The organism is Clostridium chrysemydis (genome assembly GCF_015234215.1).
GTDB lineage: Bacteria > Bacillota > Clostridia > Clostridiales > Clostridiaceae > Clostridium > Clostridium chrysemydis.
Genome location: NZ_JADEKP010000001.1, coordinates 1,499,460 through 1,557,130, shown reverse-complemented (window position 1 = coordinate 1,557,130; position 57,671 = coordinate 1,499,460). Strand labels below are relative to the sequence as shown.

Here is a 57,671-nt window from a genome sequence, read left to right as displayed (position 1 = left end):
GTTTATCCTGTAACAGAAGAAAGTTGGATGGATATGGGAGAACTAGATCAAATGCAAAATATGATAAATAAATTAGGTGTGAAATAGATGGAAAAAGTAATTCTTGTAGGTGGCGGAGGCCACTGCAAAAGTATTATAGATACAATTAGAGAAAGTAATAAATATGAAATTGTAGGTATACTTGATACAGAAGATAAAGTGGATCAGTCTATATTAGATGTAAAAATTATAGGTGTAGATTCATTAGCTAAAAATCTTTTTGGTGATGGAATTAAAAATGCAGTTATTTCTTTAGGAAGTATAAAAGATACTAGTTTAAGAAATAAATTAAGTTTAAGTTTAAAAGAGATAGGTTTTTCATTTCCAGCAATTATAGATAATACAGCTATAGTTTCAAAAAACTCTAAAATAGAAGAGGGTGTTTATATAGGTAAGGGTGCTATAGTTAATGCAGATTCTTATATAGGGAAGTTTTCTATTATTAATACTGGGGCTGTAGTAGAGCATGATTGTAAAGTTTCTAGCTTTTCACATATATCACCAAGAGCAACTTTATGTGGTTCTGTTTTGGTTGGTAGTAGATCTCATATTGGGGCAAATGCTACAATAATCCAAGGAATTAAAATTGGTAGTGATGTTTTAGTAGGGGCTGGAAGCACGATTATAGAAGATATAGAAAATTCAAAGGTTGTAGTTGGTAACCCAGGGAGGGAGATAAATGTTTAAACAAACATTCATAATTGCAGAGGCTGGTGTAAATCATAATGGAGATTTAAAGATAGCTAAAAAAATGATAGATGCGGCTTCTGAAACTGGTGTTGATGCAATAAAGTTTCAAACCTTTAAAACAGAAAATTTAGTTTGTAAGGATGCAAAAAAAGCCCAGTATCAAAAGAATAATACAAACAATAAAGAAAATCAGTTTGAAATGCTTAAAAGATTAGAATTTTCTTATGAGGATTTTAAGGAGCTTAAGGAATATTGCAAACTTAAAAATATTATGTTTTTATCTTCACCTTTTGATTTAGAAAGCATAGATATGTTAAAAAAATTAGATATTGAAATCTTTAAAGTGCCATCAGGAGAGATAGAAAATGTAGCATATTTAAGAGAAATAGCAAAATGCAATAAAAAAATAATTTTATCAAGTGGGATGTGTAATCTTTCTGATATAGAGTTTGCCCTTGATATATTAGAAAAAGAAGGTGCAAAAGATATTTCAATACTTCACTGTAATACGGAATATCCAACGCCTATGGAAGATGTTAACTTAAAGGCTATGGAAACTATTAAAAAAGCATTTTCTTATGATGTTGGTTACTCAGACCATACAAAGGGAATTGAAATTCCAATTGCAGCTGTAGCGCTTGGAGCTAAAATAATTGAGAAGCATTTTACTTTAGATAAATCTATGGATGGACCAGACCATGCTGCAAGTTTAACGCCTAAAGAATTAAAATCTATGGTTAGTGCTATAAGAAACATTGAAAAAGCTTTAGGAAACGGAAGAAAAACACCTTCAAAATCTGAAGCTAAGAATAAAGAAATTGCTAGAAAAAGTGTTGTCTCTAAAAGACCTATAAAAAAAGGTGAAGTTTTTACATTAGAAAATATAACGACTAAAAGACCTGGTACTGGAATTAGTCCTAAGAGATTCGATGAAATTATAGGTAAGGTGGCTATTAAAGATTTTAATGAAGATGAGATGATTAAATTATGTTAAAAAAAGTTTGCATAGTAACAGGTAGTAGGGCTGAGTATGGACTTTTAAGACCGATTATAAAAAAATTATCAAAACAAAATATAGATTTAAAAGTAGTGGCTACTGGAATGCACTTATCTAAAGAATTTGGAAACACCTTTAAAGAAATTGAAAAAGACGGGATTAAAATAGATAAAAAAATAGAAATTTTAGTAAGTTCTGATACTGCATCAGGAAATTGTACATCTATGGGGCTTGCACTTATAAAATTTGGCGAATATTTTGAAGAGGAAAAACCGGATCTTTTATTAGTTTTAGGAGATAGATATGAAATAGCAGCAGTTTCATTAGCGGGAACTATAAACAATATACCTATTGCACATATGCATGGGGGAGAACTTACAGAAGGTGCATATGATGATTCACTTAGGCATTCAATAACTAAAATGAGTTTACTTCATTTTGCAAGCACAGAAGAATATAGAAAAAGAATAATACAGCTTGGAGAAAGTCCACATAGAGTTAAAAATGTAGGGGCAATAGGCGTTGAAAATATAGAAAAACTTAAATTAGTTTCTCTAAAAGATATAGAAGAATTTTTAAATTTCAAATTAGATAAAAAATTTGCTTTAGTAACGTTTCATCCAGTAACTTTAAAATATGGTAGTAGCATAGAAGAAGTCTTAGAACTTTTAAAGGTTATAAATGAATTTAAAGAATATAAATTTGTAATTACAAAAGCAAATGCCGATAAAGAGGGAATTGAAATTAATAAAGTATTAGAAGAGTTTGAAAAAGAAAATTCAAAAAGAATCAAATTAGTTAGTTCTATGGGAGTTATTAATTATTTATCTAGTATGAAGTATGCAGAAGCGGTAATTGGAAATTCTTCAAGTGGAATTATTGAAGCGCCAAGCTTTAATATTCCAACAGTAAACATTGGAGATAGACAAAAGGGAAGAGTTCAGTCAAAAACTACTATTAACTGTAAACCAAATTATTTAGAAATAAAAAAGGCATTTAATAAAGCTTTCAGTAAAGAATTTAAGGAAGAGTGTAAAACTTACAAAAATCCTTATAAAAAAGAAGGCACAAGTGATTCTATAGTAAAAGAAATTATGAATTACTTGGATGAAAAAGATAAACAGTTAAAAAGATTTTACGATATAAATTGGAGTGATAAAGATGTATAAAGATAAAAAAATATTAGGAATCATTCCAGCTAGAAGTGGATCAAAGGGTCTAAAGGATAAAAATATAAAACCTTTATTAGGTGAGCCGTTAATAAAGTATACTATTGATGCAGCTATAAATAGTAATATGATAGATAATATAATAGTTTCAACAGATAGTATTAAGTATGCAAATATTTCTAAAGAACTTGGAGCAAATGTTCCTTTTTTAAGAGAAGATTACTTATCGTCTGATGAGGCTAAAACATCAGATGTAATAGTAGATATATTAGAAAAGGTAAGTGAGAATTATGATTATTTTATTTTGCTTCAACCAACATCACCTCTTAGAAATAAAAAACATATAATAGAAGCTATAAAATTAGCTGTTGATTCTGATTGTGATTCTGTAGTTAGTGTTTGTGAGTCTGATCACTCACCTTTGATAATGAATACTTTAGGTGAGGATTTAAGTTTATTAAATTTTATTAAAAGTTCAAATAGAAGACAAGATAATGAAAAGTTTTATAGAATTAATGGCGCGATATATATATCAAAAGTAAAACATTATAAAAAAACCAAAGATTTTTATTTAAAAAATTCTAAAGCATATATTATGGATAGAAGAAATTCTATTGATATAGATGATATATTAGATTTTCAAATTGCAGAAGTGATTATGAAAAATAAATAAAGGGAGGGGAATATTTATGGATATAGGAAGTATGTCAATGGCTATGAGTCAAAATTCATTAAAAACAGCAGTTTCTTTATCATTAATGAAGATTCAAATGAATACAAGCAAAGAAATGGCAACTGGAATGAACGATATGATAAAAAATATGGCAGTAGATCCAGTTAGAGGTCAAAAAATTGATGTAAAGGCTTAAAGAATTAAACCAGTAACTAAAAGTTACTGGTTTAATTTATTTTTTTATAGAAAATTAATTAAAGTTTTAAAAAATAATTACGATAATAATTAAAGAAAAGAAAATTGGAGGGGAAGATATGAGATTAAATATCAACGTAAACTCTTTAAATATATATAGAAGTTATTCAAAGAACCTTATAGATAATAAGTCAGCACTAGAGAGAATTTCATCGGGAAAGAAATTAAATAGTGCAAAGGATAATCCAAATAAGCTTGGACAAAGCGAAACTATGAGGATTAAACTTCGAAGTCTTCAAATGGCAGAGAGAAATGTTCAAGATACTAACTCAATGCTTCAATCGGTAGACGGGTCTTTAGATAGTATAAATAATTCATTAGTAAGAATGAAAGAGTTAGTGGTAAAAGCGGCTTCAGATACTAATTCTTTAGAAGATAAAAAAATAATCCAAGAAGAGATAGATTCAATTAAGGACGGAATTGATGAACTTGTAGATAAGAGTGAGTTTAACGGGGTAAACTTACTTAAAGATGATGGGGTTAAAAATAACTATACTCCAAAATATATGGAAACTATGATTGGTGCAGATAGTGGGGAAACAGTTTTTATTCCAAAATACAATGCGAGTACAGATAAACTTGCAGATAGGGATGGAAATAAACTTAGAGATTTATCAGTTTTAAATGATAAAGATGCACAAAAGGCTATAAGTACTGTAGATGATGTAATAGAACAAGTTACATCGATGAGAAGTAAATACGGTGCTATAGCATCAAGATTAGAAACGACAGGAAATGGTTTAGGGGAACTAGAGGGGATGACAACAAAAGCCCAAAGTCAATTATCGGACGCTGATATAGCGAGTGAAATAGCAGAACTTTCAAGAACACAAATTTTAAATAATTCTTCATTAGCGCTTATGGTTCAAAGTAATAACTTACCAAAAGATGCATTAAGAGTACTTGAGAGAATGAGATAATTGATTCATAATAATGTTTTAAACGAGCTATACAAAATTTGTATAGCTCGTTTGATTTTATATGCAAAATATATTAAAATGGTATATATGTTAAAAAGATGCAAATTTAATGAATAATTAGTTAATACTCAAATAAAATTAAAAAATAGTGATAAAATAAATCGTATGTTGTAAAAGGAGGGAGTTTTAATAGCATTTTTAATTCAATATAAAAACTTTTTTAAAACAACGTAGAAAAAATAAAATTATTACATTATAATATATAAAGTGAATAAATTATGATACAAATAAACACTTTTAGAAAATTATGTTAAAAAATATAGAAGTAATATTGGAGAGATAAATATGAGAATAGGAAGTACATATGACCTTATAAAAGAAGGGTTAGATGCAGCGGGTGTTAGAAGTAAGGCTATAGCTAATAATATAGCTAACATAAATACAAAAAACTACAAAAGAGATGTAGTATCTTTTGAAGAAAATTTAAAAAATGAGACTATGAAATTATCTTTGAAAAAGACTAATCCAAAGCATTTTGGTGATTCAGAAGGTGAAGGTAATATAACTGTAAGTAAAGATATGACAACAAGTATGAGATCAGATGGTAATAATGTTGATTTAGATATAGAAAAAACTAATCAAGCAGCAAATCAACTAAAATATAATGCTTTAGTTGAGATGGCAAGTGGGAAATTAAATAATCTAAACTTAGTTATACGTGGTGGGAGGTAATAGGTAATGAATGCATTTTCAGCTATGAGAATTAGTGCAAGTGGACTTTCAGCAGAAAGACTTAGAATGGATACAATAACAGCAAATGCAGCAAATGCTATGACAACTAGAGGAGAAGATGGAAAGCCTTATGTTAGGAAGGTAGCTGTATTTAAAGAAGCGTTAGATCAAAATATGAACAGTATAGGTGTTAAAGCAGTAGGAATAGAAAAAGATAAATCACCTCTTAGAAAAGTTTATGATCCAGGACATCCAGATGCAGATAAAGATGGATACGTTACTATGCCAAATGTAAATATTTTAAATGAAATGGCGGACATGATTGCAGCATCTAGATCATATGAAGCAAATGTAGATACATTAAATGCAAATAAAAATATGTTTTCAAAAGCATTAGAGATAGGCAAATAGATAGGAGAGTAATAAATGATAGTTAATAATTTTACACCAAACCCTGCGGTGTTTCAGACAGATATTTTAAATAGTAATAAAGGAATTAAAGAAACAGAAAAATCTGGAGAAAGTTTTAAAGGAATATTTGAAAAAAGCTTAGATCAAATAAATCAAAAACAAATAGAAGCAGAAAAATCGCAAGAGGCTTTTATTAAAGGTGATAACGTAGATATACATGATGTAATGCTTAAAGGAGCAGAAGCAAAACTTTCATTACAATTTGCAGTTGAAGCTAGAAATAAACTTCTAGATGCATATCAAGAAATAAATAGAATCCAATTATAAAATACTGTAATGGAAGGGGAAGCAAATGGATAAAATAAAAGAACTATTCAAGAAAGTATGGGAAAAGTTCAAATCTTTTTCAAAAGGTCTTAGAATAGCAATTTGCATTGCAATAATAGCTTTTATAATAGCAATAATAACTTTCTTTGTTTATAGTGCTAAAAGTAAATATCAGGTGCTATTTTCGGATTTAGACCCTCAAGATGCACAGGTTATAACTAATGCGCTAGAACAAAAGAAAGTTGAAACTAAAGTTGAAGGAAATTCAATTTTAGTAGATAAAAACAAAGTAGACGAACTTAGACTTGAACTTGCACCACAAATAACAGGTGGTAGCAAAGGTTATGAACTTATGGACAATGCAAGTTCTTTTGGAATGACTGATGAAGAATTTGCATTAAAAAAGCAAAGAATGCTACAAGGAGAACTTGAAAAAACTATTAAAAGTTTTCCACAAGTTAAAAATGTTAGAGTACATATAACACCTGCAAAAGATTCAGTCTTTGTTGAAGACAAGGAGCCTGGTAAAGCTGTTGTGATTTTAGATTTAGTTCCAGGAAACACTATGACTCCAGAACAAGTTAAATCTATAGTAGCTTTAGTTTCAGGAAGCTGTGAAAATATACCTCAAAAGAATGTACAAGTTATAGATCAAAATATGACACTTTTAAGTGCACAATTAGACTTAGGTGATAACAATAATGGAACTGGAGTAACTGGAGGTTCTATCGCAAATCAGCAAAAATTAGAGACAGATTACGAAGGAAAACTTCAAAAACAAATAGTAGAATTATTAGAACCAGTAATAGGACAAGGCAAAGTTAAAGCTAACGTAAATGTTGATATGGATTTTGATTCAAAGCAAAAAACAGAAACAGTAATAGATCCAAATAAAGTTATAGTTAGCCAAGAAACTATAAAAGATATAAATAAAGCAAAAGATGGTGCAGTTAGTGAAAGCCCTGTAGATAACAATATGAGTAATACTATAGACGATTCAAACGGAAGCTCATCATCACAAAGAGAAGAACAAAAAACAAACTACGATACAGGAAAAACAGAAACAAAAGTTATAAGTGCACCTGGTGAAGTTAAAAGAATGACAGCATCTGTAATTATTGATGGGGATCTTCAAGGTGGACTTCAACAAACAGTACAACAAGCTGTAGAATCTGCTATAGGATTTAATACAGAAAGAGGAGATCAACTTTCTGTTGTAGGAATGAAGTTTGATCCAACAGCAAAAGCAGAGCAGCAAAAACAATTAGATGAATTTAATCAGCAAATACAAACTGAAAAGAGAAATAAAATAATTATGTATAGTGCAATAGGTGCAGCTGTACTTATAGGAATAATAATTCTAATAATTATTTTAAGAAAGAAAAAGCAAGATGAAGAAGATAGAGAACTTGATGTTATGATCGGTGGAGATGATTATAAAGATGAAGTTCAAACATTTAAGAATATGAAATTAGATACTACAACAGAACAAGAGCACAAGGAAAATCAAATTAAAGATTATGCAAAAGAAAAACCAGAACAGGTTGCAGATATAGTTAAATCATGGCTAAAAGAAAACGAGAGGTGATAATATTTGGCTAAAAATAAATTGACTGGGGTACAAAAGGCGGCTATTTTATTTATAACTCTTGGGCCAGAAGCATCAGCAGGTATACTTAAAAAATTACCTGAAAATGAGATAAAGAAAATAACTTACGAAATAGCAAATATGGCTACAGTCAAATCAGAATTAAAAGAAGAGATATTAGAAGAATTCCTTCAAATGAATAAAGCTAAAGACTATATTATTGAAGGTGGAATGGATTATGCAAGAGAGCTTTTATCAAAAGCTCTCGGAAATCAAAGAGCAGCTGAGATTTTAGAGTCTGTATCAGAAGCTACTCAGCAGTACAGTCCTTTTTCAATCGCAAGAAAGGCTGATGCTCATCAGTTATTAAATGTTATAAGTACAGAGCATCCACAAACTATTGCGCTTATACTTTGTTACTTACAACCAGAAAAAGCAGCACAAGTTTTAGCTGAACTTCCAGAAGATGTACAAAGTGAAGTATCTTATAGAGTTGCAACTATGAGTAATACATCTCCTATGGTTATAAAGGAAATAGAAAAAGTTTTAGAATCTAAATTATCATCTGTTGTAAGAACAGAAATGACAAGCTTAGGTGGAGTAGAAACTTTAGTTGGAATCTTAAACCAAGTTGATAGATCTACTGAGAAAAATATCACACAAGAACTTGAAAAAGAAGATGCTGAACTTGCAGATAAAATTAAAAGCTCTATGTTTGTATTTGAAGATATTGTACTTCTTGATGATGTATACATTCAAAGAATGCTTAGAGAAATTGATGCAAAAGATTTATCTCTTGCACTTAAAGGCTGCTCTGATGAAGTTGCAAACTCTATTTACAAAAACCAATCAAAGAGAGCTGCAGCTTCTTTAAAAGAAGATATGGAATTCTTAGGACCAGTTAGATTAATAGACGTAGAAAAAGCACAACAAAAAATACTAAACATTATAAGAAGATTAGAAGATGCAGGAGAAATAATTATTTCAAGAGGTGGCGAAGATGCAATCATCGTATAATCTTATAAAAGCTAGTAAATCTCTTGAAGGAAATGAAAAAACTATACAAACAACCTACATAAGAGAAAATGGGGCTTGCGGTATAGGAACTGATGATTTAGATATAGATCCAAAAGAAATAGTAACTCAATATAAAGAGATGGCAAATAACATCTTAGAGGAAGCCCAAAAAACAAGAGAGAGAATGCTTGTAGATATAATGGAAGAATCTAAGAGACTTGAAAAAGAAGCATATGAAAATGGATATAGACAAGGGTTTGATAATGGAATTGAAGATGCTAAAAAAGAAGTTTATGAAAATATAATTCCAAATGCAAACCTTGAAGCTTCAAACATTATAAATAATGCCCATGAAATTTTAAAAAATGCAAATTCAGAATATAATAATTATCTTGAAGATAAAAAAGAAGAAATAGTAGAGTTAGCTTTTAGTATTGCAGAGCAAATACTTAAAAGAAAAGTAGAAGTTGATAACGCTATAAGTGATATTGTAGATGAAGCTATAAAGGATGCTAAAGGTGAAAATAGTTTATTAATTAGAGCTAATGCATTAGATATAGAGGAACTAAAAAGTCACGTAGATAGATGGAAAATCAGTAAAGGTATAAGAGATGGTATTTTCATTATTGAAGACAATATAGATAGAGGAAATGTAATTATAGAAAAAGACAGTGGGATTATAGAAGCTGGAATAGAAGTTGGACTTGAAAAAATAAAAGAATCATTAAGGGGGTAATTCATTATGCTTGATATAAATTTTGATGAATTAATCCAAAAAGTATACAGCACAAATACCTTAAAAACTGAAGGTGTAGTTGATAAAGTAATAGGACTTACAATAGAAGTAAAAGGGATTAAAGCTTTCGTAGGTGAACTTTGCATTATATATAATCAAATGAAAAAACCTATTAAATGCGAGGTTGTTGGATTTAAAGGTGATTCTGTTATACTTATGCCCCTTGGAGATTTAATCGGAATATCTCCAGGATGCAAAGTAATACCAACTGAAAAACCATTAAACGTAAAATGTTCAGATGAATTACTCGGAAAAATTATAGATGGACTAGGTAACCCTTTTGATACTAGTCTACTTTTAAAAGGAGATGAATACCCTTTAGAAAATTCACCTCCAGACCCTATGAGTAGAAAAAGAATTAGAGACATTATGCCAACAGGCGTTAGAGCTATTGATGGATTTTTAACTTGTGGCGAAGGGCAAAGGATCGGTATTTTTGCAGGTAGTGGTGTTGGTAAGAGTACAACCCTTGGAATGATAGCTAGAGAAGCTAAAGCTGATATTAATGTTATTGCATTAATCGGTGAGAGGGGAAGAGAGGTTCTTGAGTTTATTCAAAATGACCTTGGAGAAGAAGGCATGAAAAGAAGTGTTGTTGTTTGTGCAACATCAGATAAACCAGCGCTTATAAGATTAAAAGGAGCCTTAACTGCAACAGCTATAGCAGAGTATTTTAGAGATAAAGGCAAAAAGGTAATCCTTATGATGGACTCAGTTACTAGATTTGCTATGGCTCAAAGAGAAGTTGGGCTTGCAATAGGAGAACCACCAGCTCAAAAAGGATATACACCATCAGTTTTTGCAATGCTTCCAAAGCTTATGGAAAGAGCGGGTACTTCAGATAAAGGATCTATAACAGCTTTTTATACAGTCTTAGTAGATGGTGATGATTTTAATGAACCAATTGCAGATACTGTAAGAGGTATTTTAGATGGGCATATAGTGCTTTCAAGAAAACTTGCCCACAAAAACCATTATCCGGCTATAGATATATTAAATAGTGTAAGTAGACTTATGTCTCAAATTTGCACAGATGAGCAAAAGAGGGCAGCATCAATAGCTAGGGATTTACTTTCAACATATAATGATTCAGAAGATTTAATAAATATCGGAGCCTATGTTAAAGGATCAAACCCTAAGATTGATAACGCTATAAAATATCATGATTATATTGAAAATTTCTTAAAGCAAGGAATTACAGAAAAATCTGATTTTAATGATAGTGTAAATAACTTAACATCAGTATTTAGTTAAAGAAGGTAGAAGATGAGTAAAGGATTTGTTTTTAGACTTCAAAAAGTTTTAGATATAAGAGAAGAAAAAGAGGAAGAAAGCAAAAGATTTTTTAGAGAAAGTCAAAAAGCATTAAATGAGGCTAAAATAGAACTTTCAAATATGGAATCTAATGCAAACAAGTATAAAGGAATAAAACCAAATGAGGATGTTGTTTATCAAAAAATAAAACGTACATATTTAAAGGCTTTAGAACTTGGGATAAAAGACAAAAAGAAGGAAGTTATAGATAAAAAAGAAGAAGTTGAATATAGAAGAAATGATCTTTTAAATAAACAGATTGATAGAAAAACAGTTGAAAAATTAAAAGAAAAAGAACGTGAAGCATTTTTCAAGGAAATAGATAGAGTAGAGCAAATAAATAACGATGAATTTGCACTTTATGCATATATGAGAAACTTGAAAGGAGGTGAGATATAAGAAATGATAAATACAAATATGAAAATTAGTATTAAAGAGTCTACTCCTAAACCTAAAATAAAAGAGTCAAGTACTAAAGATAATTTTAGTGAAGTTTTAAATAAGGTATCAGTAGATAAAAAAGAACCTAAAAATACTAAAAGTGAAGAAAATATAAAAAATGAAGTAGTAACTAATGAAAAGCCAAAGGATATTAAAAATGATACTATTTCAAATAATGATTCTACAAAAGAAGTTAAAGAATCAAATGAAAATAATAAAGATAATAACGAAGTAAAAGGTACAAAAAATCAAGAATCTAACGATAATAAAGAGAGTGAAGTTAAACCAGAAGATTTAGAAGGTCTACTAGAACTTTTAAACGGTTTAATGAATGTAAATTCAAAAGATTCAATGAAAAATATATCTAAAGAAGATATAAAAGCGATACAAAGTTTAATGTTAGATTTAGAAAGCTTATTAAAAAAAGATAAGGGCTTAGAAAAACTAAATTTAAAAGAACTTGGAGTTGATTTATCTAAACAATTAAATAAATTAATGGAAAATGATGAATTTAAAAATAAACTAACGAAAAACAACCTAGATCTTTTAGATAATGTTATAAAAGAAATTTCAAAAGAAATTAAGGGCTCTTCTGTAATATTAACTAAGGATGAAGAAAACAGTTTTAGTGAAGTTTTAGAAAAACTTCAAACAGAAATCAAAAAACAAAAACCAAACGAAAATAGTGGTACATCAATAAAGAATTCGGACAAAAATATATCTTTAGAAGATGAAACTACTTTAAATAGTAATAATGTAGATAAGAAAATAACTAATGTATCTAATGATAAGAATTTTAAAGAAAATAACCAAGGTGAAAAAGAAAAACCAAAAGATTTAATGGTTAAAGGGGAAAAGGAAATTCAAACAAAAACATCATCAGAAGATAAAGTATTAGATAAGATATTAAAAGGTGATAGCGATAATCTAGATAAGTTTTCATTATTCCAAAAAAGATTAGATATTTCTAAAAGTATGGAAGTAAAACCAGAGGTTAGAGCAGTTGACGCAAGAAATTTAAGAGAAGATATAATAAGAAATGTTAAATTCATGGTTACAAATACTATGAAAGAATTAACAGTAAAGGTTTATCCTAAAGAATTAGGTGCTATAACAATTAGCTTAACTCAATCAGAAGGAGAGATGAAGGCTATATTAAAGCCAACATCAAAGGAAACATATTCAATGCTTATGCAAAACTCTGATGAGATGAAAAAGATTTTAGGAGATCAAAATATAAAAATATCTTCAGTTCAAATAAGTCTATATAACGATGACACAACTTTTTATAAAGATTCTGAATTTGCTAATGGATTTATGAACGATGGTGGTAATAAAAGTGGGGAAGAGAGACATAATAATAAGGCTGTAAACAATACAGCAATTAGTGAAGACGAACTATCAGATGAGGCTTCAAGAGATAGAAACGTCGATATGTTAGCTTAGAGGAGGTATAAAAATGCCAAGTAATATTTCTTTAAGAGATGCAAACAATAATGGCAGTGCAACTGATAGAGGAACTAAAATTGTGCAAAAAGGCGATGACTTAGATAAAAATGCTTTTTTAAAGATCTTAGCAGCACAATTAAGTAATCAAGATCCAACTCAAAATGTAGATTCAACTCAATATGTTTCGCAGATGGCACAATTTACATCTATGGAACAAATGAATAACTTAAACAACACTATGAGTAACTACGCTATGCAAAACTTAGTAGGTAAGGGAGCGACAGTTAAGCTTTTAGATCCAAACGGTATGCCATACACTGGAGTTATTAAAAGTGTAAACCAAGATTCAAGTGGAACTACTATTTCTTTAGAAGTAAGTGAAGACGGTAAAAATACTTATAAAGAAATCAAATACGAAGATATAATATCTGTAGTTGATGTTCCAGATTATTCATTACCTGCAATTAATAATTTAAATGGTAATATGTCATTTTTACTTGCTTCATCATTTATAGGTAAAAGCGTTGAGATAAAAGATAAAGGTGAAGATGGAAAAGATGTAACTTTAAATGGAGTAGTTAAAGGTACTTTTAAAGAAGACGGAACTATTAAAGTTAGAGTTTTATTAGATTCAGGTGAAATAAAAGAATTCTCTTACGATAAGATATCAAAAGTTGGAGATTTTACTGGAAAAGAAGACGATAAGGACACCAAAAAGTAAAAAGTAGGTGGAATATATGGGCTATAGGATGATTAACGGAAAGGCATGTAGAGTAAATAATATTGCCGAGATACAAGGAAGTAAACCGAATCATATAAAAAATAAGCTACAAGATAACGGTAGTAGTTTTAGCCAGATATTAAATGAAAAACTTAGAAAAACTGAAAGCTTAAATATCTCAAAACACGCAGAGAGAAGATTAAGGGAAGTAAATTTTTCAGAAGTTGATTTCAAAGCAATTCAAAAAGGTTTTGATATTGCAAAAAGTAAAGGTTCTAAAAACTCAGTAATGTTATACAAGGACGTAGCTATAATTACAAGTATTGAGAACAATACAGTCATAACAGCTATAGAAAAAGATAGAGCAAAAGAAAATATTTTTACAAATATAGATAGCGTTGTGATTTTATAGGCTGGACCTAAATAGATAGGAAGCCTAACTCTTACGGAACGATAGAAGTAAGAATTTTTATTTAGATTTGGGAGGAAAATTTATGTTAAGATCAATGTATTCAGGGATTAGTGGAATGAAAGCTAATCAAACTAAACTAGACGTTATAGGTAACAATATTTCAAACGTTGGAACAACAGCATTTAAATCATCAAGAGTAACTTTCTCAGATATGATGAGTCAAAATATATCAGAAGCAATGTCACCATCATCAAATCAAGGTGGTAAAAACGCAGCTCAAGTAGGTCTTGGGACTCAATTATCAAGTATAGATAAAGTAATGACTCAAGGTATGATGCAACCTACAGGAAGATCACTAGATTGTGCTGTAGATGGAGACGGATTCTTTATGGTAAGTAAGGGACCTGCAGTTTATGGAGACCAATTAAAGGTTAATCACAGCCCTGGAACTCACACTTTAGAACACGGAAACAGCTCAAGTGAAATGATGTATTCAAGAGATGGATCATTTATCTTAGATAGAGATGGAAATCTTTTAACTAAAGATGGATATAGAGTTATGGGTTACTCAGTAACTAACGATGATAACACTATGCCACCTACTGGTAAAAAACCAAATGCAGTTAACGCATCAGGATTTGACTTCCAATTTGGACCTGGTACTCAGTTAAACGGATATAAAATAGCTTTCGGTGCTATAGGACCAAACACAGTTACTTCATCAACTATAAATAAAGATGAAAAAACTATAATAGTTAATGCAGATTTATCAAGATCTGGTGCTGTAAATGCAGAGCAAGTTTCTAACGCTATAAACAAAGCTTTAGGTGCAGAAGGAATATCACAACAAGTTATGGTTTCTAATAAACCAAACGTTGTTACAGGACTAGGATCAGATAAAGTTGTAGGAGGTTCAGATGCAACTAAACCAGATAACATTCCATTCCTTGGATTTAATATGGAATTCGATGAGGGAAGTCAGTTAAACGGTTATACTTTTGAAGTAAATGAAGTAGGTGCTGGAACTACAACAAAAGCTAGAGTAGACGGAAATGTAATTAAAATTGACGTAGATTTAACGTCTCAAAGTCCAAACAGAGATAGTCTACAAAATGCAATAAATAAAGCATTAAATGAAGCAAAGAAAGAGCAAAGAGTAACATTAACAGGTACTGGAAGTACTCTTTCAATGCTTTCAGGACAAGCTTCTGATAATGGGTTAGATGCGAAAGCACCAACAACTAAAGTTAATAAAAACTCTGATTCACCTACAGATACTTTCGGAGGATTAACAATAAACTTCGCAGAAGGTGGACAACTTAACGGTTATGAAGTAGTTTTTGGTAAAACTGATGCTGGAACAAAGACTGATGTAACTTTAGATACTTCAAAGAAAAGAATTACTTTAGATGCAGATTTAAATGATAAAGGATTAGATTTAAAAGATTTACAAGATAAAATCAATAAAGAATTAGATAGAAACGGTAAATCAACTACACACGTAACAAGTATTACAGGAACACCAAATGTTTTAGATGTTAAAAATACTTTAGGAATTTCTGACGGTCAAGATATGACAAGCCCAGGACAAATAGAACTTGGTGGAATATCAATAGAAGTTCCAAAAGGTTCAAAATATAACGGGTTAAAAGTAGAAATAGGAGATGTAAGAGCTAGTTCATTAAGTGCAAACTATGATGCAGGTTTAAATAAGATAACTTTATCAGGCGACTTCGTTACAGCAGGTGGAGTAGCAGGTAAAGACTTAGCAGATGAAATAAATAAAAAATTAGGTTTAACTGGTGATGATAGATTCTTTGCACAAGGTTCATACAAAGGAATAGATAGTTTAAATTCTGATCCTATAGAAGGCGGAGAAGATTTAAAATCACCTACAGGTGAAACTAAAGTTAATGGAATGAATATAACTTTAAAACCAGGTGGATCTTTAAACGGATATACTTTCCAAATAGGAACTATAACTAAAGGAACTAAAACTTCAGCAGACGTAGATGCTAAGAGTAAAGTTATAACTTTAAATGGAGATTTTACAAGTCAAGGTGCAGTAACTAACGATTCTATGAAATCAGCTCTAAATAAAGCACTTAAAGAAGCTGGAATAAACCAATATGTAGATAAGATAGAAGGAAAACCAAACGTAATTTCAAATACTGAATCAGGTGAGACTAACGGAGGAACTCCAGTTGAATCTTTAACAGATAATGGTGCACTTGAATTTGTAAGTGGTACAGGAACAGTTAAATCATACGACGGAGAACTTAAGACTTTAAAAATTCCAGATAAGGTAGTTATGCCTGGAAGTGGAGAAGAGCTAAGAGTTAAAACATTTAGTATAGATAAAAATGGTTTAATAACTGGAACTTTAGAAGATGGAAGAGTTGCAGCACTTGGACAACTTGCTATGGCAAGCTTTAAAAACCCAGAAGGTTTAACAAGTCTTGGTAAAAATCTTTACTCTCAATCAGTTAACTCAGGTGATGCTATAGTTAAGAGCGGACTTGGAACTACAGGGGAAGATAATAGTTCAGGTTATGGTGACAGTATTCAAGGGATGCTTGAGATGTCAAATGTAGACCTAGCAGAACAATTTACAGATATGATCACAACAACAAGATCATTCCAAGCAAGTGGAAAGATGATAAACACTGGAGATGAAATTCTTCAAGATATCATTAACTTAAAAAGATAGTTAATTAAAATAGAAGTTTTGGGGGTAATCCCCCAAAACATTCTATTAAATTGTTAAGAATTAAGAGTAAAGAAGATTTCTTTATTCTTAATTCCTAATATAGAAAATGAGGTGGTTAGATGGTTGAATTAACAGGAATGAATAATAAAAGTTTCGTATTAAATGCAGATCATATAGAAAAGATTGAGGAAGTACCAGAAACTCTGATAACTTTAACTAATGGTAAGAAATATATTGTTCTTGAAACTATAGATGAAGTAATTGAAGAAGTTGTTAAGTACAAAAATAGAATAGTGACATACAAATTATAGGGGGATTCTAAATGAAAAAATCAGACGCATTAACTGGGATTGGCTTAGGAGTTGCAATTGTACTTATAGGTTGGGCTATGAGCAATGGAAGTAATATAATGATATTCTGGGATTTACCTTCAGTTGCAATAACTATTGGAGGATCTTTTTGTGCAGTGCTTATGGGAATAACTATGAGCGATTTAAAAAAGATGGGTAAAGTTCTTATACAAGCATTTAAAGAACCTTCAAATTCAAAAGTACAAATAGTTACAGAGTTTGCTTCTCTTTCAAAAAAAGCTAGAAGAGAAGGATTATTATCTTTAGAAGATGAAGTATCTGGATTAGATGATGACTTCTTAAAAAAAGGATTACAGATGGTTGTAGATGGAATAGAACCAGAAGTGATTAGAGAAATAATGGATTTAGAAATTGAAGAGATGGAATCTAGACATAAGTCAGGGTCAAATCTTTTCGCTACATGGGGAGCTTACGCACCAGCATTTGGTATGGTAGGAACACTTATTGGACTTATTCAAATGTTACAAAACCTTACTGATACAACTACTATAGCATCTGGTATGGGTAAAGCTCTTATAACTACATTTTATGGTACTATTTTAGCTAATATGTTTTGTAATCCAATAGCTGCAAACTTAGATAAAAAAAGCGCTATGGAAGTTTCTACTAGAGAAATGATGCTTGAAGGAATATTAGCTATACAATCAGGTGTAAACCCAAGAATAGTTGAAGAAAAGCTTATGACATACTTAAACCCTTCTGAAAAAGAAGAATTTAAGAAGAACAATTCAGAAAATGGAGATAATGAAGGAGTTGTATAAAAATGGCTAGAAAGAAAAAAAAGCCAGAGTCAGAAGGACTAAAAGGCGATGAATGGTTAGGTACATATTCTGATATGGTAACTTTACTTTTAACATTTTTTATACTTCTTTATTCAATGTCATCTGTAGATTCAGAAAAGTTAAAACAACTTTCAAAAGCATTTAATCAAGTGATGGTTGGAACAAAAGGCGATTCAATATTACAATATGATTTATATGACGGTGAAGTGCCTTTAGTTGGAGGAGAGTCAGATAATAAAGATATTAGTGATACAGCCCAAAGTATGTATAAGGGAGTAAAAGAATTTGTTAAAGATAATAACTTATCAGATACTGTAGATATAACAGAAGATGAAAGAGGAGTTATCTTACAACTAAAAGATAGCATACTATTTCAAACTGGTGAATCAAAACTTAAGCCAGAAAGTAAAGATATCTTAAATAAAATAAATACACTATTAAAAAGTGTTCCAAACTCAATAGTTGTTGAAGGTCATACTGATAATGTGCCTATACATAACTCAGAATATGATAGTAACTGGGACTTATCAACGGCAAGAGCTGTTACAGTTGTTAGATATTTTATTGAGGAAAAGGGAGAAAATCCATCAAGATTTAGTGCATCAGGCTATGGGGAATACAAACCTCTTGTTGCAAATAATAGTGATGATAATAGATCAAAAAACAGAAGAGTTAACATACTAATAGTTGCGAATAATAAGGAGTGATAAATTTGGCTAAAAAGAAAGAAGAAGGAAAACAAGGTGGAGGCAAAAATAAAGTCTTACTTGTGATTCTTGCGCTAATAGTTTTAGGAGCTTGCAGCTTTGGGGGGACTTATTTATTTAGTAAATCTAAAACGGCAGAAAAAAATAAGCCAGTAGTTCAAGCCTATTTTGATTTAGGGGAATTTATGGTTAACCTAAGTGATAAAGGTGGACATAACTATTTAAAAACTAAAATAAGTGTAGGTTATGATTCAGAAACAAAAGATGGTGAGCAGTACTTAAAAGATAATACAGTTGTTTTAAGAGATGCTTGTAACTATTACTTAAAATCAAAAACTTCAAAAGACTTTTCATCTAGTAACGAAAAAGAATTAAAAAAAGAACTAGTTGAAACTCTTAACAAAAAATTAAGTAAACCTATAATTTTAGATGCCTATATTAATGATATTATAGTACAATAGATATAGCTATAAAATTAAGGTAGGATAAAAAATTATGGAATTTATATTTATGATGATAAAGTTAATACTATCTTTAGGGATAGTATTAACTTTAATGTATTTAAGTTTCAAGTTTGCGGGAAACGGATTAAATAAAGTAAACAAAGATAAAAATATTAAAGTTTTAGAAAGAGTTCAACTAGCAAAGGATAGTTATTTAGTTATAGTTAAAATTTGTGGTAAAGGCTGGGTTATGAGTGTATCTCAAAATAATTCAGAGAAAATTCTTGAACTAACAGATGAAGAACTTAATAATATTGAAAAGAAAAAGATAGAATCACAAGAAGCTATGCAAGAATATTATACAAATATTCTAAGTAAAGCAAGTGAATACAAAAATAAGGTATTAAGAAAAAATAAGTCAAAGGAAGATACAGATGAAAGATAAGAAGAAAAAAATTATATTTTGTATTCTTTTATCTTTAGTTGTAGTTGGAGTGTTAGGAATAAAAGCTTATGCTGCACCAAACAATGTTTCGGTGCCAGATGTTAATATTTCTTTTGGAAATGAAGGTAGCAGAGCAGACTATGTAGGAAATATAAGACTTTTAATATTTTTTACAATGCTAGCTGTACTGCCATCACTTATAATAATGGTAACGTCTTTTACTAGAATAGCAGTTGTTTTTTCATTTTTAAAAAATGCAATGGGAGCTCAGCAATCTATACCGAGCCAAATTTTAGTAGGACTTGCTTTATTTTTAACATTATTTATTATGCAGCCAGTATACAATAAGATAAATAAGGATGCTATAGAGCCCTATTTAGATAATAAAATTACTCAAGAACAAGCAATTGATAAGGGGCTTGTACCTTTAAAAGAATTTATGCTTAAGCAAACTAGGCAAAAGGATTTAGAATTGTTTGTTGAAAGTGCAAGACTAGATACTTCAAAAGTAACTAGAGAAAATATTCCTATGACGGTAATTATACCAGCTTTTGCAATAAGTGAATTAAAAACAGCATTTGAAATAGGATTTTTAATATTCTTACCGTTTTTAATAATAGATATGGTTGTAGCAAGTGTACTTATGTCTATGGGTATGTTTATGCTTCCGCCAGTTATGGTTTCGCTTCCGTTTAAACTTTTATTATTTGTAATGGTAGATGGATGGAATCTATTAGTCAAATCACTTATAATGAGTTTTTCTTAAAGGAGGGTATATATGAGTGAAAATTTATTAGTAGGAATTACAAAAGATACAGTATATACAGCACTAAAAATTGCAGCACCAATTTTAATAACTGCGATTTTGATAGGTTTAATTGTTAGTATATTTCAAGCAACAACACAAATACAAGAACAAACCCTAACCTTTGTTCCAAAGCTTATAGGAGTAGCTGTAGTTGGAATAATCTTAGGAAGTTGGATGTTACATAATATAACAAGTTTTACAGAGAGAATCTTTGATATAATAGTCAAGATTACAACGTAGGAGGAAATAGAGTGGTAGTTAATACAGCCTATTTCTTAGCACTAAGTTTGATTTTTATTAGAATAACAGCCTTCCTTTTAGTATCTAACGTGGTTTTTCCAAGGGGAACTCCAGTAATATTAAAAGGAAGTTTTTCGCTTATTTTAGCTTATGGTGTTATCACAGGAATAGATTATAATTCTATAAATGAAATAAATAATAACTTCTCACTTATATTTGCTGTTATAAGTGAAATAATGACAGGTTTTATATTAGCATTTGTTGTTAATATGATATTTGAATTTATAAAAATGGCAGGTTCTTTTATGGATACTCAAGCTGGTTTATCTATGGTATCTCTATTAGACCCTACAACAAATTCAAATACAACATTAATGTCTAACTTTTTAATGCAAATATCTATGGTATTATTTTTTATAGTAGATGGCCATCATTTACTTATAAAACTTTTAATTAAGAGTTTTAAGATAGTTCCAGTTGGTGAAACGATCGTTTATAAAGAGACACTTATGGAAGTTATACATACTTTTTCAGATCTTTTTGTTGTTGGTGTAAAGATAGCACTTCCATTTATATTAGTAATATTTATTACTGATTTATGTATGGCACTTGTGTCTAGAACTGTTCCAGCTATAAATGTAATGATACTTGGTATGCCTGTAAAAATGCTTGTAGGTATGTTAACTTTCATAGCAATTTTACCTATAACTTTCAAAATAATAGTTGGTGTAATAAATGACATACCAAATATTTTTCAAAGTATATTTAAAGCCTCGCCAGCTATTCCTCTTGTGTTTTTAATTGCAAGTGAGGAAAAAACAGAAGAAGCAACACCTAAGAAAAAATCAGAAGCTAAGAAAAAAGGACAAATAGCTAGAAGTAAAGATGTAGGTTTAGCACTTGGTATGCTTACATGTACATTATGTATACTTATTTTTGGTAGTTATTTAGTTCAAAATATGAAAGATATATTAGAGTTTACTTTGCAGGCAGGTATGTTAGAAAAAGTTAATGATGATACTTTAAAAATAATATCATTAAAAGTTATAGTTAAGATGGGACTTCTTATCTTGCCTATAGCAATACCTATAATGATTGCAGGAGTTATTGCAAATTTAATGCAAACAGGTTTTATATTAACAGGTGAACCTTTAAAGGTCCAGTTAAGTAAATTAAATCCTATAAACGGATTTAAAAATATGTTTTCAAAAAGAAGTGCAGTAGATTTAGTTAAAAATATTACTGTTGTTGCTATAGTTGGAATACTTGGATATACCTATGTTAAAAGTAATTATAGTAAGATACTACAAATATCAAACCTATATCTGCCTACAGTAGGTAAGGAGATACAAAGTCTTATATTAGGTATATTTTTAGAGATAACAATAGTTTTAATAATTCTTGCAGCGATAGATTATTTTATACAATTTAGATTTCATCAAAAAGATTTAAGGATGTCTAAGCAAGAGATTAAAGAGGAATTTAAACAGATGGAGGGTGACCCACAAATCAAGGGTAAAATAAAGCAAAAGCAAAGAGAGATGGCAACAAGACGTATGATGCAATCTGTTGCTGACGCTACAGTAGTAATAACTAACCCAACCCATATAGCTATCGCTTTAAAATACGATGAAAGTAAAGGTGAAGCACCAGTTGTTGTAGCAAAGGGTGCAGACCATATTGCAATAAAAATAAAAGAACTAGCAAAGGAAAATAATGTTCCTATAATGGAAAACAAACCTTTGGCTAGACTTATGTTTGATCAAGTTGAAATAGATCAGCAAATCCCAGGGGATATGTATCAAGCAGTAGCAGAAATTTTAGCGATGGTTTATAAGATGAAAAATAAAATTTAGATGAGAGGATGGGGAAATATTGGATTCGTTTGGAAAGAAACGTTTTGACATAAAAAATAATTTGGATATTTTTGTAGCCTTTGGAGTAATCTGTATAGTTATGATGATAATTATACCGTTACCTAAAATGCTATTAGATATCTTGTTAGCATTTAATATTACATTATCAATCATAATTATTATGATTACAATGTTTACAACTAATGTATTACAATTATCAGTTTTCCCAACATTATTACTTGTAACTACATTATTTAGATTAGGATTAAATATTTCTTCAACAAGACTTATACTTACAGAAGCAGATGCCGGAGAAATTATAAGGGCATTTGGTGATTTTGTAGTTGGAGGAAATTATGTTGTTGGTATAATTATTTTCTTAATAATTATAATCATACAATTCGTAGTTATAACAAATGGTGCAGGTAGGGTATCAGAAGTATCAGCAAGATTCACACTTGATGCTATGCCAGGTAAGCAAATGAGTATAGATGCAGATTTAAACTCAGGGCTTATAGATGAGCAAGAAGCTAAGAAAAGAAGAATAGACCTTCAACAAGAAGCAGACTTTTACGGGGCTATGGATGGTGCATCTAAGTTCGTAAAAGGGGATGCAATTGCAGGTATTATAATTACGGTTATAAATATAATAGCAGGTATTATAATAGGTGTAACTCAAAAAGATATGAGTGCAAGTGAAGCAGCTCATACTTATGTTCAATTAACAGTAGGGGATGGGCTTTGTAGCCAGGTTCCTGCACTTTTAATTTCTACAGCGTCAGGTATGCTTGTAACAAGGTCTGGTAGTACTAAAAACTTCGGTAAAACTCTTACAAGTCAGTTAACAGCATTTCCTATAGCTTTAGGACTTGCAAGTGCTGTAATGTTTGGGTTAGCTTTAGTTCCAGGTATGCCAAAGTTTCCATTTTTAGTAGCAGCAGTTGCTATAGGATCAGTTGCTTATATGTTACATAAAGAGAATTTGAAAAAGTCTCAAATGGATATAATGTCTATCGAGGATGAAGAGATGGAAGATCCAATTTCAAGAGAACCTGAAAATGTTATGGATTTAATATCTGTTGAGCCTATGGAAGTTGAAATAGGTTATGGGCTTATACCTCTTGCAGATGAAGGAACCGGAGGGGATCTTCTTCAAAGAATTGCATCTGTTAGAAGGCAATGTGCAATTGAGATGGGAATTGTTGTACAACCTATAAGAATTAGAGATAATCTTCAGCTTAAGACTAATGAGTATGATATTAAGATCAGGGGAACAGTGATTGCAAGGTCAGATCTTATGCCAAGCATGTTACTTTGTATGGATCCGACAGGTGATGCATCTGAAATTGCAGGTATAAAAACCGTAGAGCCAACCTTTGGACTTCCAGCTGTTTGGATAAATAAAGACCAAAGAGAAGAAGCAGAGATAAAAGGCTTAACTGTAGTTGACCCGACAACTGTTATGGTAACTCATTTAACAGAAACTATAAAAGCACATTCATATGAACTATTAGGTAGACAAGAAGTTAAACTTATAGTTGATAATGCACGTGAAAAATATAGCGCTGTTGTAGATGAATTAATACCAGACCTTTTAACTATTGGTGAATTACAAAAGGTTCTTCAAAATCTTTTAAGAGAAAAGGTTCCAATAAAAGATATAGTTACTATTATGGAATCACTTGCAGATAATTCTCAAAACACTAAAGATATAGAGATACTTACAGAATACGTAAGATTCTCGTTAGCTAGAACTATTACAAACCAAATAGTAGATGAATATAGAAGAATTGTTGTAGTTACTTTAGACCCAGAACTTGAAGAACTTATAGGTTCTAATATTCAAAAGTCAATTCAAGGTTCATTCCCAGCTATTGACCCTGATACTACAACTAGAATATTTGAAAGTTTAAGAAATACAATAGACTCAGTTTATTTCAATAACAACCAACCAATAATATTAGTATCACCTAATATTAGGCCAGTATTTAGAAAGCTTATAGAGATGGTATTCCCACATGTTATGGTCCTTTCACTAAACGAAATTCCAAATGATGTGGAAATAAGAACTGAAGGAGTTGTAACTATATAAAATGTTAATAAAGAGATATCTAGTTAAAAATATGAATGAAGCTCTTACTAGGATCAGACATGAATTAGGTAAGTCAGCAGTTATAATTTCTCAAAGAAAAGTTAGAAAAAAAGGAATTTTAGGATTTTTTGAACCTAAGATGATAGAAGTAACAGCAGCTGTAGAAAATTCGGATTCTAGCAAAGAAGACTTTAAAGAAAGTAAAGTAGAGGATTCAATAAATAGTATAAAAAAAGTGATGGAAGATACTATTAAAGAAAAAGAAAATACTTCATTTAAAAGTTTAGTAAAAGAAAATTTAGAAAAAAATGATATTAAACTTCAAAAAGAAGATGACGAACTTAATAAAGAGATAAGTGAAATGAAAAATTTACTTAATACTGTTATAAAAAATACAACAAAAGAAGAAAAAGAAGACGTTATATTAGAAATTCTTGAAGAACTTGATATAGATAAAGAATTTATTCCAAAAATTTTAGAAAAATTAGAGGGAATAAAAAAAGAAGATAGAATAAAAAAATTAAAAGAGATTATAATTTCTGAAATTGATTTATCAACAGAAGATATAAAAGGTAATGTAGTATTAGTTGGACCAACGGGAGTTGGAAAGACTACTACTATCGCAAAACTTGCAGGAAAACTTTCATTAAAAGATAATAAAAAAGTAGGTTTAATAACTGTAGATACATATAGAATAGGGGCAGTGGAACAACTTAGAACATACGCAGAGATTATGAACATTCCATTTAAAGTAGTAATAAATACTAAAGATATGGAAGAAGCTATAGAAGAAATGAAAGATTTAGATGTAGTTTTAATAGATTCAACAGGAAGAAGTAGCAAAAATGCTATGCAAATTTCAGAACTTAGAGCCTTTATCGATAAGACAAATGCAGATAATATCAACTTAGTAATAAGTGCAACAACTAAAAATAAAGATATAAAAGCTATTGTAGATGGATATAATACCCTAAGTTATGATAAAATAATAGTGACAAAACTTGATGAAACATCCTCGTATGGCAGTATTTACAATATTTCTAAAAGAGCAAATAAACCTATAAGATTTTTAACAGTAGGACAAAATGTACCAGACGATATAAAAGATGTCTCTAAAGAAAGTTTAGAAAAGATTGTTTTTAGGGAGGTCAATATATGTTAGACCAAGCTGAATCTTTAAGAAGGATGGTGCAAGAAAAAGTTAAAATAGTCACTGTAACATCAGGTAAAGGTGGTGTTGGTAAAAGTAATTTTGTGGTAAACCTTGGAATTACCTTACAAAAGAGTGGCAAAAAAGTTCTTATATTTGATGCAGATATAGGAATGGGAAATGATGATGTACTTATGGGGGTATATCCTAAATATAATATTTTTCATGTTATTAAAGGTATGGATATGAAAGATATTATAGTTAAAGGTCCTGAAGGGATAAGTCTTGTTGCAGCAGGTTCAGGGATAAATGCTATAGAAGACTTAAATGAAGAACAAAGAAGAATATTCCTAAATAGGCTTAAAGACTTAGAAGGATATGATTATATTTTAATAGACACAGGAGCGGGAATTAATAGAAGCGTGCTAGCTTTTATTGCGTGCTCGGAAGAGGTTATTGTAGTTACAACTCCAGAGCCCACATCTATGACTGATGCTTATTCACTTTTAAAAGCTGTAAATCATTTTGAATTAAAAAATGAAGCAAATATAGTTGTGAATATGACATTAGATAGTAGTGAAGGAAAAAATACTTTTGAAAAAATGAAAAATGTTGTAGAGAAATTTTTAACTCTAAAGGTTAATTATCTAGGGGAGATACCAGAAGATTTAAAATTAGTTCAAAGTGTAAGAAGTCAAAAACCATTTGTTTTGATGCACCCAAAGAGCAAATCATCTAAAGCATTAGAGAGTATTTCAAATAAATTTGTAAATGAGGGAAAGATAGGGGAGGAAACTGTTAAAGGATTGTTTAGCAAATTATTTAACATATTTTCGTAGGAGGACTATTAATGGCAAAAACAAACTTAAAAATCAATACAAAGATTGAACTAATGACAGAGGACGGGTTATTTAAAAGTGTAGTCCAAGATATACAAGACGGACTAATGTATATCAATATTCCAATAGGGATGGAAGGATATTTGCCATTACAAGTGGGAAAAATAATCGATTTTAATTACTTTGTGGAGAATGTGGGTTATTTTAATTGTTCTTCAAGAGTTTTAAAAAAAGTAATTGAAAATAATATACCTATGTATATGGTAACTTTACCTAAAGATGAAATAAAGATTCAAAGAAGAAACTTTGTTAGGGTAGAGACTATAGAACATGCCTTTTATAGCATTTTAGAGGAAGAAAAATGGAAAAGAGCTATTATGCTAGATTTAAGTGGCGGGGGAATGAGAATTAAAATTAATGAAGAAATAGAGTTAGGTAAAAGATTAAGAGTAAACATTATACAAGATGATGAAAAGATTCAGATTCTTGGAGAAATAATCAGAGTAGAAAGCACTGAAGGTTTAGTTAAAGATGAAAGAATTTACGGTGTAAGTTTTGATGATATGAACGAGTTTAAGCGAGATAAAATTATTAAAAAAGTTTTTGCCCTTATACAAAAGCAAAGGAGGCTTGTATAAGGTTTTAGACTAAGGGAGGGAATCTATATGGCAAGTCAAGATGCAATGGAAGTTAGAGCAAAAATAGTTAAGGAATATATTCCACTAGTTAAACATATTGCGTCTAGGGTTTCACTTGGAAAAAACAAGTATATAGAGTATGAGGATTTAGTTGGTTATGGAATGATAGGCCTAATGGATGCTATTAATAGATTCGATGATACTAAAGGGATGAAATTTTCATCTTACGCAGCTCTAAGGATAAAAGGTTCGATGATAGACGAACTTAGAAAACAAAGACCAATTTCAAAAAATGCTATGGATAAATTAAAAGCATATAACGAATGTGTTGAAAAACTACAGACGGAACTTTTAAGAGATCCAACGACAGAAGAAGTAATGGCAGAACTTGGAGCAACTCATAAAGAAATACTTGAAGTTGAGGGGTACATAAATTATATGGCAGTCGTCTCATTAGATGAGGTTATATTTAGTGATGATGATGAAATGAATTTAATGGGAGTAATTGAGGATAAAAAAACATTAAGCCCAGAACAAGAATTCATTCAAAAAGAAAAGATTGAAATCTTAGGGGAAGCGATTGAAGAACTTAAAGAAAAAGATAGGATAGTTTTAAATCTTTACTACTATGAAGAATTAACTTTAAAAGAGATAGGTAAGATTTTAGAAGTCTCTGAATCTAGAGTTTGTCAGCTTCACAGTAGAGCAATTAGAAACCTAAGAGAAAAAATGAAAAGTAAATTTAGCTTACCAGTTTAGAGGAGATTATATGCCAGCAATTTTATTAATAATAGGGATAGCTATTGTAGTATTTAGCTTAGTATTTATAAAAAAAGAAGATAATTCTTTTTCTAAGTTAGTAAAAGATAAAGAAGAAAATTCAGATTTAAGGGATTTAGAGATAGCAGAAATTAGAAGAACCTTTGGTGAAACTATTGCAGATTTGCAAATTGAAATTAGAAACCTTAAAAATGAAATCGAAGAATTAAAAACTAATGAAAAATATACTGTAAAAAAGAAAAAAGATTTATCAATTAATAAGGATGTTATATCGGATATAAATTTTAATGCGCTTAAACAAAAAAAAGAAGTCAAAAAGCCTAAAGAAGATGAAAATAAAGGCGATAAAATAAAAGAACTTATAGAAAAAGGTCTATCTGATAACGAAATCTGTGATAAATTATCAGTAGGTAAGGGGGAAGTACTATTAGTAAGAAGTTTAAACAAAAATTAAAAAATATCCTACCGTTTTTCTATGATAAAAAATTCCTTTTAGGTATTGGTATAGGACTTATTATTGGTGTAATATTTATGATGGGATACAAATATCAAAGTTCTATGACAAATGCGCAAATAGAAGAAAAGGCTAGAGGACTTGGAATGCATTACAAAGATGAATGTAAGGTATTTTTAGGAGGAGAAGATAAAAAATGATAAGAGGGCTTTATACAGCTGTTTCTGGATTAATAACATTAGAAAATAAACAAAATACTATTGCTAATAACATGGCAAACTCAAATACAATAGGTTTTAAAAGTGATGAACTAGGATTAAAGAGCTTTAAAGAGGTTTTAGTATCTAACAAAGATAAAATACTAGGTAATCAAAACGTAAAACAAGATTTAGGTAAATTAGCTTTAGGCGTAGAAACTGACAGAGTAGATACTGTATTTACTCAAGGTGATTTTAAAAATACTGGTAAAATAGGAGACTTTGCTATAGATGGTAGGGGATTTTTTACAGTACAAAGAGGAAATGAAAGACTTTATACAAGAGATGGTAATTTTAGAGTAGGAACTGATGGAAATTTAATTACTACAACAGGAGATAAAGTTTTAGGAGTTAATAAAAATACTGGAAGAGTAGAGCCGATTTTTGTTGGAAATAGTAAATTCCAATTAAACAAAAGCGGTGAATTAGAAATACCAGGTAAGCCAAGCTACAAATTATTAACTGCTGATTTTAATGATTATAAAAGCTTAAAAAAGGTTGGAGACAACTATTATAAAGGGGAAAACCCTATAACGGATGCAAATGTTAAAGTTAACCAAGGATACTTAGAATTATCTAATGTTGATATAACAGATTCTATGGTTGATATGCTTGCAGTAATGAGAAACTTCGAAACTAATCAAAAATTTGTAACTATGATGGATGATAGTTTAGGAAAAGCTGCAAATGATATAGGACAAGTTAGATAAGAGAGGAGAATTTAGATGCTAAGATCGCTATTTACAAGTAAAAGTGGGATGTATGCCCAGCAAAATAAATTAGATTCAATATCAAATAACTTAGCTAACTCAACAACAATGGGTTATAAGAGAGTAGATGTAGGCTTTAAAGATCTATTAAGTGAATCTTTAGATAGAAAAGGTACTCCTCTTAATGATAAAGAATCAATAATGGGAACTGGAGTTAGAACTACAGATTATTTTAGAGATAACTCTCAAGGGATGCTTCAGCAAACAATGAGATCTACTGACCTTTCAATAGATGGAGAAGGATATTTTAGAATTGATACTCCAGACGGTAAAGCATTATATACAAGAGATGGTTCTTTTAAAATTGATGCTAGAGGAAGATTAGTTGACGGAAGAGGAAATAAAGTTCATATGAAGTATGAACAAGGATATAATGAGAATAACGTTAAATTAACTACAAGTAATATGTTAGTTGATAATACAGGAGCTGTTTTTGTAAAAGATAATGGAACTTTTAAAAAGGTTGCTTCTATTCCAACGTATACTGCTACAGGAAACGAATCATTTAATTCTGTAGGAGATAACCTTTTTGAAGCAGGAAATGGCGTTACAGTAACAGAAACTACTAATAATGACGTTTATCAAGGTCTACTAGAATCATCTAACGTAGACGTTGCACAAGAGTTTACTGATATGATTTTAACTCAAAGAGCATTCCAATTAAGCTCAAAAAGCTTACAAACATCAGATGATATGTGGGGAATGATAAACAACATGAGATCTAGATAGGATAAAGAAGGTATTAGACCTTCTTTTTTTTTAGTAATCTTTCGATTTTGTAAGGTTTATGAAAGCCAAAAGTCAAGCTTTTCCTTAGTTAGAGAGGGTATAATTATATCATCTAACAAAGGAGGACATACTCGTGTTTATTATTTTATTTATAGTATGTATTATAACAGGAATCATTTTATATAAAGAGCCTAGAGATTTTATAGTAGGATCAATATTTACCCTATCAACTTTAGGTGTTTTTCTATATCTTTTAGCTTTTTTAGCTTCGGCAATTTCAATTTTTAAAGCACCGCTTGTAATAATAGTTTTTATAGGAGCACCTTTAGCTGTAATATTCTTTTGTGTGTTTTTAATTAAAAACGGAAAGATTATGAGGCTTAAAGAGGGGAGGCACCTAGCAAATAGGTTATCTTTAATCTTTGGGGTATATATAATTTTTGTAATTTCAGTAACTTTATCCTTACTTTTTTACGGAGAACATATGAATAAAATAGTATTTAAAGTTTTATTACTTATAGTTATTTTATCAGTTTATTTTGGAATGATACTTTTTATTTATTTAGCTTATTCTTATTTATATCAAAGGATACACTTTAAAAAGAAAAGTGAGTTTATTATTGTTTTAGGAGCTGGATTAAACAAAGATAAAGTTACACCATTATTAAAAAGTAGATTAGATAAGGGAATAGAGATGTATAATATACAAAAAAATAATGGAGTAAAAGCTAAAATAATAGTTTCTGGGGGGCAGGGGGTTGATGAATTAGTATCAGAAGCTTTTGCTATGAAAGAATATTTATTATCTCAAAATATTCCAAAAGAAGATATAATAATGGAAGATAAATCTAAGACTACATACGAAAATATGAAGTTTTCAAAAGATATAATGGATTCTTTAAAAGATAATTATAATTCAATATTTGTTTCAAATAACTATCATGTATTTAGAGCAGCTATCTATAGTAGAAAAGCTAAGTTAAAAGCTTATGGGGTAGGTGCACCAACATCATTTTATTTCTTGCCTAGTGCACTAATTAGAGAATATATAGCTATACTTTTTATTTATAAAAGAATAAATATTTTCGTAATATTAGTATTAACTTCTTTGATGTTTTTATTAAATTAAAAGAAAGTTATCTAAAATATATGTTATATAGGTTAAAAAAGGAGTAATCATCTGATTACTCCTTTAAATTAGTCATTCATAGCAACATTTGTTAGTGGTGGTACTACTTGTTTCTTTCTTGAAAGAACTCCAGGTAAGAAAGCAGTAGAATCTACTAATTTTATGTTGAAGGCTTTCTCAGCTAAATCGGATCTAGAACCTGCAACTAATATTTGTGAACCTTCGTTAATTATGTCTGTAAGAAGTAGCATTACTACATTTAGGTTAGCTTCGTCAGCTTTTTTGTTCATGTATGATAGCATATCTTCTTTTAGAGGCATAAAGCCTTCAATATCCATAGTATTAACTTGTGCTACTCCAACTTTTAAATCTCCCATATTAAATGGTTTAAAGTCAGCGTTAAATATCTCTTCAACAGATTTTCCTTTAAGAGAAGTACCAGCTTTAAACATTTCTTTTGCGAAATCTTCTAAGTTTATTTCAGCAATTTCAGAAAGTCTATGGCAGATTTCTTTGTCTTGAGGAGTGCAAGTTGGGCTTCTAAATAAAAGTGTATCAGAAACTATTGCACCGCAAAGTAATCCTGCAACTTCTTTAGAAGGTCTTACACCATTTTCAAAATAGCATTTAGCAACTATTGAAGATGTACTTCCTATAGGTTCATTTCTAAAGAAGATAGGGTTTTGAGTTTGAATATCAGCAACTCTGTGGTGGTCGATGATTTCAAGAACCTCAGCTTCTTCAAGTCCAGGAACTGATTGACCTCTTTCGTTGTGGTCAACTTGTATAACCTTTTTCTTAAAGTCAGAAATTAAGTGGTATCTAGACATAGTTCCTATAACTAATCCATCTGGAGTAGTAACAGGGTAACTGCTATATCTAGTTTGAAGCATACTTTCTTTTACATCTTGGACTAATTCATCAGTTCTAAAGCTTACTAGGTTTTCTGTAGCCATTACAAAGCCAACAGGAATACTTTGAACTATTAATCTTGAAGCTGTGAAAGAATCGTGAGGAGTACTAATTACAGTAACTCCAGCTTCTCTAGCTTTAACTATTAATTTTTCGTTTAAGGTATTTGAACCAGTAATAATAATTAATGATACTTTTTGATCTATTAATTCTTCTTGTACGTCAGCTCTATCACCAACTATAGCTATATCTCCTGATTCTATATGTTCTTTCATTGAGTCAGGTCTCATAGCTGCAACACATATTTTCCCAGGGAAAACCTTAGTGTCCTCATTTACGTATACTTCTTTAGCTTTTAATGTATCTATAATATTATCTAAGCTAGTATTACTCTTACTTAATATTTTGTTATCCCAAATATCCATATAAGCTGATGTTAAGTTTGATAAAGAAATTATTCCTTTTAAATGCCCGTTTTCATCAGTTACAGGTAGAGATTTGATATTTTTTTCTCTCATTATATTCCAAGCCATTCTTAGTGATATATGAGATGAAATTGGACTTATGTGGTCTATTTTTAAGTCCTCAACTTTTAATTTTACTGTTTCTAAAAATTCTGGTGCTTTTACGTTAAAGTAATCAAGTATAAATTGAGTTTCTTGATTTACTTTTCCTAATCTAACTGGTATAGCTGGAATATCTCCAATTTTATTCTTTAGTGCTGCGTATGAGACTGCTGCACATATTGAGTCAGAATCAGGATTTCTGTGACCAGTTACGTAAATTACGTCTTTCATAGTCAGTTCCTCCTTTATATACGAATACATAATAATTTTAATTCTTAAATATAAAAAAGTAAAGTAGACTTTAATAATAAAATGTTTCATAACTTAAATACTTTTAAATATATATATAAAAGAAACAATTTATTAGGAGGAAAAAGAAGTTGGTATTAGAAGAAAATACGTCGCCTGGACTTTCAACAAGAGAAGCAGAAAAGAGATTAAAAACATATGGTTTAAACCAATTAGAAAACAAGAAAAAGACATCTATTTTTAAAATACTATTAAGTCAGTTTAATGATTTTATGGTTTGGGTACTTATAGGTGCTACAGTTATCTCTGGACTAATGGGAGATACAGCAGATGCTATAACGATACTTATTATAGTTATAGTTAATGCACTTCTTGGATTTTTTCAAGAATTTAAAACAGAAAAGTCTTTAGAAGCACTTAAAGATATGGCAGCACCTACCTGTAAAGTATATAGAGATGGAAGGATTAAAGTAATAAATTCTTGCTTTTTAACTATAGGGGATGTTGTTATTTTAGAGGCAGGTGATAGGATACCAGGAGATGGAGAATTTATAGAGTCATCTCTAATAGTTGTAGATGAATCTCTTTTAACTGGTGAGTCAGTTGGAGTAAACAAAGAAGACAAAAGAGGAAAAAATCTAGGGTATATGGGGACAAATGTTTTAAAAGGAAAGGGTTTATTTAGAATTCTTGAAATTGGTATGAAAACCGAGATGGGAAAAATTGCGTATCTACTTCAAAATATAGAAGAGGAAAAGTCACCTCTAAAAGAGAAATTAGATTCACTTGGGAAAGTATTAGTTATTTTATGCTTAGCTATCTGTGCTGTAGTTACAGTACTTGGAATAATTAGGGGAAATGAAATCGGAGAAATGTTCTTACTTGGAGTATCCCTTGCAGTAGCCGCAATACCAGAAGGACTTGCAGCTATAGTTACAGTTGCCCTTGCCCTTGGAGTATCTAGAATGTTAAAGAAAAATGCATTAGTTAGAAAATTACCTGCAGTTGAGACTTTAGGTTGTACGTCAGTAATTTGTTCTGACAAAACAGGAACTTTAACTCAAAATAAAATGACGGTAAAAGAAGTTTATATTAATGGAAAGATTCAAGAATTAGAAAAAGTTAATTTAAATTCTATAAAGGGTATTTCTAAATTAAAAGAAGCATTGATACATTGTAACGATTGTACCTTTGATAAAGGAAGCAAAAACTTTGATAAAAGCATTCACGGAGATCCAACTGAAATTGCATTAATTAATATGTTTTTTAATAATGGAAAAGATTTAACTTCTTTTACAGATGGAGTAAAAAGAATATATGATAATCCTTTTGATTCAACTAGAAAGATGATGTCTGTAATAGTTAAAAAAGATGATAAAGAGTCATGCTTTGTAAAAGGTGCACCTGAAAAAATTCTAGAAAGATGCAAATATATTTATGAAGACGGTATAGTTAAAGAACTTACATTTATGAAAAAGAAATCTATTAATGATAGTTTAAATATAATGAGCTCTAGAGCTTTAAGGTGCTTAGCTGCAGCTTATAAAGAAAAAGATATTAAAAAGAATGAATCAATTGAAAGAGATTTAATATTTATAGGGTTTGTTGGAAGTATAGACCCACCTAGAAAAGAAGCACACGATGCTGTTTTAAAATGTAAACTAGCTGGAGTAAAACCTGTTATGATTACAGGGGATCACAAAAACACAGCATTAGCTATAGCTAAATCTTTAAATATATGTAAGGGAGCTGACTCTGTTTTAACTGGTGAAGATATAGAAAAATTAACAGATAGAGACCTTTATGAAAAGGTAAAAGTAACAAGCGTTTTTGCAAGAGTTTCACCAAATCATAAATTAAGGATAGTTAAAGCCTTTAAGAAAAATGGAAACATAGTAGCTATGACTGGGGATGGTGTAAATGATGCACCAGCTATAAAAGAAGCAGATATAGGTATATCTATGGGAATATCAGGAACAGATGTAACTAAAGAAGCTTCGTCTATGATTCTTATGGATGATAACTTTAATACAATTGTTGAAGCAGTAGAAGAGGGTAGAACTATATATGATAATATAAGAAAATTTATAAGATACCTTTTATCTTGTAATTTAGGAGAAGTGTTAACAATGTTTCTTGCATCGTTATTTATGCTTCCAAACCCGCTTACACCTATCCAAATATTATTTGTAAACTTAGCAACAGACGGACTTCCTGCAATAGCACTTGGGGTAGACCCAGCAGATTCTGATATAATGAGACAGATGCCAAGAGAGAAAAAGGAAGGTATTTTTTCAAGAGGGCTTACAGAAAAAATATTAATTAGAGGAACGTTAATTGGACTTTGTACACTTTTGTCATTTATGGTAGGAAGATATTTTAGTATGGATTTACAAACTTGTAGAACTATAGCTTTATCTACTTTAGTTTTATCACAATTATTCCACGTATTTGAATGTAGATCAGAAAGACATTCAATATTTCAAATAAAGTTATTTACAAATCCATATTTAGTAGTAGCAGTTTTGATATCTATTATAATGATGTGCTCAGTTTTATATATACCATTCCTTTCAGGAATCTTCCATACAGTTCCACTTGGATTTAACCACTGGGCAATAGTACTTACATTTTCAAGTGTAATTGCATTTATAAATAGCATGTATTTATATTTTAAAACAAGATAGAAAAAGGTTCTCGTAGTATTTACGGGAACCTTTTTTTGAAAATGAATCTCTTCAGTAAATTTATTCATAATTGTTATAAAAAGTTAATCTGGCTATAAAGTAATTTTAAACTATATTAATAGGGTGTTTATATAAAAATGATATTATTAATTTGAAATATCAAATTAAGGTGGTGCAATATGGAGGAAGGATTGAAAAAGAAAAAATATTTAAGTTTGTTAGTTATAGTACTTTGGATTGTATTTACAGGAGTTTTATTATTAAACTCACCTTCTTTAAGTAAATTAGTAGCTAAAAAAGGAGGAATACAGTTACCAAATGATTATTCTAAAAATATAGAAAGTCTTATAAATAGCAATAACAAGTTCAATAGCGATGATAGTTACATTGCAGTATTTCATAATGATAACGGACTTACACAAAAAGATAAAGATAACATAAAATACACTTTAGAAAATTTAGATAAGGATAAAGAGAGTGTATATGTAAAAAGTGTAACAGATAGTTTTAAAACATCTCAGTTGAAATCACAATTAGTTTCAACTAATAATAAAACTATAATGGCCTTACTTACTATTGACCCTAGGGGGGCAAGTGCAGATACAATAAGTAATGCAATAGGAGACAAAATTAAAACAGATGGGGTTAAAACATATTTAACAGGTGAAAACTTAATAGAGCAAGATGTAAATTTAGCGGCACAAAAGGGATTAAATAAAACCCAGACAATAACTGTAATATTTATATTTGTTGTATTAATTCTTCTATTTAAATCTATAGTTACACCTTTTATACCACTTCTAACAGTTGGTATAAGCTACTTAGGGGCACAAGCAGTAGTTTCTATACTTGCAGATAAGTTTAATTTTCCATTATCAAACTATACTCAGATATTTATGATAGTTATTATGTTTGGTATAGGAACAGATTATTCTATTCTTTTATTAAATAGGTTTAAAGAAGAAATTGCAAAAGGAAGCAATAGGGTAGATGCAGTTAAAACTACATTTTTTGCAGCAGGTAAAACAGTTTTATCATCAGCTATGCCAGTTTTTGTTGTATTTGCGTCTTTAAACTTTATAGAGTTTAATCTTTATAGAAGCGCAGTAGCAGTTGCTATAGGGATAATATTTTTAATTGCGGCATTATTTACTATTTTCCCAGCGGTTATGATTTTGCTTGGTAAGAATTTATTTTGGCCAGTTAAAGGAGAAATTAAAGTTGAGCAAAATAAACTTTGGGGAAAACTTGGAAGCACAGCATTTCAAAAACCAGTACCTGTTTTAGTAGCAATAGCTATTATTCTTGCAGCACCTATATTTTTTAATGACTTTAAGGAATCATTTAATAATATAAATGAAATAGGAGATAGCTATTCTGCAAAAGCTGGGTTTAACGTTGTGTCAAATGATTTCGGAATTGGTAAAACAGCTCCTATGTCAATTTATATAGAAAATGATGAAGATATGAGAAAACCAGAGTATGTTGCGCTTATGGAAAAAATATCAAATAATATAAAAAATTCAAATGGAGATGTAAAACAAGTATTAAGTGTAACTAGACCTACAGGAACAAGGCTTGATGAAATTTACGTAAACGATCAAGCGTCTATAGTTCACAGCGGAATAGATAAAGCAAATGATGGTTTAAATAAGATTAATGGTGGATTAAAAGATGCAAGTAAACAAATAGGTGATTCTAAAGGCAAAATAAAGGATGCGGAAAATGGAACAGAAAAACTTCAAAGTGGTACATTAAAAACAAAAGAAGGTGTTCAAGAGTTAAATGTTGCACTTGGCGAATTAGTAAATAGTATAAACGAAGAACATAAGGGTGCAAATGAAATAAAAAATAAAGTAGATGCAGCAAGAGAGAAAGTAAATGATCTTCGTTTAAGTAATGCTAAAGTTTTAAAAGTATTTAATACTATAAATGAAAAGGGACAAAATATATTAAATAATTCTAATAAAGCTTTAAGTACGTTGAATAATTCAAAAATTCTTCAAAAAGACAAAGAGGAGATGCAAAAAACAATTGGTGCTATAAAAGGTGATATTTATGAATATGTAAAACTTCACCCAGAAGCTAAAAATGATAAAAACTTAGAAAAGTTAAATAAGGATATAGAAAAGATTTTAAATTCAAATACTGCTAAAGATGATTTAGAAAAATTAAGAAGGAATTTAAATGATGATATAAACCTTTTAAATGGTGCTTTAAAAGATTTAAATAGCAAAAAGGATGATGTTATAAATAAATTAAATGAGATAAATAAGGGAGCAAACGAGTTAAGTGCAGGACTAGACGCTTTAGATAATGGACTTTCAAAATCTTTAGAAGGCGGAAAAGAAATTAAAGGAAAGGTACCTGAAATAGAAAATGCTTTAACAGAAATTTATAACGGACAAGGTACTATTAAAAAGGGATTTGAGGAGTTTGGTAGTCAAATAAACGAGCTTGAAGCAGGCTTAAATGATGGTGCAAACGGAATAGGAGAGGTTACAAAAGGATTGAAGTATGCAAATGGATTCATTAATGATTGGTCTAACTTATCTTATAATATATCTGGTATAAATGTTCCTATAGAGATATTTAGTAATAGTGAATTTAAACAATCGCTAGACCAATATATAAGTAATGATGGAAAACTTGCAGAAATTAACGTTATAACAAATAAAAATCCTTATTCAGATGATGCAGTAAATCTAGTTCCAGAAATACAAAATATCGTTAGTGAAAGTGTAAAAGGGACTAAACTTGAAAATGCAAACATTGGTGTAGGTGGAATAGCAAGTACAACATATGAAACTGAAAAAATGGCTGATAAGGATTATGATAAAGCTGTAATATTTGTAATAATAGGTGTTACTATGGCTTTAATTCTTATACTTCAATCACTTGTTATGCCACTATATCTAATGGTTTCATTAGTAGCAACTTACTTTACTTCAATTAGTATAGTTCAGATAATAGTTCAAAAGATTATGGGGTACCCAGGTATTTCTTGGATAACTTCCTTCTTTGGATTTGTTGTGTTAATGGCACTTGGAATAGACTACTCTATATTTATAATGACTAGGTTTAATCAAGATAAAGAACCGGATATGAAAAAACGTATAGTTAAAACTATGATAAGTATGGGAGGAGTAATTATTTCAGCTGTAATTATATTAAGTGGTACATTTGCAGCACTTTTACCTTCAGGAGTTTTATCTTTAATTGAGATATCAATGGTAGTTTTAACAGGTATAATATTATACGTTGTAATAATATTACCGTTATTTATACCAGCAATGGTAAAGATATTTGGAAAAGCAAATTGGTGGCCATTTAATAGAGCTATAAATAAAAGTGTAAAAGAGGATAGTAATATAGAAAAATAAAAGTTATTATTTTAACTATATTGATTAATTGTAATATCCATTGTTATTATATAATTATAAAATTAGATGGAGTTAAAATATGAGAATAAATAAATTACTAAGTAACTTTGGGATATGTTCAAGAAAAGAAGCTAATAACATAATAAAAAACGGAAGAATTTTAGTTAATGGTAAAGAATGCATTGAAGGGCAGTGGGTAGAATTAACAGATGAAATTCTTTTAGATGGTGAGATCTTAAAAGAAAAAGAGAAAGTATATTTACTTTTAAATAAACCTGTTGGAGTAACTTGCACTGCCTCTTTAGATGTTAGAGATAATATTATAGACTATGTTAATTATAAGGATTATATATTTCCTGTAGGAAGGCTTGATAAACTATCAAGAGGACTTATTTTACTTACTAATGATGGGGATTTAGCAAATGATATATTAGAATCAGAAAACCATCATGAAAAAGAATATCTAGTAACTGTAGATAAAATAATAACAGATGAGTTTATAGAAGGTATGGAAAACGGCGTTTTGATTTTAGGAGTTAAAACTAGAAAATGCAAGATTGAAAAAGTTAGTGATTATGATTTTAAAATAATATTAACTCAAGGACTGAATAAGCAAATAAGAAGGATGTGTAAAAACTTTTATTATAACGTCTTAAGGCTTGAGAGGATAAGAATACTTAATTTAAAAATTGATAACTTAGAATACGGAAAATATCGAGAGTTAACTAAAAGTGAATTAGAAGAATTAAAAAAGAACCTTTAAGGTTCTTTTTTATTACCATAAAACGCATTTAATTATTAATTAGTAATAATTATTGATTAATAAATAAATTAGTTATATAATATATCTAAGATTAAGAGATTAAATATAAAGGAGGGAAATTTATGAAAAGATTTATATGCACAGTTTGTGGTTATGTATATGAAGGGGAGAGTGCCCCGTTAAAATGTCCTATTTGTAATGTAGGACCTGATAAATTTATAGAAGAAGAAAGTGATGAGGACTTTATATTTGAGAATATAAAGTAGTAAACAAAGTAAAAGAAAATGATTTTGTAACTTCTTTTTATTTTAAGAGAAATGATGATAAAAAATTAAAAGATCATAAAGCAGGTCAGTTTATATCTATAGATGCTGTTGAAAATGGACCTAATAAAGGATCTATAAGGCAGTATAGCCTTTCTATGAAACCAGGGTCAGACCTTTATAGAATAAGTGTAAAAAGAGAAGAAAAGGGAATTGTATCAAGTTATTTACATGATAATATAAATAAAGGAGATATAGTTAAATTAACTAATCCTTTAGGAGAATTTGTTTTAAAAGAATATTCTAATAGACCTGTAGTATTTTTAAGTGGCGGAATTGGAGTTACTCCTGTTATGTCAATGCTTTATGAAGCAGCAGAAGAGGGACGTGATATTTTATTTGTACAGGCTGTGTTAAATAGCAAGGCTCACACTTTCAAAGAAGAACTTAGAATTTTAAAAGAAAAGCATAAAAATATTAAAAGTGCAGTATTTTATCAAGATCCATTAGAAAGTGATAAGATTTTAGAAGATTATGATAACTTAGGGATAGTAAGCAAGGAATGGCTTATTAATAATATGCCAAAAAGAGGAGAATTTTATTTTTGCGGACCTCTTGGATTTATGAAGCATATAAACGATACTTTAAAGGAAATTGGAGTTTCTAAAGAAGATAGAAACTATGAGATGTTTGGTCCAGCTAAAGATTTAGACGCAATATAAGAGAGTGGCTTTTTGCCACTCTCTTATTTGTCTAAATTGCTTAATGCTTTTGATGGAACCTTATCTTTTGAAACTTCCTCATAAGTTTTAATTTCATTTACTTCATTATCTTTTGTAGTCTTTGGTGAAATTTTTAAATATCTATCTTTCTTTAAATTCTTTACTGCAGAGAACGTTACATCTATTTCAGTTCCTTTTTCGTTATAAGCTTTAAAATTATAATCATATTTTTTAATAATAGACCCATCAACTATTTTAACCTCTTTTACTTTACCGTCAGTAGTTATTTTTACATAATAAGCATCTGAATTTAAATCTAATATTCCAGCTTTGAAAGCGAAGAACCCTCCCCCTAAAACTAATATAATTAATAAAATACTAATTGGCTTTTTCATAAATCTTACCTCACTTTTATTTATCTTATGACTAAATTATAAGTTAAAGATGAATATTCTAATATTGAAAACACTTAATTTAAACTTACACTTTTGTAAGATATGATATAATATCAATGAATTAAATTTGTGAGGTGTAATTTATGATTAAACATATAGTAACTTGGAACATTAAAGAAGAAAACAAAGAAGAAAATATGAAGGAAATGAAGAGAATGCTTGAATCTTTAAAAGGAAAAATAGAAGAGATAGTAGATATAGAAGTTGGAATAAATATAAATAAATCGGATGCTAAAAAGGATATAGTTTTATTTTCAGAATTTAAATCTTTAAAAGATTTAGATATATATCAAAATCATCCTCTTCATTTAGAGGTAGGGAAGTTCGTAAAAGAAATAGCAATAGATAGAAACGTTGTAGATTACGAAGTATAAAAAGAAAGAGTGACAAAAATGAAATTTAAAGTACCGGATTATTTTAATGAATTTTCTTGTATTGGAGGTGCTTGTGAAGACACCTGCTGTGCTGGATGGGAAATTGTAATAGATGATAAAACATTTAATAAATATAAAAATGTAAAAGGCGATTTTAAAAAGATATTAGACGAAAATATTATAAAAAGTGATGAAGATAATGTATTTCGTCTAAAAGAAGAAAATTGTTTCTTTTTAAATAATGAAAAGATGTGTGAAATATATAAAAATCTAGGGGAAGAGTATCTGTGTCATACTTGCAAAGAGTTTCCAAGAGTTACAGAGGAATTTTTAGATGTAAGGGAAAGTTTATTATCACTTTCTTGTCCAGAAGCTTCTAGAATAATTTTAAGTGAGCCTAGAGAAATAAAATTTAAAATAAAAGATATAGATGAAGAAATAATAGAAGATAGCAATATTGAAAGAGGAGTTTTAGATGATTTTTTAAATTGCAGAGAAGTTATTTTTAAACTATTAGAAAGAAAAGATATCTCATTTAATAAAAGATTAGTATTGATTTTAAATTTTTCAAATGAAATACAAAACAAAATAGATTTAGGAGATATGGATGAAATAAAAGATGTAATAAGAGATTACCTAGATAATGAAGTTATAGTTGAAATTTTAAAAGAAACAGATAGAGAAAATTTCAAAAAAGAGAGTAATACTTTAAAATCTATATTAAATACTTATATAGATTTAAATCATATAAATTCTAATGATATTTTAAAATTAAACTCTGCATCAAATTATTTAAAAGAAAACGAAAAAAATTATTTAAACAATTATAAAAAGTTTGATGAAGCATTTAAAGAGAACTTATTTATATTTGAAAGTCTAATTAATTATTTTGTATTTAGGTATTTTATGAAATGTATATTTGATTATGATATGTCTTCTAAGGTTAAATTTGCAATTATTAGTACAACACTAATTAAAGAGTTATCAATTATTGAGTATTTAAAAAGAGGAAATTTAAATAAAGAAGATGTTATTACTATAGCTAGGAATTATTCTAAAGATATAGAACACTCAGATGAAAATGTAGAGTCGCTTTTTGAAAGTTTTGAAACAAAGGATCTATTTAATATAGAAAATTTAACTAATATAATAATGAAATTATTTTAATAGAAATTGCACTTTAATAGGGTGCAATTTTTTTTATTGAATTCATTTAAAAAATAGCATAGGAATATAATCTTAAATTAATTGGAAGTCTAAATATATATTTTATATTTAGAGGTGATTAAATTTGAAAAATGTATGTGTTGTAGGAAGTATAAATGAAGATTTAGAGATAGAAATAGACAATGTTCCAAAGAGTGGTGAGACGATAATATCTAAAGGACTATCTATATATTGTGGAGGAAAAGGAAGTAACGAGGCAGTTTCACTTAAAAGAAACGGAAGCGACGTTTCCTTTATAGGTAAAATAGGAAAGGATCTAAGTGGAACTAAGGGCTTAAATAAATTAAAAGAAGTAGGAGTAAACACAGAAGGAATTATTATAGAAGAAGGATTAGAAACTGGAAAGGCAGTAGTATTTTTATTTAATGATGGAACGGATTCTATTATTGTAAATTTAGGGTCTAATATGGCTTTAACTCCTAAGGATATTTTATCTAAAGAAGAACTTATAAAATCTTCTGATGCAGTAGTATCAGGACTTGAAGTCCCAGAAGAAACAGCTCTAAAAGCTTTTAAAATAGCTAAAAAGCATAAAAAGATGACTATATTTAATCCATCACCAACAAAAGATAAGTTAAAAACAGAGATTTTAAAATACACAGATATATTACTTCCAAATAAACTAGTTACAGAAACACTTACAGGAATTAAAATTACAGATGAGAATTCCTTAAAAAGTGCTGGAGAAATTTTTATAAAAGGTGGGGCAAAAGTTATAGTATTTATTTTAGGAACTGAAGGGGTTTTTATTTACACAAAAGAAAAGAGTAAGTATTTAGAGGCTAAGAAGGTAAAGATTATAGATAGTACTTGCGCGGGAGATACTTTTATAGGTGCCTTTACAAGTATTATTAAGGATTTATCTTTTGATGAAATTTATAAGGGATGTATTTATGGAAATGCTGCTAAAAATATATGTATAGGAATAAAAGGGAGCGAGCCATCTATTCCTTTTAAGGAAGAAATAGAAAAAAGCTTAGATTAATCTAAGCTTTTTTATTAGTGTCTCATTCTAGTTGCTTGTTGTCTAGCCTTTTTGATTTGTGAGTGGTCTATTGGAACTAGATCTCTTTTAGTAGTAAGGTTAACTACGTTTTGGATTTGAAGAACTTCAGAATCTTCTTTACCTTTAACACCTTTAAGTCCCATTATCATTACTTTATTTCCTTTAAATACTGGGATAAACTCTGGTTTTTTGAACCACTTATTTTTTTTGTATCTACATTTTACAACGCCTCTACCAGCATCAGGTTTTACTATTAAGTTAACGATTAATTTATTAAAAATAAGATAATTCTTTTCTTCCATGTTTATAGATACTACAGTACCTGAAGTACTAGTTATTCTATCTCCGTATTTTTGAAAATAAGAATCTCTAAAATATTTATCAAATTTATCTTTCATTCCCATAACCAAATTCTCCTTTATAATCGAAATAAGTCCGTATGTGTTACTAAAACATAACTTATATTATTATATCATAAAAAATATTTTTAAGAAATATATTAATAATGATTAAAGTGATTAAATTTTACCAAAATTTTTAATAAAATATAAAAAATTCCGTTTATAATTTATTAGAAACAAAATGAGAAAATTGTACACAATGAAATTATAAATCATATACTATAATATAAAGAATTTTAAGGAGATAATATGATGGGTAAAGAGTTAGGTAAATTTTTGAAATTTTTAGGTACAGTTTTTATTATTTCTCTTATGTTTATAGTTTTAATTTGTGAGTTATTTTCTTTAAATTTTAAAAACACAATATTTATTTTCGGTGGAGTTTTAGCCTTTTTTGGAATTCTTGCAAAGGCAAATGGAAGTCCAAGTAAAATTTGCGGAAATTCTATAGGGGAAATTAATGCAGAGATAACTGGAAGTGATATGCTAAGGATTAATAAATTAACAAGCAGCACTGAAAAGGGAATAGAATTTTATAAAGCAAATGTTGAGTATATATTAGACCATTACATCTTAGGCGTTTCAGGGATTTTATATATATTAATAGGTATATTATAAAAAAATTAGACTCATCTGTTTAAGATTTTCTTAAATATATGAGTCTATTTTTGTGGTATTATTATATAGACAGGTATATTAAATATTAAATAAAATATATATTAAAAATGTGTATTAAGTAAAATTACCTGAATTTAAGAGGTGGATGAAAAATGAATTCGCAAACTATGTATATAGCAAATAAAGCAATAGAAACATACAAAGAAGTTAAGACGGAATTAAGGTTTGATGGAGAATATATAAATCACTTTGCATCTTTAGTATTTGCTGACCAAAATGAAAATATTGATATTGAAAAGATAAAAGAAATAAGAAAATATATAAAAAAGAATACGAAGAGTCTTCAAAGCTTTAGGGGAGATATGTTATATATGGTATCTATCCTTATAAGTAGGGAAGAAGCTTATGAAGAGTTTTCTGATACATTAATCGAAGTGAACGAAACTTTAAAAGATAACGGTTTCAAAAGTAGCCCGTATTTAGTACTAGCCTCATACTCTATAGTTAAAAGAAGTAATAAAAGTGAAAGAAAAAGAGTTTTAACTAATATGAAACTTATATACTCACTTTTATATAAGGAGTTTAATAATATAACAGATGATGAGGATTACTTAATCTGTGCACTTTTAGCTATTAAATTTGTAAGAGATAATGAAGAACCAAAAGAAGTATTAAAATATATAGAAAGTATGTTTAACTCACTTTTAGATTTAGAAAACTATAGTAGAAATGATCTTCAAAACATAGCAACTTCAATGCTTTTAAATAGTAGTGCAACAGCACAGTTTGAGATAAAAGATTTAATAAATGAATTTAAAGAAAATGATATGAAAATAGGAGATCAAGTTTTAAATATTATAAGTGTAGTAGCAAGAGATGAAGATATAAGAACCTATGTTCAAAATGTAAAAGATGTTGTAGAATATTTATGTGATGAAGAAGGGGAATATGCGTTCTATATGGATAAGACATTTAGAACTATGATAGCTATAGTTATAGTTGAACTTTATGAGCGCAAGGAAAGTGGATTCACAAATAGATATTTAAAAGAGCTATTATGCTTCTCAATTTATTCTTTTATAGCTAGAAAAAAGCAAAACGTTTTTGAGGAGGTCTTAGCTTAAGAAAAGGTGAAAGATGGAAAGAATCATATTACACGTTGATATGGATGCGTTTTTTGCATCAGTAGAACAATTAGATAATAAAGCCCTTAGAGGAAAGCCTGTTATAGTTGGTGGCGTAAGAGAAAGAGGCGTTGTATCTACTTGTTCTTATCAAGCTAGAAAGTATGGTGTGCATTCTGCTATGCCTGTATTTATGGCAAGAAACCTTTGTCCAAACGGGATATTCGTTCCAGTTAGAATGCAAAGATATAAAGCAATTTCAAGAAAGGTATTTGAAATTTTTAAAGAAGTTACAGATATAGTAGAACCTCTTTCTATAGATGAAGCATATCTTGACTTAACTAATAATATAAGGTTTAAAACTGGTATGGAAGCCTCGATGTATATTAAAAGAAGGGTTTTTAAAGAAATTGGATTAACCTTATCTGTTGGAATTTCTTATAATAAGTTTTTAGCAAAAACTGCATCAGATTGGAATAAACCAAATGGAATTAAAGAAATTAAAAAAGAAATGATGCCAGAGATTCTTTTTGATTTAGATATAAAAAATGTTTATGGACTTGGGAAAAAGTCAGTTCATAAACTTAATAATATGGGTCTATATAAAATAAAAGACCTTTATAAATTAGATAAAGAATTTTTTATTAAATACTTAGGGAAAAATGGCTTAGAAGTATATGATAGAATTAGAGGGATTGATAATAGAGAATTTAATATAGATAGAAAAAGAAAATCTATAGGAAAAGAAAGAACTTTAAAAACAGATACAGAAGATAAAGATGAATTAAAAGAATATATTATAAGTTTTGCAAAAGAAATTAAAAATATATTAGATAGAGATAATAAGAGTTTTAAAACTATAGTTTTGAAATATAAAACGAAAAGTTTTAAAAATCATACTAGATCTAAAACATTAAATTCATATATAAAAGATGAAGAAGAAATAATAAAAGAAGGTTTAGAACTTTTAGAAAATGAAGAATTTAGTGAACCTATAAGGCTTATAGGATTAAGTGTAACTTCATTTAAGGAAACTATGCTAGAGCAGATTAAGTTATTTTAATTATAAACTGATTTAAAGCAGAATTAAGCTAAAAATCAAAGGATTCTATAAATTGACAAATATATACGTTTACAATTATAATTCAAGAGTAATATATTTTTAGGAGTGAGCAAAAGATGAATAAACAAGAACTTGCAAAAATGATAGATCATACAGCACTAAAGCCAGAAACAACTGGTAAAGAAATCGAAAAATTATGCAAAGAAGCATTAGATTATAATTTCGCTTCAGTTTGCGTAAATCCAGGAAGAGTAAAAGAAGCATACGAATTACTTAAAGGTAGCGATGTGAAAGTATGCACAGTTATAGGGTTTCCTTTAGGTGCAAATACTAAAGAAGTTAAAGCTTTTGAAACTACTGATGCAATCAAAAATGGTGCAACAGAAGTAGATATGGTTATAAATATTGGAAAACTTAAAGATGGAGATTTAGCATACGTTAAAGAAGATATAGAAACTGTTGTAAATGCAGCTAAAGGAAAAGCATTAACTAAAGTTATAATTGAAACTTGTCTTCTTACAGATGAAGAAAAAGTAACAGCTTGTAATTTAGCTAAAGAGGCAGGAGCTGATTTTGTTAAAACTTCAACTGGATTCTCAACAGGAGGGGCTACAAAAGAAGATATAAGTCTTATGAGAAAGACTGTAGGTCCTAATATGGGAGTTAAAGCTTCAGGTGGAGTTAGATCTTTTGAAGGTGCTAAAGATATGATAGATAACGGAGCAACTAGAATAGGTGCTTCAGCTTCAATAGCTATTTGTGAAGGAAAAGAATCAAATAGTAATTACTAATTTTAAAAACATATACTTTAAATTATAAGAAGGCGCATAGCCTTCTTTTTTTGCTTACTTTTCATTTATAAAAATTTTTTTAATAAATTATCGCTAAAATTAATATATAAGAATACTAATATAATATACGACTATTAATAAGGAGGAAATACTAAATTATTTTAATTTAGGAAAGTAATATGAGGAAAGAATTAACTCCAAAAGAAGTTATATTTAATTTTGAGATAAGTGAAAGCGAAGGGGTTAAGAAATTAAAAGATATAGATGAGATAAAAAATAATTATAAAAAGATAAAAAGGGCATTAAATATAAAGAAAGAGGGTTATAACCTTTATCTTATTGATACTTTTTCAAAAGAAAAGGTAGATGAGTTAGTTCTTTTTATTGAGGAAGAATACAAATCATTAGAACCTCCTTCTGATATATGCTATGTAACTTTAAAAGAAAATAAAAAGCCTTTTCCAATCTTTTTAACGAATGGACGAGGAAAAGAACTTAAAGAAGAAATTAAAAATTTAAAAGAAGAATATTTAATTAAAGCTATAGAATTTTATAATACATCATCAAATGAAGAAAAAGATACTATCGTAGATGATATACATTCAAAGAGAAATACTTATATTTCAGAACTTATGGAAGTTGCAAAAAAAGAGGGCTTTGACGTAAAAGCTACAAGTGGTGGCTTTGCTTTTATTCCTTTAGATAATGGAGAAGTTATGACAGAAAAGGAATATGATGATCTTCCTGTAGATGAGAAAGATGTAATTTTAAATAAGGCATCTGGACTTAAGGAAATAGCAGAAGATATATTAGAAAAACTTAAAAATATAGAAGTTAATTCTTTAGATAAATTAAAAGAGATATTTAAAGAATATATAACAGAAGAGATGAGAGAATATAAAGAAGACGTTTTGCTAGAATTTATAGTTGACGATGATGTTTATAATTATCTAGAAAAGCTTTTTATAAATATAGAAGAGGAGCTTTTAGATAATTATAATATTGATTTAGAAGATGAGAGTACATTAACTGAGTTAGTTTCAAAATATGATATCGAAGTTATAGTAGATAACACGAACTTTAAAAATCCTAGAGTTATTTATGAAGATGATCCAAGTCTTATGAATCTTTTAGGGAATATTGAATACGAAAGTCAAAATGGTAATTATATAACAGACCTTTCTTTAATTAGTAGTGGGTCACTTCTAGAAGCAAATGGAGGTTGTTTAATAATTAGATTAAATAGTTTAATAAGTAATATAAACAGTTATTATTATTTAAAGAAAACTTTGCTATCTGGAAAACTTAACTTTGATAGTAACAGAAATTATCTAGAACTTTTATCTATAAATGGGTTAAAACCTGAGGAAATTCCAATAGATGTGAAAGTTATATTAATTGGAGACTATGAAAGTTATAATATCCTATATAATAATGATGAAGATTTTAAAAAGATATTTGGAATGAAATGTGATATGACAAGGATTTTAAAAGGAGTTAAAAGTAAATTAGATATTATTTGTGATTTTATAAAAGAAAGAGGAGAAAAGAACTCTTTAAGAACTATTTCAAATGATGCTATAAAATCTATAATAAGGTCTTTAACTAGAAGTTCTGGAAGCCGTGAAGAAATTAATTTAGAAGAATATGATATAGATAAGATATTAGTAGAAGCTGATGAAATTGCAGAAGAAAATGAAAAAGAAGTTATATTAAAAGAACATGTAGATGAAATCATATATGAAAAAGAAAATATTGAAAAAGCATATATAGATATGTACAAAGATAAAAAGATGAAAATAGTTTTAGAAGGTAAGAAGGTTGGAAATATAAACGGCCTTGCTGTTTTAGATACAGGACTTAGTCAATTTGGTAAACCACTTAGAATAACTTGCCTTGCTTTTAAAGGAAATGGAAATATTATTGATGTTCACAGAGAATCAAAATTAAGTGGAAGAATACATGAAAAGTCTATAAATATTTTAAGCGGGATATTAAAAAGTTTAGTTTCAAAATACGAAACATTACCGATTAACCTTCACGTTAGCTTTGAGCAAAGTTATGGAATAATAGATGGGGATAGTGCATCAGTTGCTGAGATGATTGTAATGCTATCTTCAATTACTGGAAAGCCTATAAAGCAAAACATTGCAGTTACAGGTTCTTTAAATCAATTTAAAGAAGTTCAAGCTATAGGGGGAGTTAATGAAAAAATTGAAGGCTTTTTTAATGTATGTAAAGAATTAAATACCATAAATAATAAAGGTGTTTTAATTCCAAGTGAAAATACAGATGAGTTAATTTTAAATGATGAGATTGAACAGGCTGTAGAGAGGGGATATTTCCATATTTATAAAATGGATACTTTAGATGATGCAATAGAAACTTTGTTATTAGAAGAAGGAGAAAGTTTAGAAAACTTTTTTGAACTCTTTAAAGAAGAGATAGGTAAATTTAAGATGGATTAAAATAAGAAACTGCATGAAAACATGCAGTTTCTTATTTTACTGTAAAAAAATGGAATAAAATAAATTGACGAGGAATATAATATATGTTAAAATATGGAAGAAAGAAGAGGGTGGAGGTGAGCTACTCTAATTATTAGAGTGATTGTATGCATTTAAATTTTATAAGAAAATCAAATATATTAATAGTTGGCCTAATAGGCGAATTAGACCATCACACGGCTGCAGAAGTTAGAGCTAAAATCGATGATAAGATAGAAAGCGAAAATATTAAAAAATTAATTTTAGACTTTAGTAGAGTATCTTTTATGGATAGCTCTGGAATTGGAGTAGTTGTTGGACGAAGTAAAAAGTTATCACACTTAGGTGGAAGTGTTTGTATAGCAAATGCTAGTGGAAGTGTTAAAAAAGTTTTTGAACTATCAGGGCTTTATAAAATAATAAGGAATTTTGATACTGTAGAAAAAGCAGTAGGGGAAATATAAAACGGAGGGGTTTTCATGTTTGATAATAGGATTAAAATAGAATTTATGAGTAAATCTCAAAATGAGGCTTTTGCAAGGGTGGCAGTAGCAGCATTTATTGCACAAATTGACCCTACTATTGAAGAGTTAAATGATGTAAAGACTGCAGTTTCAGAGGCTGTTACTAATTCAATTATTCATGGATATGATAATAAAGAAGAAAATAAAGTGATAATTGAAGCTGGGATAGCAGGAAGAGAAGTTGAGATAAGTGTAATAGATTTTGGAAAAGGTATATGTGACATAGAAAAAGTTAAGGAACCTTTATATACTTCAAGACCAGATTTAGAGCGCTCAGGTATGGGATTTACAGTTATGGAAAGCTTTATGGATAGCTTAGAAATTCAAAGTAAACAAGATGAGGGAACGAAGGTTGTAATGAGGAAAAAATTTGAAGTATAGGTTGGGGTAGATATGGATAATGGGAGTTTAAAACGAGAGGAATATAATTATGAAGAAAACTCAGAGCTACTACCTTTAGCAAAAAACGGCGACGAAGAAGCTCTTAATAGATTAATTCAAATGAACCTTCCCTTAGTTTCTTCTATTTCAAAGAAATTTTTAAATAGAGGATATGAATATGAGGATATTTTCCAAATAGGTTCTATGGGATTAGTTAAGGCTATTAAAAATTTCGATCCAGAATTTAAAGTTAAATTTTCAACTTATGCTGTTCCTATGATAATGGGTGAAATAAAGAGATTTTTAAGAGACGATGGGATGATTAAAGTTAGTAGAAATGTAAAAGCTTTAGCAAGAAAATTACATTTTGCAAGAGAAGATTTAACTAAAGAACTTGGAAGAGAGCCAACTATAGATGAACTTAGTAAATTTTCTGAGATAGATAAAGAAGATATAGTAGTTGCATTAGAGTCATCATCTAGTATGCAATATCTTTATGATACTATTCATCAAGATGACGGTGCACCGGTTCTTTTAATTGATAAGCTTTCAGAAAAAGGTGAGGACGACTCTTTAATGATTGAAAAAATTGCCTTAAAAGAAGCGATAGGAAGTTTAGATAGTAAATCAAAACAGATTATAATGCTTAGATATTTTAAAGATAAAACTCAAATTCAAGTTGCTAAAATGCTTGGAATTAGCCAAGTTCAAGTTTCTAGAATAGAAAAAAAAGTATTACTTAAAATGAAAGAAAAATTAATAGAATAAATTATTAGATAAGATTGCTATTAAAGTTTTTTTATAACTTTAATAGCAATCTTTTTTTAATCTCACAGGGAGATTTTAATTTTACATTTTTGGAATACTAACTATATGATTATTTTTTAGAGGTGATTTTATGAGAAGAAAAAATATTAAAGAAGAAGAGATAATTGAAAAATTTGAGGCCCTTGCAAAAGAAAGTGAGCCAAACCCACAAATTGCAAAAAACTGTGTTAGGGCATTTATAGTTGGAGGTTTAATTTGTGTTATAGGTCAGCTTATTTTCAATTTATTTATATACTTAGGATTTGCTGAAAATGATGTTAAAACGATAACAACAATAATCATGGTATTTTTAGGTGCACTTTTAACTGGAGTTGGAATTTATGATAAAATTGCAAGTTATGCAGGTGCCGGAACTGTTGTACCTATAACGGGTTTTGCAAATGCGGTTGTAGCACCAGCTATGGAGTTTAAAAAAGAAGGATTTATTTTTGGAGTAGCAGCTAAAATTTTTACTATTGCAGGACCTGTTTTAGTTTATGGGATAGGTTCTTCAGTTATAATTGGAATAATTTATTACTTTATAGATATATGGGTTAAATAAGGAGGGTAAAGATATGATAAATATTAAAAAAATAGGAAAACAAACAATCAAATTAGAATTTCCTCCTAAAATAATAAGTGCTTTTTCTATTGTAGGACCAAAAGAAGGAGAAGGACCTTTAAAATCGTATTTTGATGAAATATTAAACGATGAGATGTGTGGAAAAGAAAGCTATGAAAAAGCAGAAAGTGATATTATGTATAACGCTATTAAAGGTGCTATAGATAGAGCAAAACTTAAAGAAGAAGATATCGACTATTTACTTGCAGGTGATTTATTAAATCAAATCATTTCATCAAGTTTTGCAGCTAGGGAATTATCAATTCCGTTTTTTGGTCTTTATGGTGCCTGCTCTACTATGTCTGAATCATTAAGCCTTGGTGCTTTAATAATGGATGGAGGATTTGCAAAACACGTAGTTTGCTCTACTTCTTCTCATTTTTGTGCAGCTGAAAGGCAATTTAGGTTTCCCTTAGAATACGGGGCGCAAAGGAGTAAAACAGCTCAGTGGACGGTTACAGGTTCAGGTGCTATGGTTCTTGGGAGAGATGGTGATTTTCCTGAGATAACTTACGTAACAACTGGGATAGTAAAAGATTATGGAATAAAAGATCCAAACAACATGGGAGCTGCAATGGCACCAGCTGCTGTAGATACAATCTATGCTCACTTAAAAGATACGGGAAGAGAGCCAGAATATTATGATGTAATTGCAACTGGTGACTTAGGTAGGGTTGGAACTAAGATTTGTAATAACTTAATGCTTGAATATGGCTACGATATAAGAGGAAATCATATAGATTGTGGAGATATAATATTTAATAATGAAACGCAAAAAACAGAATCAGGAGGAAGTGGTTGTGGTTGTTCTGCATCAGTATCTTCTGGATATCTTTATAAAAAAATAATGAGAAAAGAAATTAAAAACTTTTTATTAGTTTCAACAGGAGCTTTAATGAGTACTACATCTTCACTTCAAGGTGAAACTATACCAGGTATTGCACATGCTATTGCAGTAGAGATGAAAGGGGATAAATTATGTTAATGTATGTTAAAGCTTTTTTAATTGGTGGTATAATTTGTGTAATAGCACAAATACTCATGGATAAAACAAAGTTAACACCTGGAAGAATTTTAGTTTTGTTTTTAGTTATTGGGTGTATTTTAGGTGCTTTTGGAGTTTATGATAAGCTTGTTGATTTTGCAGGTGCAGGTGCAAGTGTTCCTCTTCCAGGGTTTGGAAATGTTTTGGCTAAAGCAGTTATTGAAGAAGTTGAAAGAGAAGGATTGGTTGGAGCTTTTACTGGAGGAATTAAAGGAGCAGCAGGAGGAATAACAGCTGCAATATTCTTTGGTTATATAATGGCAGTTATTTTTAATCCTAAAAGTAAAGGCTAAAACCTTTATAATAGGATAAAAATGTATTATAATCTTAAAGTAAATTAAATTATAAAATATTTTAGATTAAAATATAATAAAAAGAGAGTAGGGGGATGGATGAATAATTTTTATAATAGTAAATGGCAAGACGTTGTCGAAGGTTTAGGTAGTGACATAATAAAAGGCCTAACTAGTATAGAAGTTGAAAAGAGAAGAAAAACTTTGGGAAATAACAAAATAAGTCTTCCTAAAGGAAATAGTATCTTTAGACAAATTCTTAAGGAATTTAAAAAAATCTATATTATATCATCTCTTATAATATTTTTTGTGTTCGCGTATTATTTGAAGTTTTTATATGCATTTATTGTTTTATTAAGTGTATTTCTAACTATTTTAGCAAAATGGTATGGTATAAAAAAGAAGGAATCAGACTTAAAATACATAGATAGAATAAACAAAACTAATGTTGAAGTTGTTAGAAATAGGCATAATATGATAATTCCAGCTGAGGATTTAGTAGTTGGCGATATAGTGAGCTTTAAGAAAGGTTCACTTATAGGGGCTGATATTAGAATAATACAAAGCGATGATTTAAAAGTTGATGATAGTAACGTTACAGGAGAAACCTTTTTAAAAGAAAAGTACGAAAATATGTTTGAAGGAAGAGCTTATAACATAGGCGAAGTTAAAAACATGGTATTTAAAGGTGCCGTTATAAAAAACGGAAGTGGTACTGGTATAGTAGTAGAAACAGGTGATAAAACTAGTCTTGGTAAACTTTTAAGTATGCTTAAATACTGCGATGTAAATAAACATAGTTTTGAAAACAACATAGAAAAGAGTTTGAATCATGTATCTTTAGTTCTTTTAAGTGCATTTATTTTAATAACTTTGTTTTTAAATAACAAATTAAACTTAAATACTATTTTTAATACACTACTTTTAATGAGTTTAGTTCCTTTATCAATAATTATAACAGTTTATATAAGTAGTATTAAAAAGAAATTTAAAAAAGATGGTATAGATATCTTAAATATATCTTCTTTAGATGAATTAAGTGGACTCGAAGTATTTTTTATAGATAAAATTGGAGCAATAACAAAAGAAGAGATGGTGGTTAAAAAGCTTATAACTGACCACGATATAGTTCCTTTAGAAAATATAGATTTTAAAAATAATATAAATGCAAAAAGAGCTATAGATATACTTCTTTTATCAAATGATTCAACTTTTAATGCAGAAGATAACACAGGCAAGGGGAATTTAGAAGAAATTGCATTCTTAAAATGGGGAGCAGAAAATCAAATTTATAAATCTATATTAGATAGTCAAAATAGAAGGGTTTTTGAACTTCCAGTTGATACGGACAAGCCTTTTTTAACGACTATAACTAAATCTAAAAAGGGGTTTAGAGCAAATATAAAAGGTAACGTAGAGCAGATTGTAGATAGATGTACTCATATAATGGTAAATGGGATTGAAAAAGAAATAACAAATGAAGATTTAGAAAAGATAAGGGTTATGGATTTTAATCTTTCAGGAGAAGGGCTTATAACAAACGGTATAGCTTATAGAAGTTTTAGTTATGAACCGAGTATAGATGAAAATATAGAAAGTAATTTAGTTTTTGTTGGGATAGTTGGTCTTTTAAATCCATTAAATGATTTTATAGATAAAAAAATAATGGCTATTAAGAAAAGAGGAATTATACCAATACTATTTACAGAAGATAATAAGATAACTGGTGAAGCACTTGGAAAGAAAACAAGAATAATTAATTCAGATAGTGAAGTTATATCAGGAGTGGAGCTTGATTCTTTAAATAGAGAAGAAATAATATCTGTTTTATCAAAAGTTAGAGTATTTTCAAGAGTAACTCCTGAAATAAAAAATAAAATAATTGGACTGTTTTCAAAAGATAAATACAGCGTTTTAGCAACGGGAGAAGGACTCGGGGATTTACCTGCACTTAGCCTTTCTAAGGTTGGAATAAGTAAAGGAAAAGCATCTAACTTAGTTAGAAAGGTTTCAGATATTTTTATATCTGAAAATTATTTAGATAAAGTAATGATGCTTTATGGAGAGGGAATAAAGGTACGGGATAATATATTTAATATATTTAGTTTTTATGGTATGATTTTAATTCTTCAAATGGCACTAGTTAATATATTAAATATAGATTTCTTCTTTATGATACTTGGAAGCATAGCTTTAATATTTATAATTTATTGGAGAATGTTTTTAAATACTTTTGAATGTAATATCACAAAGCTAGGTATTATTTTAATTATAGTAGCATTAGCTTCATATTTTGGAGTTGATAAATTTAACTTAAATCCTAATTATATTTATTTAGGGGCAATATGTGTACCAAGTATTATACTAAATATAATAGATGGTAAACTAATTAAATTTAAGAAGATAAAGAAAAAGATGAATGATGAGAAGAAAGATGGCAACACTCTAAAATAAGGGTGTGATGCTTTATGTTTAAAACTGTAAATAATACAAAGGCACCTATAATTTATATAGGTGTCTCTTTTTTATTTAGCTCTATATTATATTTGTTTTTAAATATAGATTTATTTTATGGCTTTTTATTTTCTTTAACTTTCTTTTTATTTATATATTTAAAAGAAGGAACTGGATTTCTTATTTTAATTTCTTTATTTGTAATTCTTGGTTTATTTATAAATTATAATTTTTATAACTTTAAATTAAAGTCTGTAGAAAAAGCAAAAATAGAAAAAATATATAGTTATGGAGGGATTTCTGAAATTAGGGGGAGAAAGGTTTATTTAAGCGGGGACTTAAAAGATTTTAAACCCTTAGAAAAAGTCATTTTAAAAGGTGAATTTACTAAAAATATAGATATTGAAAAAGGAATGGTTGGAGAAGTAAAGGTCTTAAGTATAAAAAGTGAAAATAGTATTTTGAATAAGATAAACGATTTTAAAATAGAATTTGTAGAAAAATTAAAAGAAAGTATAGGAGATAGAGAAGGTGGTCTTGTAAATTCTATCCTCTTTGGAGATAAGAGCGGCTTAGAAGAAGAGGATAAGGAAAATATGAAAAAGTATGGAGTGGTACACGTAATTAGCGTATCAGGACTTCATATAGGGTTAATTTATTTGATCTTTAAAAAGTTATTTAAAGAATATATTGGGCTTTTAATTTGTTTTTTTTATTGCATTATTACGGGGCTTGCCTTTTCAAGTATAAGAGCTTTTATAATGATACTTACTATAAGTTTAGGGTTAAAGCTTAGAAAAAGTAGTAATAGTAAAGCGTCTCTCGCTCTTTCTGCTATTATAATATTTTTAATAAAGCCTTATAGTATTTTTGATTTAGGGTTTATATTATCTTTTTTAGCTACTCTTTCAATTATTATATTTTATAAACCCTTAAGGAAAAAATTATATAAAATCGGGGGATGGACCGGTGATACTATAACTATATCTTTAAGTGCTCAAGTTTTAGTTATGCCTATATTAATTTATTATTTTAATGAGTTTTCTATAATGTTTTTAGTTGGAAATATACTTTTAGTTCCTTTGATTAACTTAATATTAGTACTAGGTTTTTTAGGATTTATTTTATTTAAGATAAGTGTTATTTCTAATATAATAAATTTTATTTTAGGAACTACTATATATGTTTTAGATTACTTAATTGAAATTTTAGATAAGTTTTCTTTAGATGTAATATTTTTAAATGAAAAGTATGCAATATTTTATGTTAGTTTGTTAATCTCCTTTTATTTTTATAAAAGGGGG

The 57,671-nt window shown here is 29.0% G+C and carries 60 protein-coding genes and 2 pseudogenes (2 of these 62 cut by a window edge); 59 read left to right on the top strand and 3 right to left on the bottom strand.

Annotation, left to right across the window (positions count from 1 at the left end; all coding sequences use genetic code 11):
• From INR60_RS07935 to INR60_RS17605, 37 genes are all read left to right on the top strand, one after another.
• On the top strand, window positions 1–87 hold the 3' portion of the coding sequence (locus tag INR60_RS07935) for a nucleotidyltransferase family protein (RefSeq protein ID WP_194190933.1). The gene continues 966 nt to the left of window position 1, outside the view; 87 of the gene's 1,053 nt are visible here — the last part of the coding sequence; its start codon lies beyond the left edge, outside the window; its stop codon occupies window positions 85–87.
• Complete coding sequence (locus INR60_RS07930; RefSeq protein WP_194190932.1) at window positions 88–726, top strand: acetyltransferase; 639 nt, start codon at window positions 88–90, stop codon at window positions 724–726.
• A complete protein-coding gene (neuB, locus tag INR60_RS07925) occupies window positions 719–1,723 on the top strand; it encodes an N-acetylneuraminate synthase (protein ID WP_194190931.1) in 1,005 nt (334 codons plus the stop codon). Before INR60_RS07930 ends, neuB begins: the two co-directional genes overlap by 8 nt.
• Window positions 1,717–2,895 (top strand): UDP-N-acetylglucosamine 2-epimerase, encoded by a 1,179-nt coding sequence (gene neuC, locus INR60_RS07920; RefSeq protein ID WP_194190930.1) that lies wholly within the window; start codon window positions 1,717–1,719, stop codon window positions 2,893–2,895. Before neuB ends, neuC begins: the two co-directional genes overlap by 7 nt.
• Window positions 2,888–3,568 carry an acylneuraminate cytidylyltransferase family protein gene (locus INR60_RS07915; RefSeq protein WP_194190929.1) on the top strand — a complete coding sequence of 227 codons (681 nt, stop codon included), beginning with the start codon at window positions 2,888–2,890 and terminating at the stop codon, window positions 3,566–3,568. The genes neuC and INR60_RS07915 overlap by 8 nt, the downstream gene beginning before the upstream one ends.
• 16 nt (window positions 3,569–3,584) lie before the next feature.
• Window positions 3,585–3,764, top strand: coding sequence for a YjfB family protein (locus tag INR60_RS07910; protein WP_194190928.1), 180 nt, complete (start codon window positions 3,585–3,587; stop codon window positions 3,762–3,764).
• Window positions 3,765–3,882: 118 nt separating this feature from the next.
• Complete coding sequence (locus INR60_RS07905) at window positions 3,883–4,743, top strand: flagellin (protein WP_194190927.1); 861 nt, start codon at window positions 3,883–3,885, stop codon at window positions 4,741–4,743.
• A gap of 345 nt (window positions 4,744–5,088) precedes the next feature.
• Window positions 5,089–5,475 carry a flagellar basal body rod protein FlgB gene (gene flgB / locus INR60_RS07900; protein ID WP_194190926.1) on the top strand — a complete coding sequence of 129 codons (387 nt, stop codon included), beginning with the start codon at window positions 5,089–5,091 and terminating at the stop codon, window positions 5,473–5,475.
• A 6-nt stretch (window positions 5,476–5,481) separates the two neighbouring features.
• Window positions 5,482–5,886 carry a flagellar basal body rod protein FlgC gene (gene flgC, locus INR60_RS07895; protein WP_194190925.1) on the top strand — a complete coding sequence of 135 codons (405 nt, stop codon included), beginning with the start codon at window positions 5,482–5,484 and terminating at the stop codon, window positions 5,884–5,886.
• A gap of 15 nt (window positions 5,887–5,901) precedes the next feature.
• A complete protein-coding gene (gene fliE / locus INR60_RS07890) occupies window positions 5,902–6,213 on the top strand; it encodes a flagellar hook-basal body complex protein FliE (protein ID WP_194190924.1) in 312 nt (103 codons plus the stop codon).
• Window positions 6,214–6,238: 25 nt separating this feature from the next.
• Window positions 6,239–7,801 carry a flagellar basal-body MS-ring/collar protein FliF gene (gene fliF / locus INR60_RS07885; protein ID WP_194190923.1) on the top strand — a complete coding sequence of 521 codons (1,563 nt, stop codon included), beginning with the start codon at window positions 6,239–6,241 and terminating at the stop codon, window positions 7,799–7,801.
• A 6-nt stretch (window positions 7,802–7,807) separates the two neighbouring features.
• Entirely contained in the window at window positions 7,808–8,818 is a 1,011-nt protein-coding gene (gene fliG, locus INR60_RS07880; protein ID WP_194190922.1) for a flagellar motor switch protein FliG, read from the top strand.
• Window positions 8,802–9,554 carry a FliH/SctL family protein gene (locus INR60_RS07875; protein ID WP_194190921.1) on the top strand — a complete coding sequence of 251 codons (753 nt, stop codon included), beginning with the start codon at window positions 8,802–8,804 and terminating at the stop codon, window positions 9,552–9,554. Before fliG ends, INR60_RS07875 begins: the two co-directional genes overlap by 17 nt.
• Window positions 9,555–9,560: 6 nt before the next feature.
• Window positions 9,561–10,868 carry a flagellar protein export ATPase FliI gene (gene fliI / locus INR60_RS07870; protein ID WP_194190920.1) on the top strand — a complete coding sequence of 436 codons (1,308 nt, stop codon included), beginning with the start codon at window positions 9,561–9,563 and terminating at the stop codon, window positions 10,866–10,868.
• A gap of 12 nt (window positions 10,869–10,880) precedes the next feature.
• A complete protein-coding gene (gene fliJ, locus INR60_RS07865; protein ID WP_194190919.1) occupies window positions 10,881–11,327 on the top strand; it encodes a flagellar export protein FliJ in 447 nt (148 codons plus the stop codon).
• 3 nt (window positions 11,328–11,330) lie between these two features.
• Window positions 11,331–12,815: a flagellar hook-length control protein FliK gene (locus tag INR60_RS07860; protein ID WP_194190918.1), complete on the top strand. Its 1,485-nt coding sequence runs from the start codon at window positions 11,331–11,333 to the stop codon at window positions 12,813–12,815.
• A 13-nt stretch (window positions 12,816–12,828) separates the two neighbouring features.
• Complete coding sequence (locus tag INR60_RS07855) at window positions 12,829–13,539, top strand: flagellar hook assembly protein FlgD (RefSeq protein ID WP_194190917.1); 711 nt, start codon at window positions 12,829–12,831, stop codon at window positions 13,537–13,539.
• A 16-nt stretch (window positions 13,540–13,555) separates the two neighbouring features.
• On the top strand, window positions 13,556–13,951 hold the full coding sequence (locus INR60_RS07850) for a TIGR02530 family flagellar biosynthesis protein (RefSeq protein WP_194190916.1): 396 nt from the start codon (window positions 13,556–13,558) through the stop codon (window positions 13,949–13,951).
• 82 nt (window positions 13,952–14,033) lie between these two features.
• Window positions 14,034–16,661 (top strand): flagellar hook-basal body complex protein, encoded by a 2,628-nt coding sequence (locus INR60_RS17700; RefSeq protein ID WP_194190915.1) that lies wholly within the window; start codon window positions 14,034–14,036, stop codon window positions 16,659–16,661.
• A 119-nt stretch (window positions 16,662–16,780) separates the two neighbouring features.
• Entirely contained in the window at window positions 16,781–16,972 is a 192-nt protein-coding gene (locus tag INR60_RS07840) for a flagellar FlbD family protein (protein ID WP_194190914.1), read from the top strand.
• Between the two features lie 11 nt (window positions 16,973–16,983).
• Window positions 16,984–17,793 (top strand): motility protein A, encoded by an 810-nt coding sequence (locus INR60_RS07835; RefSeq protein WP_194190913.1) that lies wholly within the window; start codon window positions 16,984–16,986, stop codon window positions 17,791–17,793.
• A gap of 2 nt (window positions 17,794–17,795) precedes the next feature.
• Window positions 17,796–18,521 carry an OmpA family protein gene (locus INR60_RS07830; protein ID WP_194190912.1) on the top strand — a complete coding sequence of 242 codons (726 nt, stop codon included), beginning with the start codon at window positions 17,796–17,798 and terminating at the stop codon, window positions 18,519–18,521.
• 5 nt (window positions 18,522–18,526) lie between these two features.
• A complete protein-coding gene (locus tag INR60_RS07825; RefSeq protein WP_194190911.1) occupies window positions 18,527–18,982 on the top strand; it encodes a flagellar basal body-associated FliL family protein in 456 nt (151 codons plus the stop codon).
• 49 nt (window positions 18,983–19,031) lie between these two features.
• Entirely contained in the window at window positions 19,032–19,409 is a 378-nt protein-coding gene (locus INR60_RS07820) for a flagellar biosynthetic protein FliO (protein WP_194190910.1), read from the top strand.
• On the top strand, window positions 19,399–20,175 hold the full coding sequence (gene fliP, locus INR60_RS07815) for a flagellar type III secretion system pore protein FliP (protein WP_194190909.1): 777 nt from the start codon (window positions 19,399–19,401) through the stop codon (window positions 20,173–20,175). The genes INR60_RS07820 and fliP overlap by 11 nt, the downstream gene beginning before the upstream one ends.
• A gap of 12 nt (window positions 20,176–20,187) precedes the next feature.
• Window positions 20,188–20,457 (top strand): flagellar biosynthesis protein FliQ, encoded by a 270-nt coding sequence (gene fliQ, locus INR60_RS07810; protein WP_194190908.1) that lies wholly within the window; start codon window positions 20,188–20,190, stop codon window positions 20,455–20,457.
• Between the two features lie 11 nt (window positions 20,458–20,468).
• On the top strand, window positions 20,469–22,313 hold the full coding sequence (locus tag INR60_RS07805) for a fused FliR family export protein/FlhB family type III secretion system protein (protein WP_194190907.1): 1,845 nt from the start codon (window positions 20,469–20,471) through the stop codon (window positions 22,311–22,313).
• Window positions 22,314–22,332: 19 nt separating this feature from the next.
• Complete coding sequence (gene flhA / locus INR60_RS07800) at window positions 22,333–24,405, top strand: flagellar biosynthesis protein FlhA (protein ID WP_194190906.1); 2,073 nt, start codon at window positions 22,333–22,335, stop codon at window positions 24,403–24,405.
• Window position 24,406: 1 nt separating this feature from the next.
• Window positions 24,407–25,567, top strand: coding sequence for a flagellar biosynthesis GTPase FlhF (flhF, locus tag INR60_RS07795; protein ID WP_194190905.1), 1,161 nt, complete (start codon window positions 24,407–24,409; stop codon window positions 25,565–25,567).
• On the top strand, window positions 25,561–26,394 hold the full coding sequence (locus INR60_RS07790) for a MinD/ParA family protein (protein ID WP_194190904.1): 834 nt from the start codon (window positions 25,561–25,563) through the stop codon (window positions 26,392–26,394). Before flhF ends, INR60_RS07790 begins: the two co-directional genes overlap by 7 nt.
• A gap of 11 nt (window positions 26,395–26,405) precedes the next feature.
• The gene (locus INR60_RS07785) at window positions 26,406–27,032 is read left to right on the top strand and encodes a flagellar brake protein (protein WP_194190903.1); all 627 of its coding nucleotides are present in this window, start codon (window positions 26,406–26,408) and stop codon (window positions 27,030–27,032) included.
• Window positions 27,033–27,059: 27 nt separating this feature from the next.
• Window positions 27,060–27,791: a FliA/WhiG family RNA polymerase sigma factor gene (locus INR60_RS07780; protein WP_194190902.1), complete on the top strand. Its 732-nt coding sequence runs from the start codon at window positions 27,060–27,062 to the stop codon at window positions 27,789–27,791.
• A 10-nt stretch (window positions 27,792–27,801) separates the two neighbouring features.
• On the top strand, window positions 27,802–28,266 hold the full coding sequence (locus INR60_RS07775; protein WP_194190901.1) for a DUF6115 domain-containing protein: 465 nt from the start codon (window positions 27,802–27,804) through the stop codon (window positions 28,264–28,266).
• Window positions 28,267–28,343: 77 nt separating this feature from the next.
• Window positions 28,344–28,466: a hypothetical protein gene (locus tag INR60_RS17535; protein ID WP_274380435.1), complete on the top strand. Its 123-nt coding sequence runs from the start codon at window positions 28,344–28,346 to the stop codon at window positions 28,464–28,466.
• The gene (locus tag INR60_RS07770) at window positions 28,463–29,233 is read left to right on the top strand and encodes a flagellar hook-basal body complex protein (protein WP_194190900.1); all 771 of its coding nucleotides are present in this window, start codon (window positions 28,463–28,465) and stop codon (window positions 29,231–29,233) included. The genes INR60_RS17535 and INR60_RS07770 overlap by 4 nt, the downstream gene beginning before the upstream one ends.
• A gap of 15 nt (window positions 29,234–29,248) precedes the next feature.
• Entirely contained in the window at window positions 29,249–30,022 is a 774-nt protein-coding gene (locus INR60_RS07765; RefSeq protein ID WP_194190899.1) for a flagellar hook-basal body complex protein, read from the top strand.
• A 133-nt stretch (window positions 30,023–30,155) separates the two neighbouring features.
• Window positions 30,156–31,151: an ElyC/SanA/YdcF family protein gene (locus INR60_RS17605; RefSeq protein WP_194190898.1), complete on the top strand. Its 996-nt coding sequence runs from the start codon at window positions 30,156–30,158 to the stop codon at window positions 31,149–31,151.
• A gap of 68 nt (window positions 31,152–31,219) precedes the next feature.
• Here the strand turns inward: INR60_RS17605 and INR60_RS07755 are convergent, their stop codons facing one another.
• Entirely contained in the window at window positions 31,220–32,860 is a 1,641-nt protein-coding gene (locus INR60_RS07755) for a putative manganese-dependent inorganic diphosphatase (protein WP_194190897.1), read from the bottom strand.
• 149 nt (window positions 32,861–33,009) lie between these two features.
• On the opposite strand from INR60_RS07755, the gene INR60_RS07750 reads away from it, so the two are divergent.
• The 6 genes and pseudogenes from INR60_RS07750 to INR60_RS17530 all read left to right on the top strand — a co-directional run bounded on the left by INR60_RS07750 (window position 33,010) and on the right by INR60_RS17530 (window position 40,696).
• Window positions 33,010–35,565: a calcium-translocating P-type ATPase, PMCA-type gene (locus INR60_RS07750; protein WP_194190896.1), complete on the top strand. Its 2,556-nt coding sequence runs from the start codon at window positions 33,010–33,012 to the stop codon at window positions 35,563–35,565.
• 191 nt (window positions 35,566–35,756) lie between these two features.
• Window positions 35,757–38,948: an MMPL family transporter gene (locus tag INR60_RS07745; protein WP_238480402.1), complete on the top strand. Its 3,192-nt coding sequence runs from the start codon at window positions 35,757–35,759 to the stop codon at window positions 38,946–38,948.
• A gap of 79 nt (window positions 38,949–39,027) precedes the next feature.
• Window positions 39,028–39,711: a pseudouridine synthase gene (locus INR60_RS07740; RefSeq protein WP_194190894.1), complete on the top strand. Its 684-nt coding sequence runs from the start codon at window positions 39,028–39,030 to the stop codon at window positions 39,709–39,711.
• Between the two features lie 122 nt (window positions 39,712–39,833).
• A pseudogene (locus INR60_RS07735) lies at window positions 39,834–39,968 on the top strand (rubredoxin-like domain-containing protein); the annotation flags it as partial.
• Between the two features lie 62 nt (window positions 39,969–40,030).
• Window positions 40,031–40,201: pseudogene (locus INR60_RS17600) on the top strand (FAD-binding oxidoreductase); the annotation flags it as partial.
• Window positions 40,187–40,696 (top strand): ferredoxin reductase domain-containing protein, encoded by a 510-nt coding sequence (locus tag INR60_RS17530; RefSeq protein ID WP_338015007.1) that lies wholly within the window; start codon window positions 40,187–40,189, stop codon window positions 40,694–40,696. The pseudogene INR60_RS17600 and the gene INR60_RS17530, both read left to right, overlap by 15 nt.
• Window positions 40,697–40,719: 23 nt before the next feature.
• Here the strand turns inward: INR60_RS17530 and INR60_RS07725 are convergent, their stop codons facing one another.
• Window positions 40,720–41,091 (bottom strand): YxeA family protein, encoded by a 372-nt coding sequence (locus tag INR60_RS07725; RefSeq protein ID WP_194190892.1) that lies wholly within the window; start codon window positions 41,089–41,091, stop codon window positions 40,720–40,722.
• A gap of 143 nt (window positions 41,092–41,234) precedes the next feature.
• On the opposite strand from INR60_RS07725, the gene INR60_RS07720 reads away from it, so the two are divergent.
• The 3 genes from INR60_RS07720 to INR60_RS07710 all read left to right on the top strand — a co-directional run bounded on the left by INR60_RS07720 (window position 41,235) and on the right by INR60_RS07710 (window position 43,737).
• Window positions 41,235–41,525 (top strand): Dabb family protein, encoded by a 291-nt coding sequence (locus INR60_RS07720; RefSeq protein ID WP_194190891.1) that lies wholly within the window; start codon window positions 41,235–41,237, stop codon window positions 41,523–41,525.
• 18 nt (window positions 41,526–41,543) lie between these two features.
• Window positions 41,544–42,692 (top strand): flagellin lysine-N-methylase, encoded by a 1,149-nt coding sequence (gene fliB / locus INR60_RS07715; protein WP_194190890.1) that lies wholly within the window; start codon window positions 41,544–41,546, stop codon window positions 42,690–42,692.
• Window positions 42,693–42,816: 124 nt separating this feature from the next.
• Window positions 42,817–43,737: a PfkB family carbohydrate kinase gene (locus INR60_RS07710; RefSeq protein WP_194190889.1), complete on the top strand. Its 921-nt coding sequence runs from the start codon at window positions 42,817–42,819 to the stop codon at window positions 43,735–43,737.
• A 14-nt stretch (window positions 43,738–43,751) separates the two neighbouring features.
• Here INR60_RS07710 and INR60_RS07705 read toward each other — a convergent pair whose 3' ends face one another.
• The gene (locus INR60_RS07705) at window positions 43,752–44,162 is read right to left on the bottom strand and encodes a hypothetical protein (RefSeq protein ID WP_194190888.1); all 411 of its coding nucleotides are present in this window, start codon (window positions 44,160–44,162) and stop codon (window positions 43,752–43,754) included.
• 249 nt (window positions 44,163–44,411) lie between these two features.
• Here INR60_RS07705 and INR60_RS07700 point away from each other — a divergent pair, with 249 nt between their 5' ends.
• The 13 genes from INR60_RS07700 to INR60_RS07640 all read left to right on the top strand — a co-directional run.
• The gene (locus INR60_RS07700; protein ID WP_194190887.1) at window positions 44,412–44,777 is read left to right on the top strand and encodes a hypothetical protein; all 366 of its coding nucleotides are present in this window, start codon (window positions 44,412–44,414) and stop codon (window positions 44,775–44,777) included.
• Between the two features lie 152 nt (window positions 44,778–44,929).
• On the top strand, window positions 44,930–45,901 hold the full coding sequence (locus INR60_RS07695) for a DUF4003 family protein (RefSeq protein WP_194190886.1): 972 nt from the start codon (window positions 44,930–44,932) through the stop codon (window positions 45,899–45,901).
• Between the two features lie 13 nt (window positions 45,902–45,914).
• Window positions 45,915–46,964, top strand: coding sequence for a DNA polymerase IV (locus INR60_RS07690; RefSeq protein ID WP_194190885.1), 1,050 nt, complete (start codon window positions 45,915–45,917; stop codon window positions 46,962–46,964).
• A gap of 116 nt (window positions 46,965–47,080) precedes the next feature.
• Window positions 47,081–47,755, top strand: coding sequence for a deoxyribose-phosphate aldolase (gene deoC / locus INR60_RS07685; RefSeq protein ID WP_194190884.1), 675 nt, complete (start codon window positions 47,081–47,083; stop codon window positions 47,753–47,755).
• A gap of 179 nt (window positions 47,756–47,934) precedes the next feature.
• Window positions 47,935–50,223: an AAA family ATPase gene (locus tag INR60_RS07680; protein ID WP_194190883.1), complete on the top strand. Its 2,289-nt coding sequence runs from the start codon at window positions 47,935–47,937 to the stop codon at window positions 50,221–50,223.
• 146 nt (window positions 50,224–50,369) lie between these two features.
• Complete coding sequence (gene spoIIAA, locus INR60_RS07675; RefSeq protein WP_194190882.1) at window positions 50,370–50,705, top strand: anti-sigma F factor antagonist; 336 nt, start codon at window positions 50,370–50,372, stop codon at window positions 50,703–50,705.
• Between the two features lie 15 nt (window positions 50,706–50,720).
• The gene (gene spoIIAB / locus INR60_RS07670; RefSeq protein ID WP_194190881.1) at window positions 50,721–51,146 is read left to right on the top strand and encodes an anti-sigma F factor; all 426 of its coding nucleotides are present in this window, start codon (window positions 50,721–50,723) and stop codon (window positions 51,144–51,146) included.
• 12 nt (window positions 51,147–51,158) lie between these two features.
• Window positions 51,159–51,914: an RNA polymerase sporulation sigma factor SigF gene (gene sigF, locus INR60_RS07665; protein WP_194190880.1), complete on the top strand. Its 756-nt coding sequence runs from the start codon at window positions 51,159–51,161 to the stop codon at window positions 51,912–51,914.
• Window positions 51,915–52,044: 130 nt separating this feature from the next.
• Complete coding sequence (gene spoVAC / locus INR60_RS07660; RefSeq protein ID WP_194190879.1) at window positions 52,045–52,515, top strand: stage V sporulation protein AC; 471 nt, start codon at window positions 52,045–52,047, stop codon at window positions 52,513–52,515.
• A gap of 13 nt (window positions 52,516–52,528) precedes the next feature.
• Complete coding sequence (spoVAD, locus tag INR60_RS07655) at window positions 52,529–53,560, top strand: stage V sporulation protein AD (protein ID WP_194190878.1); 1,032 nt, start codon at window positions 52,529–52,531, stop codon at window positions 53,558–53,560.
• Entirely contained in the window at window positions 53,554–53,913 is a 360-nt protein-coding gene (spoVAE, locus tag INR60_RS07650; protein ID WP_194190877.1) for a stage V sporulation protein AE, read from the top strand. Before spoVAD ends, spoVAE begins: the two co-directional genes overlap by 7 nt.
• Window positions 53,914–54,012: 99 nt before the next feature.
• Window positions 54,013–56,367 (top strand): HAD-IC family P-type ATPase, encoded by a 2,355-nt coding sequence (locus INR60_RS07645; RefSeq protein ID WP_194190876.1) that lies wholly within the window; start codon window positions 54,013–54,015, stop codon window positions 56,365–56,367.
• A gap of 14 nt (window positions 56,368–56,381) precedes the next feature.
• A protein-coding gene (locus INR60_RS07640; protein WP_194190875.1) for a ComEC/Rec2 family competence protein crosses the window boundary here: on the top strand, window positions 56,382–57,671 show its 5' portion. The gene runs 396 nt beyond the window's last position; 1,290 of the gene's 1,686 nt are visible here — the first part of the coding sequence; it begins with the start codon at window positions 56,382–56,384; its stop codon lies off the right edge, out of view.

Coding starts and splice junctions, on each gene's coding strand:
- INR60_RS07930 (WP_194190932.1), top strand. CDS start 88: ATGGAAAAAGTAATTCTTGTAGGTGGCGGAGGCCACTGCAAAAGTATT.
- neuB (WP_194190931.1), top strand. CDS start 719: ATGTTTAAACAAACATTCATAATTGCAGAGGCTGGTGTAAATCATAAT.
- neuC (WP_194190930.1), top strand. CDS start 1,717: ATGTTAAAAAAAGTTTGCATAGTAACAGGTAGTAGGGCTGAGTATGGA.
- INR60_RS07915 (WP_194190929.1), top strand. CDS start 2,888: ATGTATAAAGATAAAAAAATATTAGGAATCATTCCAGCTAGAAGTGGA.
- INR60_RS07910 (WP_194190928.1), top strand. CDS start 3,585: ATGGATATAGGAAGTATGTCAATGGCTATGAGTCAAAATTCATTAAAA.
- INR60_RS07905 (WP_194190927.1), top strand. CDS start 3,883: ATGAGATTAAATATCAACGTAAACTCTTTAAATATATATAGAAGTTAT.
- flgB (WP_194190926.1), top strand. CDS start 5,089: ATGAGAATAGGAAGTACATATGACCTTATAAAAGAAGGGTTAGATGCA.
- flgC (WP_194190925.1), top strand. CDS start 5,482: ATGAATGCATTTTCAGCTATGAGAATTAGTGCAAGTGGACTTTCAGCA.
- fliE (WP_194190924.1), top strand. CDS start 5,902: ATGATAGTTAATAATTTTACACCAAACCCTGCGGTGTTTCAGACAGAT.
- fliF (WP_194190923.1), top strand. CDS start 6,239: ATGGATAAAATAAAAGAACTATTCAAGAAAGTATGGGAAAAGTTCAAA.
- INR60_RS07875 (WP_194190921.1), top strand. CDS start 8,802: ATGCAATCATCGTATAATCTTATAAAAGCTAGTAAATCTCTTGAAGGA.
- fliI (WP_194190920.1), top strand. CDS start 9,561: ATGCTTGATATAAATTTTGATGAATTAATCCAAAAAGTATACAGCACA.
- fliJ (WP_194190919.1), top strand. CDS start 10,881: ATGAGTAAAGGATTTGTTTTTAGACTTCAAAAAGTTTTAGATATAAGA.
- INR60_RS07860 (WP_194190918.1), top strand. CDS start 11,331: ATGATAAATACAAATATGAAAATTAGTATTAAAGAGTCTACTCCTAAA.
- INR60_RS07855 (WP_194190917.1), top strand. CDS start 12,829: ATGCCAAGTAATATTTCTTTAAGAGATGCAAACAATAATGGCAGTGCA.
- INR60_RS07850 (WP_194190916.1), top strand. CDS start 13,556: ATGGGCTATAGGATGATTAACGGAAAGGCATGTAGAGTAAATAATATT.
- INR60_RS17700 (WP_194190915.1), top strand. CDS start 14,034: ATGTTAAGATCAATGTATTCAGGGATTAGTGGAATGAAAGCTAATCAA.
- INR60_RS07840 (WP_194190914.1), top strand. CDS start 16,781: ATGGTTGAATTAACAGGAATGAATAATAAAAGTTTCGTATTAAATGCA.
- INR60_RS07835 (WP_194190913.1), top strand. CDS start 16,984: ATGAAAAAATCAGACGCATTAACTGGGATTGGCTTAGGAGTTGCAATT.
- INR60_RS07830 (WP_194190912.1), top strand. CDS start 17,796: ATGGCTAGAAAGAAAAAAAAGCCAGAGTCAGAAGGACTAAAAGGCGAT.
- INR60_RS07820 (WP_194190910.1), top strand. CDS start 19,032: ATGATGATAAAGTTAATACTATCTTTAGGGATAGTATTAACTTTAATG.
- fliP (WP_194190909.1), top strand. CDS start 19,399: ATGAAAGATAAGAAGAAAAAAATTATATTTTGTATTCTTTTATCTTTA.
- fliQ (WP_194190908.1), top strand. CDS start 20,188: ATGAGTGAAAATTTATTAGTAGGAATTACAAAAGATACAGTATATACA.
- flhF (WP_194190905.1), top strand. CDS start 24,407: ATGTTAATAAAGAGATATCTAGTTAAAAATATGAATGAAGCTCTTACT.
- INR60_RS07790 (WP_194190904.1), top strand. CDS start 25,561: ATGTTAGACCAAGCTGAATCTTTAAGAAGGATGGTGCAAGAAAAAGTT.
- INR60_RS07785 (WP_194190903.1), top strand. CDS start 26,406: ATGGCAAAAACAAACTTAAAAATCAATACAAAGATTGAACTAATGACA.
- INR60_RS07780 (WP_194190902.1), top strand. CDS start 27,060: ATGGCAAGTCAAGATGCAATGGAAGTTAGAGCAAAAATAGTTAAGGAA.
- INR60_RS07775 (WP_194190901.1), top strand. CDS start 27,802: ATGCCAGCAATTTTATTAATAATAGGGATAGCTATTGTAGTATTTAGC.
- INR60_RS17535 (WP_274380435.1), top strand. CDS start 28,344: ATGATGGGATACAAATATCAAAGTTCTATGACAAATGCGCAAATAGAA.
- INR60_RS07770 (WP_194190900.1), top strand. CDS start 28,463: ATGATAAGAGGGCTTTATACAGCTGTTTCTGGATTAATAACATTAGAA.
- INR60_RS07765 (WP_194190899.1), top strand. CDS start 29,249: ATGCTAAGATCGCTATTTACAAGTAAAAGTGGGATGTATGCCCAGCAA.
- INR60_RS07755 (WP_194190897.1), bottom strand. CDS start 32,860: ATGAAAGACGTAATTTACGTAACTGGTCACAGAAATCCTGATTCTGAC.
- INR60_RS07740 (WP_194190894.1), top strand. CDS start 39,028: ATGAGAATAAATAAATTACTAAGTAACTTTGGGATATGTTCAAGAAAA.
- INR60_RS07725 (WP_194190892.1), bottom strand. CDS start 41,091: ATGAAAAAGCCAATTAGTATTTTATTAATTATATTAGTTTTAGGGGGA.
- INR60_RS07720 (WP_194190891.1), top strand. CDS start 41,235: ATGATTAAACATATAGTAACTTGGAACATTAAAGAAGAAAACAAAGAA.
- fliB (WP_194190890.1), top strand. CDS start 41,544: ATGAAATTTAAAGTACCGGATTATTTTAATGAATTTTCTTGTATTGGA.
- INR60_RS07705 (WP_194190888.1), bottom strand. CDS start 44,162: ATGGGAATGAAAGATAAATTTGATAAATATTTTAGAGATTCTTATTTT.
- INR60_RS07700 (WP_194190887.1), top strand. CDS start 44,412: ATGGGTAAAGAGTTAGGTAAATTTTTGAAATTTTTAGGTACAGTTTTT.
- INR60_RS07695 (WP_194190886.1), top strand. CDS start 44,930: ATGAATTCGCAAACTATGTATATAGCAAATAAAGCAATAGAAACATAC.
- INR60_RS07690 (WP_194190885.1), top strand. CDS start 45,915: ATGGAAAGAATCATATTACACGTTGATATGGATGCGTTTTTTGCATCA.
- deoC (WP_194190884.1), top strand. CDS start 47,081: ATGAATAAACAAGAACTTGCAAAAATGATAGATCATACAGCACTAAAG.
- INR60_RS07680 (WP_194190883.1), top strand. CDS start 47,935: ATGAGGAAAGAATTAACTCCAAAAGAAGTTATATTTAATTTTGAGATA.
- spoIIAA (WP_194190882.1), top strand. CDS start 50,370: ATGCATTTAAATTTTATAAGAAAATCAAATATATTAATAGTTGGCCTA.
- spoIIAB (WP_194190881.1), top strand. CDS start 50,721: ATGTTTGATAATAGGATTAAAATAGAATTTATGAGTAAATCTCAAAAT.
- sigF (WP_194190880.1), top strand. CDS start 51,159: ATGGATAATGGGAGTTTAAAACGAGAGGAATATAATTATGAAGAAAAC.
- spoVAC (WP_194190879.1), top strand. CDS start 52,045: ATGAGAAGAAAAAATATTAAAGAAGAAGAGATAATTGAAAAATTTGAG.
- spoVAD (WP_194190878.1), top strand. CDS start 52,529: ATGATAAATATTAAAAAAATAGGAAAACAAACAATCAAATTAGAATTT.
- spoVAE (WP_194190877.1), top strand. CDS start 53,554: ATGTTAATGTATGTTAAAGCTTTTTTAATTGGTGGTATAATTTGTGTA.
- INR60_RS07645 (WP_194190876.1), top strand. CDS start 54,013: ATGAATAATTTTTATAATAGTAAATGGCAAGACGTTGTCGAAGGTTTA.